Origin of the sequence: Paenibacillus pasadenensis DSM 19293 (genome assembly GCF_000422485.1) — a bacterium.
In the GTDB taxonomy this organism is placed as follows: Bacteria; Bacillota; Bacilli; order Paenibacillales; family Paenibacillaceae; genus Paenibacillus_O; species Paenibacillus_O pasadenensis.
The window spans coordinates 226256-283926 of sequence record NZ_KE383847.1; the positions used below are offsets into that span (position 1 = coordinate 226256).

Consider the following 57671-nt stretch of genomic DNA (forward strand, 5'->3'; position numbering starts at 1 on the left):
CGCTGCCGAGCACCGCGCCGCATCTGATGCCGCCGCTGCCGAGCACCGCGCCGCGTCCGGCGCGCCCCATCTCGCCCTGTCCGGCGCATCCAGCCATCTGGCATCCAGCGCGGCCAGCCCGCGCGGCGCGGCGCGCTCCGCCCGGCTCCGCCGCTGGCGCGAGCAGGCGCTCGGCTATGCGTTCCTCGCGCCGTCGCTCGCCGTGTTCGCCGTGTTTCTTTTCTATCCGATGATCCGCTCCGTCTATCTCAGCTTCCAGCTCACCGACCCGCGCGGCCGCGTCGCCGCCTATGCGGGCTGGGACAACTATACCGGCATGCTGCAATCGTCCGCGTTCTGGAACAGCCTGCTCGTCACGCTCAAGTTCACGCTGCTGACCGTACCGGCCGGCCTCGCGCTCGGCCTGCTCTGCGCCAGCCTCGTCCACTCGGCGGGGCGGGGGAGGAGCGCGCTGCGCTTCCTGTTCTCGCTGCCGCTGGCGATGTCCGTCAGCACGGCCTCCATCATCTGGATGATCCTCTACCACCCGTCGCTCGGCATGCTCAACTGGCTGCTGCTGCAGCTCGGCCTCGGCCCCGTGCAGTGGCTGACCGATCCCGGCAGCGCGCTCGGCTCCGTCTCGCTCATGACCGTGTGGATGAACTCGGGCTTCCCGTTCGTGCTGCTGCTGGCGGCGATCCAGGGGCTGGACGGCGACGTGCTGGACAGCGCCCGCATCGACGGGGCTTCCGGCTGGCGCACGTTCGTGTCGGTCAAGCTGCCGCTGCTGTCGCCGACGCTCTTTTTCCTCGCGGTCGTGTCGGTCATGAGCGCGTTCCAATCGTTCGGGCAGATCCACATCCTGACCAAGGGCGGACCGGCGGGCTCTACGGACGTGCTCGTCTACTCCATCTACCGCGAAGCGTTCGTCAACTACCAGTTCGGCACGGGCAGCGCGCTGGCGATCGTGCTGTTCGCGATCATGCTGCTGCTGACGCTCCTCCAGTTCCTCGTTCTCGGAAAGAAGGTGCATTACCAATGAGCGCCGCGTCTCCTTCTCCCGTCAAGCCGGCAGCCCGAGCCGCCGCAAGCGCCTTGCCGTCCGCCGCTTCCCGCCGCCGCGCCGGCTCCGCGCTGCGCTTCGTTCTGACCTCCGCGCTCGCGCTGCTGACCGTCGGTCCGCTGCTCTACCTGCTGGCGCAGATCTTCATGACGCCGGCGGAGGCGTCGATGTACCCGCCGCGGCTGCTGCCGTCCGGGCTCGACACGTCCAGCCTGCGCCAGGCGATCGAGACGGTGCCGATCTTCGGCTTCATCGCCAACAGCTTCGTGCTCGCCAGCGCGGTCACCGCGCTGCAGGTGCTGTCGGCGGCGCTCGCGGCGTACGCGTTCGTCTACGTGCGCTTCGCCGGCAGCCGCTTCTGGTTCGCGCTGTTCATCAGCACGATGATGATTCCGTGGGAGGTGACGATCATCCCCAACTACCTCACGGTCAAAAGCTGGGGCTGGCTCGACACGTTCCCGGGCCTGATCGTCCCGTTCGCGGCGTCGGCGTTCGGCGTGTTCCTGCTGCGGCAGTTCTTCCTGCAGCTGCCGCGGGAGCTGTTCGAGGCGGCGCGCATCGACGGCTGCGGCCATGTGCGCCACTTCCTGTCCGTCGTGCTGCCGCTCTCCGGTCCGGCCGCCGCCTCGCTCGGCGTGTACGTGTTCCTGAACGGCTGGAACATGTACCTGTGGCCGCTGCTCGTGACGAGCAGCGACGCGATGCGCACGGTGCAGATCGGCATCGCGATGCTGCAGTTCGAGGAGATGACGAGCTGGAACCTCGTGCTGTGCGGCGTCGCGCTCGTGCTCGTGCCGTCGCTGGTGCTGCTCGCGCTCGGCCTGCGGCCGCTCGTGCGCGGCATCACCGCCGGAGCGGTGAAGGGCTGAGCGGCCATGGGCTTGCCTAGGCGGCGCAGCCGGGGCCGATGCGGCCTGCGGCCGTCTGCCCTGTCCTGCGGGCCGTCTGCCCTGTCCTGCGGCCGTCTGCCCTGACCTGCGGGCCGTCTGCCCTGACCTGCGGCCGTCTCCGACATGGCTGAAGGCCGTCGTCGATGCCGGGGCCTGCCTTGCGCAGCCCCGCGAACCGCGCTGTGCGAGCGTGGAACCTTTTGCAGGCGTCCGCCCCTCGGGGCTTGCCATAGCGTCATCTGCCATCCGATCATTTCAACGAAAAAGGGAGAGATTGCACACATGGTCATCCGCAATTGGAAATGGGCGCTGCCGGCCGCGGCGGCGATGCTGATCCTGCCACTGTCCGCCTGCGCGGGCAATCCGGACACGAACAACAGCGGCGCGGCTTCGTCCGAACCGAGCACGACGGCCTCGCCGTCCTCGTCTCCGGCCGGAGGAGAAGCGTCGAAGGCGCCGGTGAAGGTCGTCTGGTGGCACTCGATGAGCGGCGAGCTCGGCAAGGCCGCGGACGCGCTCGTCAGCGGCTTCAACTCCACCCATCCGGACGTGCAGGTCGAGGCGGTGTTCCAGGGGACGTACGACGAGAGCCTCAACAAGATGAAGGCGTCGATGGACTCCAAGTCCGGCCCGTCGCTCATCCAGGTGTACGAGATCGGCTCCCGCTTCATGATCGACTCCGGCGCGGTGACGCCGGTGCAGCAGTTCATCGACGCCGAGGGCTACGACGTCGGCTCGCTCGAGCCGAACATCCGCGGGTACTACACGTTCGGCGGCAAGCAGTATTCGATGCCTTTCAACACGTCCAACCCGATCCTGTACTACAACAAGGATCTGTTCAAGGCCGCCGGGCTCGATCCGGAAAAGCCGCCGGCCACGTACCAGGAAGTCGCCGACGCCGCAAAGGCGCTCACCAAGGACGGCGTGACCGGCGCCTCGTTCGCGATCTACGGCTGGTTCATGGAGCAGCTGCTCGCCGCCCAAGGCAAGGAGCTCGTCAACAACGGCAACGGCCGCGACAGCGCCGCCACCGAGTCGCTCGTGAACCAGGAGGCGGCGGTGCAGACGCTGGAGTGGTGGAAAGGGCTCGTCGACGCCAAGACCGCGCTCAACCTCGGCCGCAAGACCGACGACACGAAAAAGGCGTTCCTCGCCGGCCAAGTGGCGATGACGCTGGATTCCACGGCGGGCCTGCGCGGCATCGTCGACGGCGCGGCAGGCAAGTTCGAGGTCGGCACGGCGTTCCTGCCGCGGCCATCCGCCGATGCCGAGGGCGGAGTCGTCGTCGGCGGCGCGAGCCTGTGGGTGCTGAACAACAAGCCGGCCGAGGAGCAGCAGGCCGCATGGGAATTCATCAAGTACCTGGCTGAGCCGGCGACGCAGGCCCAGTGGCACATCAACACCGGCTACTTCCCGATCACGACCAAGGCGTACGACGAGCAGGTCGTCAAAGACAACCTCGTCAAGTACCCGCAGTTCCAGACCGCCGTCGACCAGCTGCACGCCTCCAAGCCGAGCACGGCGAGCCAAGGCGCGGTCATGGGCGTGTTCCCGGAGGCGCGCCAGCTCGTCGAGGCCGCGATCGAGGAAGCGTTCACCGGCAAGAAGGACGTCAAGGCCGCGCTGGACGACGCCGCCAAGCAGATCACGGACAAGATCGCCGTCTATAACAAGACCGTCTCGAAGTAAGGGACGCTTTTGAACCAGCCAGCTCGATACAAGGCTCTGACCGCCGGGATGATTCCGGCGCGTCAGGGCTTTTTTCATCCTGGCCGGAAACGAACAGGGGAGGCGCTGCGGCCGAGCCGCTCCAAGTCCGTTTTCGCCCCTCGATTGGCGGATCGGCAAAAAACGGGCTCGCTCCGCTGCAACTTAACCAGGCGCCCGCTCCGTCTGAGGTGTTACCGGATTGTAACTCCTTGACGATTTTTGTCCGGTACGATAAAGCTATCTTACTAGAGTTAGGAGCACCTCAGATGAACCCGATTTGTCTTTTCTTGTCGAAAAACGTCTCAAAACGCAGCCAGGCTGCGAATGATAGAAGTAGAAAGCATTTGCGAAAACCGGCGGGCGCCGCTGTCCGCCGACGCGCGCCGCAGGCGGCTGCGCTCGCGGCGCTGACCGCGCTCGCGCTGGCGGCCGGCGGCTGCGGCAGCGCCGACCATGTCGAAGCCGGCGGCTTCCAGCCGTCCGCCTCGGCCTCGCCCGGCGCTAGCTCGCCATCGGCTTCACCTGACGCCGGCGCGACGCAGCCCGGCGCCGGCGCGCCGACGGCGATCCCGGCCACAGCCTCGCCTTCGCCGCATCCGTCGGCCTCGTCCGGCCCCAAATCGCCGCATCCGTCGCCGACGGCTTCGCCGCATCCGTCTCCGTCCGAGCGGCCGCACACCGTGACCGGCGACACGTACGAGAAGCCGCCGCTCCAGGCGCAGGCCGGCCCGCTGGCCGAGCCGAACGACGGCCGCGCGCATACGGCCAAGCTGGAGAAAGGGGCCAAGGCGGTCGCCCTGACGTTCGACGACGGGCCGGATGCGGCCACGACGGTCAAGATTCTCGACATTCTCCGGAAAGAGAAGGTCAAGGCGACCTTTTTCGTCGTCGGCACGCAAGTGAAGAAATACCCCGAGGTCATGCAGCGCATCGTGGACGAAGGCCACGCGCTCGGCAACCATACGACGCATCATCCCGACCTCTCAAAAACAGGAAAGACAAAGATCCTGCAAGAAATCAAGGATAATGATACACTTATTCAAAAAGCCGTCGGCATCACGCCGACGATGTTCCGTCCGCCGTACGGCGCGACGTCCGCGGAGCTGAAAGCGATCCTGAGCGAGGGCGGCCGCACGGAGGTGCTCTGGAACGTGGACACGAGAGACTGGGCGGGCACGTCGGTCAAGACGATGAGGGCGAACGTCGCCAAGCACGCGAAGCCCGGCAGCATCATCCTCATGCATTCCTTCGGCAGCAAGCTGCATACGGCGGAGCTGCTGCCGCTCATCATCCATGATCTCAAGACCGCGGGCTACCGCTTCGTGACGCCGGACCAGCTCGGCTGAGCGGCGCCGCCGCAGGCGGTCCTCGAAGCGGCGCCGGCCCGGACGGCGGCATCATCCAGACGACGGAGGCAAAGGAGGGGCGGAAACGAACGTGAGCAACAGCTGCAATCGCATCAATCGAACGAGCCGTCCGCCCCGCAGCGGCGCCCGCAAGCCGCTGCGGCTGCTCGCGCTGCTCGGAGCCTGCGCGCTCGCGCTCTCCGGCTGCCGCTATACGGCCGCGCCTGCCGATCTGCTGGGACCGCCGATGGAGGCGCCCCAGGCCGGAGGCGCCAGCTCCAGCCTCAAGCAGCTGCTGCCTGCAGGCGGCTCGCTGTCGCTGCCGACGCGCGAGCGGCAGCCGGAGGCGATCCGCTCCATCGACCTCGACGGCGACGGCTCGCCCGAGGCCGTCCTGACGTACAGCGACGCATACGGCAGCTCGCGCATCCTGATCGCCCGGCAGGAGGCCGGCGAATGGAAGACATGGGCGGTGCTCCGCTCCGCGATGGGGACAAGCCTCGAGTGGCTGAGCTTCGTGGACATGAACGGGGACAAGCGGCCGGAGATCATCGCGGGCTGGCTCGTCAGGCAGCCCGGCAACAGCCTGACCTGGCAGCAGTACGAGGTGCAGGTCTACTCGGCTTCGGACCCTCTCTTCGAGGAATCGGAGGAAGGAAGGCTGCTGAAGCCGGTCGCAGAGCTCGGCTATGAGGCCGGAGATACGGGCGATGTCGACGGAGACGGGCGCCAGGAGCTCGTGCTCGTGCGCCGGCCGGGCAGCCCGAACGAGCCGATGCTGGAGGTATACCGGTTCGCGAACGGGAGACTGGACCGCGCCGCGACGCTGCCGCTCGAGGCGGATGCGACGCTGTACGAGCGGCTGGCGATCGGCCGCATCGCCAAGGACCGGTTCGGCGTCATCGCCGAGGCGGGCGCGGGCGCGCATTCGTCGCTGACGCTCATGGCCGGATGGTACGACGACGGCCTGGAGCAGGTTTATCCGCCGGTCGAGGAGCCGAATCTCGGCTTCAACATGAGCCCGGTGCTCAACACCGACATCAACGGCGACGGCATCCTCGAGTGGAGCCGCCAGGTGGAGGCGCCGGGCCAGCCCGAGGGCACGCCTTATTCGGATCTGATCACGTACACCGAATGGACCCAGTGGAGCGGGCTGCGGCCCCAGGATCCGGGCTTCGTCCGCAAGGACATGTTCCTGCCGGTCACGCTGGAATACAACGACTTCAGCTCTGGCGTCTCCGTGCAGATCCCGTCCCGCTGGAGAGGACAGTTCACGCTTTCGCGACCCGTCGAGGAGCCGGAAGCGATCATTCAGCTCGACTACTACAACGCCAAGAGCGGGGCGATCGCGCCGCTCTGGACGCTGTACGGCATCCCGATCAAGGAGTGGGGGAGCTGGTCCGCCGCCATGGAAGGGAAGGGACGCAAGCCGGCGAATCTGCGCACGGCGGGCGGCTATGTCTATGCGGCGATCGAGGAGCCCAAGCCGAAGGCGGAGGACGGATGGTCGGACACCGACCTCAACCGCTACGACGCGATGAGGCTGACGGGCGAGCAGCTCGCCTCGTCGGTGCGGCTGCAGCCGGCCGATTGAAGACGACGGAACGGAAAGGGGGATGAAGGCGGTGAAGATCCTGCTGGTAGAGGACGAAGAGGCGATCCGCGGCTTCGTGAGGATCAATCTGAAGCGCGCGGACATGGAGCCGGTCGAGGCCGGCAGCGCCGAGCAGGCGCTGCGGCTCGTCGCGGAGCAGGGCCCGCCGGACATCGCCCTGCTGGACATCATGCTGCCAGGGCTCTCCGGGCTCGAGCTCTGCTCGGCGCTGCGCGAGGCCTATCCGGAGATGGGCATCATCATGCTCACGGCCAAGTCGCAGGAGCAGGACAAGATCGAGGCGCTGGAGCTCGGCGCGGACGACTACATCCAAAAGCCGTTCAGCCCCGGCGAGCTGATGGCGCGGATCCGCTCGCTGCAGCGGCGCATGAACATCGGCGCTTGGCGCGGCCCGGCTCCTGCGGCTGTCGCGGCCGCGACCGCTCCATCCGCGGCTGCGCCTGCCCCGGCTTCCGCCCCCGCCTCGGCGGCTGTCCGCAGCGGCGAGCCGTTCCGGCTGGCGCCCGGCGACCGCCGCCTCTGGAAGCATGATCGCGAGATCGTGCTGACGCCGACCGAATGGTCGCTCGTCAAGCTGCTGCTGGATCGGCGCGGGCAGAGCGTCAGCCGCGATGAAATTTTAAGCGAGGTGTGGGGGAGGTACTACGTCGGCGACCTCAAGGTCGTCGACGTCAACATCCGGCGCATCCGCCAAAAGGTCGAGGACGATCCGTCCGAGCCGGCGATCATCGAGACGGTATGGGGGTTCGGCTACCGGTGGAACAGGAGCGATCCGGGATGAGGAGCCTGCGGACCAAGATGGTGTTCAGCTATTTGCTGCTCGTCTTTCTGACGGTCGTCGTGCTCGGCGGCATGTTCCTGACGCTCATCTGGAACTACTACTACGGCAGCGCCTCGAGCGCGATGAAGCAGCGCGTGGCCACCTCGATGTCGCTGCATGCGCGCGCGATGCAGTGGATGTCGGCCAACGAGCGGGCGAGCTACATGCTGCAGAGCATGAGCGAGGCGGACACCCGCATCCAGCTGCTGCAGCCCGACGGCATGATGTTCCTCGACTCCAACGGCTTCAGCGACAACCGCACGATCCGCACGCCCGATGTCGTGCGGGCCGCCGAAGGCGACACGAGCGCCTGGATCGGCAAGGACGAGACGAGCGGCGAGCGCATCGTCGCCGCCTCCGCGCCGCTGCTCCGCGAGGGCAGGATCATCTCGGTCGTCCGCTATTCGGCCGCGCTCGGCGAGGTCGACCGCATGGTGACGCTGCTGATCCGCATGACGCTGCTGACCGGCGCGGCCGTCATCCTGCTGTTCCTTGCGCTCAGCATGTGGATGGCGGGCCGCATCGTCCGGCCGCTGCGCGAGCTGACGCGCCGGGCGCGCCATATGGCGGCCGGCGACTGGCAGCTCGGCATGAGCGGCCAGCGCGGGCGCGACGAGATCGGCCAGCTGTCCGATACGCTGCATACGCTGGCGGTGGAGCTCAACAAGCGGGAGAAGCTCAAGAACGACTTCATCTCGTCCGTCTCGCATGAGCTGCGCACGCCGCTCACCTCCATCAAAGGCTGGAGCGAGACGCTCGCCGATCCCGGCTCCCGCCGCGAGGAGGTGCAGGAAGGGCTCGGCATCATCGCCCGCGAGACGGAGCGGCTGACCGGGCTCGTGGAGGATCTGCTGGATTTCTCCAACCTCAGCTCCGGCAGCATGGACCTCCATCTGGAGGAGCTGGATCTGAACCTGCCCGTCCGGGAATGCGTCACGCAGCAGGCCGTTCGGCAGGAAGAGACCGGCGTGCGGCTGCTGAGCCTGCTCGAGCCGGCGCCGCTGCTCGTGCGGGGCGACCCGAACCGGCTGCGCCAGGTGCTGATCAATCTGATCGACAACGCCTTCAAGTTCACGCCGGAGGGCGGCTCGATCCGCGTCAGCGCGCATCGCGAGGGAGCGGAGGCGGTGCTGCTCGTCGCCGACAGCGGCGTCGGCATCGCGCCCGAGGATCTGCCCCATGTGACGGACAAGTTCTACAAAGGGCTGTCCGCCCGTCCCGGCAGCGGCCTCGGACTCGCCATCTGCAAGGAGATCGCGGAGCAGCACGGAGGCTCTCTGCATATCGGCAGCGAGCCTGGAGCCGGCACGACGGCCGAGCTGCGCCTGCCTTTGATCGACGGCTCCGGCCCGCTCCTGCCGGGCTGATCCCGGCCGGCTCGGCTATTCCTTGTAGAACAGCGCCTTTCGATTGACGAGCACGAACACGCAAGCGACGATGAGAGCGGCCGCGATCATCGCGGATACCCAGTGGCGGACGAGCCAGCCGAGCAAAGCGTCCATCGGGATTCCTCCTTCAACGTTCGTTTGTTCTCTCTACCGCTAGTATGGACCGGCGCCGCCGTTCCATGCGAGAGACGCGCGAAAAGGGCCGTCCTCCACGTCGTTGTCGACGCGGAGGATGGCCCTTTTCGGACAGTGCGATCGCCTGGGCGAGCCGTGCCCGCGGTGCGGGCACGGGCTGGCGGGTACGGGTTGGCGGCCGGAGGCAGCCGGATCAGGACTCGGCCGGGTCGGGAGATGAGGCGGGCAGCCAGTCCTGCGACCAGCGGGCGATCTCGCTGACGATCGGCTCCAGCGCGCGTCCTTTGTCCGTCAGCGAATATTCGATGCGCACGGGCATCTCGGGATAGACGGTCCGCAGCACGACGCCCTCGGCCTCGAGCTCCTTGAGCCGTTCGGCAAGCATCTTGCCGCTCAGCCCCGGCAGCGAGTCCTCGATGCGGGCGAACCGCTGCGGTCCCGCGAGCAGCTTGTAGACGATCAGCGTCGTCCACCGCTTGCTGAGCAGGTCGACGGCTTTTTCGAAGCGCGGGCAGAGCTCCATGTCCAGTCGGGACATTCCATCACCTCATTCGAATTCTTCTCATTATACTGCTGTTACACCTCCGTCACAAACGGCAAACAAGAAGAGCGATTGACAATCGAACGAGAACGATGGTAAGCTGAAGACATCTAAACCCGATTAAACAGGTTGGAATAATATATGATTAATAAACGAACCCGCAAAGGATGGATCGATCGATGGAAAAACAACTGATTCTGCGCCATGAAGGGCTGGAGCTCACCGCCACGCTGCATTATCCTGCCGCGTCCGCGGCCGACGAGCGCGAGCGGCAGCCCATCGTCGTCATCTGCCACGGCTTCATCGGCAGCCGGATCGGCGTCGACCGTCTGTTCGTCAAGACCGCCCGGGCGCTGGCCGCCCAGGGATCGTTCGTCCTGCGCTTCGACTACGGCGGCTGCGGCGAGAGCAGCGGCAGCTACGGGGCGCTCGGCTTCGACTCGATGATCGGCCAGACGAGGGCCGCGCTCGACTACGTGCTGGCGATGGACTGCGTCGATCCGCAGCGGGTGACGCTGCTCGGCCACAGCCTGGGCGGAGCGGTCGCCCTCCATGCCGCGGTCAAGGACAAGCGCGTCAACCGGCTCATCCTCTGGTCGGCCGTCGGCTATCCATTCAACGACATCGTCCGGCTGGTCGGCCGCAGCGGGTACGACGAGGCCGTGCTCAAGGGCTCGACCGACCACGCAGGCTACACGCTGGAGCCGAAGTTCTTCGACTCGCTGCAGCAGCATCAGCCGTTCCAGGCGGCGGTGCGCTTCGGCGGCGACGTGCTGCTCGTGCACGGCACGAGCGACGACGTCATCCCGGCCGATTACAGCTTCCTGTACCAAAAGGTGTTCTGGACGCGCGGCGACGGCCTGTGCGACAAGGAGATCCTGTTCCAGGCGGACCACACCTACTCGACCCGCGCGCATCAGGAAGAGGCGATCCGCGTCACCGTCGACTGGCTCGCCAAGCTGGAGAAGCGGCATGAGCAGTGGCTCGACTGGAGCATCTGAGCGGCTAGGGCGGAGCTGCGACGACGCCCTAAGCACGCCCTAAGGCTTGTATTTGCCGGGGCTCTCGAGATCGACGCGCACCTCGGCCAGCCGCAGCGAATCGGGCTTGAGCAGCGTTTTTGCGCCGCCGTCAGTCCGCTCCTGCCATTCGCGCGGATGCTTCCGATAATAAAGCTCCTCCAGTTCGAATATATCGATCTTTCGGCTCAGAGCGCTCCGGTACGTGGAGACGATCTGGGCCTCGATCATTTTTGCCGCCGCTTCCTCCACCTCCGCCATCGGCGACTGCGTATTGCGCGTCATGAGCACGCCCTTGACATGCACGCGGGCCTCGAACGCCGGCTCGCCTTGCTCGTCCTCTTTCAGGCGCAGCTTGATCTTCGTGCGGGTGAAGCTGCCGTAGCCGTAGTCGACTCCGTCATGCACGATCTCGATCAAGTACTGCTCCATGTGCGGATTCATCCAGTGCCAGCCCTCCAGCTGGCCGATCGGCAGCCGCGTCTCGTAGGCCGCCTGGCGGAAGAAGAACGCGCCGGCAACCTTCAGCTCCGGATGCGGCTTCTCGTCCTTTTCCCAGGCGCGCTCCTCGAGCATGAGCTCTGGCACGTAGCCGTTTATGGCGGGATGCTGGAGCTCGCGCAGCAGCTTGAACAGGAACACCGGCTCGATGTCGGACTTCTGGCTGTAGCTCGCTTCGGGCGAATGCAGCAGCGTCGTCGTGTTGGACAGGTTGAAGAAGGACTTGGTGATGAAGATGTCGTCGAGCTTATGGCGCGTGCCGAACATCCAGACGTTCATGCGGCTCTCCGGATACCCGGCGATCAGCTCGGAAATATCCCGGCTCGACATCGCTTTAAGCGCGCCTTCGGTCAGCAGCAGCGCCGACACATGCGAGAAGTCCATAGGCTGCTGCGAGCTGTTCATCAGCTTGGCATTGGCGTCGCCGATGCTTTTCCCCGATCCGTGTCCGGTCCAGATCGGAATCTGCTTTCCGCTCACAGTGCCGGTTTCCGACTTCGATTCGCCGGCGAAATCGAGCATCTGCACGTACATCGTGTAGATGCCGTCTTTATAGTCGATGCCGATCGCTTTCAGATACAGCTCGTTGTTCGTCTTCGATCCTTTGCAGCCCGCCAGCAGCAAGAGCAGCGCGGCGGCTGCGATCAGGCGCAGGCGGCGCATGGAGCAATCACCTCATTTCAACGGTTTCTGCACGCGGAGCGCTTCCGCCCGGCGAGGGCGCTTGCGGAACGGCAGGATGAACAGTCCCGGCAGCAGGTCGCGGAGCTGGATCGGCGAGATCGGGGTCAGGTACGGCACGCCGAACGATTGGATCCGCGTCAGATAGACGAGCACGCTGATCGTCGAGATCATGAAGCCGAAGAAGCCGAGCGCCGAGCTGGACGCATACACATAGAACCGAATGAGCGTCACGGCGCCGGTCAGCGACTGGTTGACCAGCGTGGAGCCGGCGACGAACGTCATGGCCGCCATGACGATCATGACCGGGGAGATCAGTCCGGCCCGGACGGCCGCATCCCCGATGATGAGGCCGCCGACGACCGTCAGCGTCTGCCCGATCGCCCCGGCAGCCGCGCGCCGGCCTCTCGGAAGATCTCGATCAGCAGCAGCGCGAGGAACATCTCCTCGATTGACGACAGCGGCAAGCCGAGGCGCGAGTTCATGATCGTCGCCAGCAGGTTGAACGGAATCTGGTCGACGTGGTAGACCGCCAGGGCGATGTAGAGGCCCGGCAGGAAGCAGGTGACGAGCAGGCAGACGTAGCGCAGCAGCCGGGTGAAGTTCACGAAGAAATAGTTCTGCTGCGCATCCTCGGCGGACTTCATCAGCAGGAACAGGTTCGCCGGCGCGATGATCGCCGTCGGATTGCCGTCGAGCAGGATGACGGCTCGTCCGGCCGCCAGGCATTGCACGGCGAAGTCCGGCCGGCCCGTATAGGACGTCCGGGGCAGGAGCGACCAGGAGCGGTCGACGAGCAGATCCTGCAGATGGCGCGTCGAAACGATGTCGTCGGCGTCGATGCCGGACAGCTTGTCGCGGATCGCATCGACGAGCTGCGGATTGGCGATGTCCGCCTCATACAGGAGCGCGGCCTTCGTGCCGGAGCGCGTGCCGACGCAGAGCTGCTCGCAGCGCAGGCCCGGCGTGCGGAGCCGGTAGCGGATGAGCGCCGTATTCGTATGCAGCTGCTCGACGAAGCCGTCCTTCGGGCCGCGCACCGACACCTCCGTCGCGGCCTCGGACGGAGAGCGGCCCGGCACCGTTCCGGCCGACATCGACCAGGCACGCTGCTGCTCGTCGCAGAACAGGATCGCATTGGCCTCGAAGATCATCCGGCAGATGTAATCGCGCCAGGTGATCGTATGGGGCGCCTCCTTCGAGATCCGGGGCAGCTTCAGCTCCTGCCACGCGCCCATGTTGCCCGGCCGCGCGCTCGCCGCTTCCTCCGGCGCCAGCGCGGGCACGCCGGCGCGCGCCTGAGGCAGGACGACCTTTTGCAGCAGCATCGGATCGGCCATCGCGCTGCAGTAGACGAGCGTCAGCTTCAGCGGACGAGCTCCGGAGGGAGGTCCCGGCTCCGGCAGCCCGCGCGGCGGCTTCTCCGCCTCGTCGACTTCGTCCGGCGCCTCGCTGGCTTGCGCCTCTGCTCCCGGTCTAGCGCGCTCTGCCTCTACTTCGATGTCCAGGAGGGAGACGTCGTCGCTGCCTTGGAGCCACTGGCGCAGCTGCTCCCGGCCGGGCAGGCGCTCGCCTTCGCTGCCGCCGTTGCCGGCGCTGTTGCCGGCGCTGCCGCCGTTGCCGCAAGCCGTCGCCGTTCCCGCCGCCCGGTTGGCGTTCGGCTTCTTCATCCCGGCTCCGCCTCCTTTCCGGCCGTCGGCAGCGGAGAGCGCCAGCGCAGGAGGATGGCGAGCAGCGCGGTGAGCGCCGGGACGAAGGCGATGAAGACGGGGTACTGGTACTCGATCAGGAAGAAAAAGAGCTCCGAATCGGTGACCTTCGAGCTGGAGAACGCGGTGACGACCGCCGCCATGCCGACGAAGAAGATCGTCAGCCCGCGTCGGCCCCGCACCGGGCCGAGCCGCGCGGACAAGTAGAAGAGCAGCGAGATGCGGGCGAACGTGCTGGAGACGCGCTGCACGATCGCGAACAGATCGATATGCTCGATCGTGGGGCCGAGCGAGATCACCTTCCAGATCTCGAGCACCGGGCTGCGCAGCTTGAACGCCTGGTCGGAGCCGAAGACGCAGATCGAGACGACGACGGGAATGAGCTGCAGCCAGCACAGGAACAGGACCAGAAGGGCGAACTGGTACCAGCGGAACCGGCCTTTGACATGCTGCTGCACGAACAGGACGAGCCAGATCTCCAGCATCGCCGCCGCCGCGAGCGGCATGCCCTTCAGCGCCGGGCTGATGCCGTTCTCCAAGATCGGCAGCAGCATCCGGCTGTCCATGTTCGGCCAGTTCAGCATCAGCAGCAGCGAGTCGAGGATGACCGCGATCGGGACGAGGATGACGCAGGCATAGGCGATCGAGCGGAGCCCGCCGGATGCGGTCCAGGCGCAGAGCGCCGCTGTCGCTCCCGCGATGATCCAGACCGGCGTATGGCTCATGTAGCTGTGGATGGCGATATGCGCCGTTTCCCAGGAAAGGGTGGAGGCCTGGAGGAGCAGCAGGACGACGACGAGCGCGCGCATCGTCCAGGAGGCGGCCCGGCCGAACCGGTCCGACAGCCATTGCTCGATCGGCACGCCGTTCAGCTTGCGGATGACGTAGCAAAGGAGGCCGCACCAGAGCAGCATGGGCGGCAGGGCGAGCAGGATCGCGACCCAGGAGTCGCTTCCCGATCGGGAAAAGATGAACGGCGGAACGAGGATGTTCGCTACGCCTCCGCTGCTCAGCAGCAGCATGATGATGCATGTCCAGACGCTGATCCGGTTTGAGATCGGCATGGGATTCCGTGCCTCCTTTCGCGCATGCCTGGGGTCGCTCGGGCGACGCCGGCCCATGCGGCTAGTATGGATCGGCGCAGGCATTGCTATCCGCTGGAGGAAGGTTCTTGCAGGATGGAAGCGCCTCCCGGGCGGGGGCGAAAAAGGTTCCCAAGCGCATCCGGCTGGTCTATGATGGAAACGGAGGGGATGAATGCATGTCTGGAACCATGACCGGTAAATGGCTTCTGATGGCGGCCGCGGCGTCGATGCTGCTCTCCGCCTGCTCGCAAAAGGCCGACGCTCCCGTCGAGACGGCCGGCCCGCCGAGCGTGACCGCCTTGCCGACCGCTTCGCCGAGTCCGGCGCCGTCCGCAGCTCCCGCCTTCACGGCGCCGCTCACGGGAGAAGCGCTGCAGGGGCCGATCGACAGCCGGCCGTATCTGGTGATGATCAACAATCACGCCAAGGCGAGGCCGCAGTCGGGGCTGGGCTCGGCGGACCTGCTGTACGAGGTGCTCGCGGAAGGCGAGATCACGCGTTTCCTGGCCGTCTTCCAGAGCCGCGCCTTCGACGGGGCGATCGGCCCGGTGCGCAGCATCCGGCCGTACTTCATCGACGTCGGCAAAAGCCAGGACGCGATCCTGATCCATTCCGGCGGCAGTCCGGACGGCTATGCGATGCTGTCGCGGGAGAAGCTCGACCATATGGACGAGATTACGAATGCAGGGGCTTACTTCTGGAGGGACAAGTCCAGGAAGGCTCCGCATAATCTGTACACGAGCCTCGAGAAGCTGGCGGCCGGCGCCGCCAAGAAGAAATTCGAGACCGCCCAGACGGGCGCGGTGCGCACGCTGCCGTTCGTCTCCGATCTGCAGCAGGCGCCGCCCGGCAGTCCGTCGTCGGGACTTGAGGTCACGTTCCTGCTCCAGTCGTACAAGGTGTCGTACCGCTACGATGCGGAGTCGCTGACGTACAAGCGCTCGATCAACGGCGAGCCGCATGTCGACCTGAACGACGGCAAGCAGCTGGAGGCGGCCAACGTCGTCGTGCTCGAGGCGCCCCACCGCGTGCTGGACGATGTCGGCCGGCGGGAGGTCGATCTGGATCGCGGAGGCCGGGCGAAGCTGTTCCAGCGCGGCCAGGCGAGAGACATTCAGTGGAAGAGGAGCGGCACGGACGATCCGATCCGGTTCTACGACTCGGAGACGGAGGCTCCGCTGTACCCGGGCCAGACCCATGTGCTGATCGTGCCCGACAAGCCGGGTCTCGAGCAGCGGCTCGCGGTGCTGCCTTAGGCTCCAGCAACGAACCTTCGGCCCTGCCTTGACGGCAGGGTCTTTTCGCGCGTTTTGGGCAAAATGAACCAGGGCGAAAATTCGACAAAATTCGATTTTTCGAGGCGCTGGCGTTTACAAATCCTTTACACCACCCGGATGAACTGTGATAAGATAAGTGGGGCCTGAAAAGGGCTGTCTAACCATTTTTTTGAAAGCAAAGGGGACGAACATGGCTAAGAAGAATATCTTCTTCAAAACGCTGGAGGAAATGGCGGATTCGATTGTCGAAAGCGTGGAGTATTTCGCGCGCGGGGTGGACGACCTGTCGAATGTCGGCGAGTTCGCCAAGGCGATGAAAGAATACGAGAGCCAATGCGACCGCTATACCCATACGATCATCATCGAGCTCAACAAGACGTTCATCACGCCGATCGAGCGCGAGGACATCATGGCGCTGACGACCGCGCTTGACGACGTCGTCGACGAGATCGAGGCTTGCGCGTCGCGCTTCGAGATGTACCAGGTGACGGACAAGGACGAGTACATCCGCCTGTTCGCCGACAACCTCGTGCGCTGCGCCCACCAGGTCAAAAACGCGATCTATCTGCTCACGCAGAAGAAGCTGCTGGCGATCCGCGAGCCGAACATCGCGATCAACGAGCTGGAGAACCAGGCCGACGACCTGCTGCGCGTGAGCATCAAGGCGCTGTTCGCGAACCAGAAGGATCCGATCGAGCTGATCAAGCGCAAAGAGCTTTACGAAATGCTCGAAAAGACGACGGATTACTTCGAAGACGTCGCCAACACGCTTGAAACGATCATCATGCGCAACAGCTAAGGACAGGAGACGACCTGAACGATGGATACAGTATTGATAATTATGGCGGTCGTCGTGTTCCTGGCGCTGGCGTTCGACTTCATCAACGGCTTCCATGACACGGCCAACGCCATCGCGACCTCGGTGTCGACGCGGGCGCTCAAGCCGCGCGTCGCCATCCTGCTGGCGGCGACGATGAACTTCGTCGGAGCGCTCAGCTTCACCGGCGTCGCCAAGATGATCGGCGGCGGCATCGCCGATCCGACCACGCTGCAGCACGGCGAGGAGATCGTCATCGCGGCGCTGCTCGGAGCGATCATCTGGAACCTGATCACCTGGTGGTTCGGCATCCCGTCCTCCTCGTCGCATGCGCTCATCGGCGGCCTTTCCGGAGCGGTCGTCGCGTCGGCCGGATTCGGCGCGATCAACGGCAGCGGCTTCTCGGACATCATCAAGGCGCTCATCTTCTCGCCGATCATCGCGTTTGTCGTCGGCTATCTGCTGATGACGCTGCTCAAGCTGGTGTTCGCCAGGTCGAGCCCGCATCAGATCAACAAGGGCTTCCGCACCGGACAGATCATGACCGCGGCGTTCCAGTCGTTCACGCACGGCACCAACGACGCGCAAAAGGCGATGGGCATCATCACCTTCGCGCTCGTGTCGGCCGGACTCCAGGACAACATGGACGTGCCGCTCTGGGTCAAGCTGTCCGCGGCGACGGCGATGGCGCTCGGCACCTCGGTCGGCGGCTGGAAGATCATCAAGACGATGGGCACGAAGATTTTCAAGATCGAGCCGATCAACGGCTTCGCCGCCGATCTCGGCGCCGCCTCCGTCATCCTGACGGCGACGATGCTGCATTTCCCGGTCAGCACGACCCATACGATCACGTCCTCGCTGCTCGGCGTCGGCAGCGCGAAGCGCTTCTCTGGCGTGAAGTGGGGCATGGCCGGACGGATCGTCGTCTCCTGGGTCATCACGATTCCGATCTCCATGGGCTTGGCCGCGCTGATCTACCAGATCATCGAGTGGCTGTTCCTGTAGCGTTCGTCCCCTTTTCAAGTCGAAGCCCGCTTCTCCCTTCACCGAGGGAAAGCGGGCTTTTTTCGTCCTATTCTTCTTGCTTCGGCCTGCGGCGCTTGGCGCCGGTGCGGCGCTTGCGGCTGCGGCCGCCCTTGGCATAGCCGCCTCCGCCGGTGCGGCGCTTCTTGCTTTTCGTCCGCTTCTTCTTCGGCGGCGACCATTCGTCGTCCTCCAGATCGACCATCTTGGACTTGTCGGAGCCTTTCTTGCTGCCGAATGTGCCCATCATCACCTTGACGAGCGGAGCCATCTGCTGCACGCTGCCGATGATTTTCTGCGCCTTGGTCATCGTGCCGAGGATGCCGTCGAGACCCCCGATCCGATCGACGAAGCCCTTGAGCTCGGTCAGCTTGTCGAGAGAGAACAGGCTGCCCTTTTTTTCCGTCTCCGCCGCTGCCGCAGTAGGCAGAGCGGCGCCTTCCAGCGTCGCCAGCGGGCCGATCGACGGCGCCGGGCCGGGCGGCATCAGCGAGGGCGGCGGGGCGAACAGCGACTGGGCGGGAAGCTGATTATAAGGGAACCCTTCGCCGAGACCGGGAAAGATGCTTCCCTGCGCCGGGACGGCAGGCGTATTGCGCTGCGGCATAGGCGGGTAATAGGAAGGATAGTTCGGATTCACTTGGCTTTCACATCCTTGTGGGATTGCGGAGGGCGAACTCCGCGTTTGTTCCAGTGTATGGCCTAAAGCGGCGTTTGGGTTGGACGTTCGCCCGGTTTTTGCCGAAAAACCCAGTCGGGGACTGGCACGGGCGGCGGGAGGACAGGGCGCCGCGGAGGAACGATCGGGACGCCGCGGCCGGCTGCGGCGCGCGTCGGCCTTCCTCGCTTCGTCGATAGGCACACTTGAGACGGAAGCACCGGAGCAGAGTTCGTTCGACCTATCGTGATGTGCGCGAGGAGAGGACGGTTCCGGACAGCATGAATTTTGAGGTAGCATAAAATGTAGGTCCGTAGTAAAATAGGTGCGCGTCCCATCCGTGACGGCCGCAAACTCATGTACGCGTCCAGTGGACATCGTCCTAGCCGCGCCTCGTTGAAGGAGGCTGAACCGATCCGACGGGCATTCTGCCCGCCATCCGAAGAGAGCGCTTGCAAAAAACATCGCTCCTCTAAAGCGTGAACACGGTGATAGTTGTATTCTCTAGCGCAGCAATATAAAATGGAATGTAGGATTATTTCACAGGGGTGAAGTTGATGCAGCTCAAGAAGCTGAACGATAAAGCGATCGACCAATTATTCGAAGCGGTCCTCACGCTCAAGAGCGTCGAGGAATGCTATATTTTCTTCGATGATCTTTGCACGGTGAACGAGGTTCAATCCCTCTCCCAGCGGCTCGAGGTGGCGCGCATGCTCGGCAAGGGCAGCACGTACAACCAGATCGAGGCCGAGACGGGAGCGAGTACGGCGACGATCTCCCGCGTCAAGCGCTGCCTCAATTACGGCAACGACGGCTACAAGATGACGCTGGACCGTCTGAACCGCTGATGGACAGAGAGCCGCTGCGTCCCGGCATCCTCGTCATCAGCCATGGCTCGCGCGACCCCGGGTGGGTGGCGCTCGTCGACGAGGCCGTAGCGGCCGCGGCGCAAACGATTACGCAAGCGACCGGCCCTGTGCCGGTCCTTTCGTCGTTTCTGGAGATTGTGGATGGACGGCTGATCCAGGACGGCATCGACGAGCTGCTCGCGCTCGGCGTGAGTGATCTGTTCGTCCTGCCGCTGTTCGTCTCTTCCGGCAGCACGCATGTCGACGACATCATGCAGGCGTTCGGCCAGCCTCCGGCGGGCCTGCGCGAGGGCGAGCTCGAGCCGCTGCGCACAGGCGGAGCGCGCATCCATCCCGGCGTTCCGATCAACGACGAGCCGGAGATCGCCGAGCTGCTGCTGCGGCAGGCCCGGGAGCTCTCGCGCGATCCGTTCCGGGAGGCGCTGCTCGTCGTCGGACACGGCTCGATCGAGCCGGTATTCCACGAACGCTGGCGCAGCAGCCTGCAGCGGCTCGGCGAGCGGCTGCGGGAGGGCGGAGGCTTCGCCCGCGCCGAGACCGCGATGCTGCTGCCGGACGAGGCGGCCGACCGGCTGCGCGAGATGCGGAGCCGGCGGCCCGAGGAGACCGTGATCGTCGTGCCGGCGTTTCTTAGTCAAGGATTTTTCACATCGACCGTGATTCCATCGAGGCTCGGCGAGTTAGAATATGAATATGACGGCCGGGCGATGCTGCCGGACGCGGCGGTGCCGCGCTGGCTGGCGCGCCAGGCGCTGCAGTGGATGCAGCGGATGCGACAAGCAGGAGGATGAGAGAAGGCATGACGAGCGGATACAAGAGAGCGCGGCTGATCTACAACCCGACGTCCGGACGCGAGGAGATGAAAAGGCGGCTCGGCGAGATTTTGACGCTGCTGGAGCGGGGCGGCATCGAGACGAGCACGCATGCGACCTGCGGCGAAGGCGACGCGTCGGTGGCCGCCGCCGATGCCGCGGACCGCGGCTTCGACATGATCATCGCGGCCGGCGGCGACGGCACGCTGTACGAGGTCATCAACGGCCTCGGCGAAAAGCCCAACCGCCCTCCGCTCGGCATCCTGCCCGTCGGCACGACCAACGACTTCGCGCGGGCGCTCGGCATCCCGCGCAACCTGGAGTACGCGTGCGAGCTCATCACCCGCCAGTACAGCCGCCCGATCGACGTCGGCCGCGCCGGCAAGAAATATTTCATCAACATCGCCGGCGGCGGCTCGCTCACCGAGCTCACCTACGAGGTGCCGAGCAAGCTCAAGACGATGATCGGGCAGCTTGCCTATTATATGAAGGGTCTCGAGAAGATGACCCGCCTGCGGCCGATGGAGCTGCGCATCGAGGGCGACGGCATCGAGGACATCCACGAGGAGATCATGCTGTTCCTCATCTGCAACAGCAACTCCGTCGGAGGCTTCGAGAAGCTCGCCCCGGCGGCGACGCTCGACGACGGCCTGTTCGAGGTGCTCGTGCTCAAGAAGTGCAACCTGGCCGAGTTCATCCGCATCGTCACGCTCGCGCTGCGCGGCGAGCATTTCAACGACTCTCACATCCTGCACTTCAAGACGAACCGCCTCACCGTCACGACGCCGGACTATGCCCAGCTCAACCTCGACGGCGAGTACGGCGGCACGCTGCCTTGCACGTTCACCGTGCTGCCCTCGCATCTGAACATCTTCGTCGACGAGGAAGGGAAGACGCATTATTGAGGCGGCGCTGGCTTCGGGCGCGGCAGCTGGGCGGCTTCGTCCGGCGAGTCCGGCGAGTCCGGCTTCGTCCGGCGAGTCGGCTGAGTCCGGCGAGTCCGCTGGGTCCAGCGAGTCCGCTGATTCCGCCGGCTTCGCCGGCTCTCTGCGGCGCAGAACGCAGGCGCAGTTGAACCGGCCATAGTTCTTGAGCTTGAGCTGTTAGCGCCTGCGGTCTAACGACGAGTCAGCTCGTTAGAAGCCCCTTTTGAGGGAACGCCGATTTCTTACGACTCCTGAGCTTGTTAGACGCGTGCGGAAGCCCGTTTTTCCCATTTTCAACCCTAATTCGTCACTCTAACAGCATCATTCGTCGTTAAAATGGGAAGAGCTCGAAAAAGGGGCCGCTAACGACACCACGAATCATTAGCACCATGAAAGCTCGAAGCTCGACTCCAATTTCAACGGCTTGCACGCGTCCTCGCCTCCTTAGGCGCCGGGCTGCCTGCAAGCCTTTACTACGCATAGAGAACGGATGAATGAATGATGAAACCTACCGTACCGGTCGGAAAGAACGAAACGGTCACGCTCGACATCACCGGCCTGACGCATGAAGGCGAGGGCGTCGGCCGCGCCGACGGCTTCACCCTGTTCGTGCAGGGCGCGCTGCCCGGCGAGCGCGTCAAGGCCAAGGTGCTCAAGGTCAAGAAGACGTACGGCTATGCCAAGCCGATCGAGTGGCTGCAGAGCAGTCCGGACCGCGTCGACGCGCCGTGCCCGATCTACAAGCAATGCGGCGGCTGCCAGCTGCAGCATCTCAGCTACGAGGCGCAGCTCGTCTGGAAGCGGCAGCATGTCGTCGATACGCTGGAGCGGATCGGCAAGCTGCATGTGCGGAGCGAGGGAGAGCGCGCGGCGGGAGCTGCGGCCGGCGGAGCCGGGGTTGGAGTAGGCGACGGTGGATCGAGCGCTGATGCGAGCGCAGCCGGAGCAGGCGAGAGCGGAGCGGATCGGGCGGAGGTTGGAAAAGGCGGCATCGTCGTCCATCCGACTATCGGCATGGACGAGCCGTGGCGCTACCGCAACAAGGCCCAGGTGCCGATCGGCATGGCGATGGCCGACCTGGAGAACGGCGCGGCCGGCAGCCTGATCGGCGGCTTTTACGCCCGCGGGTCGCACCGCATCGTCGACATGGACGCCTGCCTCATTCAGCATGAGCACAACGACGAGGCGGTACGCCAGGTCAAGGCGATCGGCAACCGCGTCGGCATCTCCGCTTACGACGAGGCGACCGGGCGGGGCATCCTGCGCCATGTCGTCGTGCGGACCGGCTTCGTCACCGGCGAGATGATGGTCGTGCTCGTCACGAACGGGCCGCGCATCCCGCGCGTCGAGGACTGGATCGCGGCCATCCGCGAGGCGCTGCCGCAGGTGAAGAGCATCGTGCAGAACGTCAACAAGCGGCAGACGAACGTCATCTTCGGCGACGAGACGCGCACGCTGTGGGGCAGCGACGTCATCTACGACGAGCTGGACGGCATCCGCTTCGCCATCTCGGCGCGGTCGTTCTACCAGGTCAACCCGGCGCAGACGCTGCGCTTGTACCAGTCTGCGGTCGACTATGCCGGCCTGACCGGCCGCGAGAACGTCATCGACGCCTACTGCGGCATCGGCACGATCTCGCTGTTCCTGGCTCGTCGGGCGGGGCATGTGTACGGGGTGGAGATCGTGCCGGAGGCGATCGAGGACGCGAAGCGCAACGCCGAGCTGAACGGCATCGGCAACGCCTCGTTCGAGGCGGGACCGGCCGAGGTCGTCATTCCTCGCTGGCGCTCGGAGGGCATCCGGCCCGACGTCATCGTCGTCGATCCCCCGCGCAAAGGCTGCGACGAGCAGCTGCTCGACACGATTCTGGCGATGCAGCCGGAGCGTGTTGTCTACGTGTCCTGCAACCCGGCCACTCTGGCGCGGGACCTGCAGGTGCTGGAGGCGGGCGGGTACCGGACGGTGGAAGTCCAGCCGGTGGATATGTTCCCGCATACGAGTCATGTGGAGTGCGTGGTAGGAATATGTCGGGTCGATTCCTAGAAGTCCTGAATTATCAGTATTCTGCGAAGTATGCGTCGTTTAATATTGAGGAAAACGAGTTTAGAAGTAAGACATTGAATGATAAAATCGAGGTTTCTATTGTGTTGGATTTGAAATGGGTAGACACATCTGATGACTTCTAATTGAATTTGAGAATATCCAAGAGAGCGTCCAAAAATTGGGGCGTTCTCTTTTTATATAGATACTTTTCAAAAAAGCCGATTGTCTGAACTATTGAATGTTCAGCGCAGTCGGCTTTTTTGCGTGAAAGGAGAGTTGTTGGATGAGCAAAGTAATCGCTCTCGCCAATCAGAAAGGTGGCGTCGGCAAAACGACAACAGCGGTCAACCTCGGTATTGGCTTGGCGGCGGAAGGCAAGAAGGTTCTGCTGTTGGACGCGGATGCGCAGGGCAACCTGACGGATTCGCTAGGCTTCCATGAACCGGACAGTCTATCCGTTTCACTGGCTACGATGTTGGTGAAAGGCATGACGGAGGAGCCATATGCGCCGAGGGAAGGTATTTTGCACCATCACGAAGGTATCGACCTGATGCCGGGAAACATCGAATTATCGGCAGTCGAAGTGGCGCTCGTCAATACGATGAGCAGGGAAACGATTATGCGATCATACATCGATTCCGTAAAAGCAGATTACGATTTTATCGTGATCGACTGTATGCCGAGCTTGGGCATGATGACGATCAACGCATTGGCAGCGGCGGATAGCGTCATTATCCCGGTACAGGCGCACTACCTGCCCGCCAAAGGCATGACGCAGCTTTTGCAGACGGTTGCCCGCGTTCGGCGGCAAATTAATCCGAAGCTGGCTGTGGATGGTGTGCTGCTCACGATGGTAGACAGCCGAACCAATTTCGCCAAAGACATTTCTTTCGTGTTGCGTCGGGATTATGGGGATAAGCTGCGTGTATTCAATACAGAAATCCCCCTGTCCATCCGCGCGGCAGAAACTAGCGCCAAGGGCAAGAGCATTTTTGCCCACGATCCGAACGGACAGGTTGCTAAAGCCTACGCTGCACTTACGAAGGAGGTGCAGGATATTGGCAGCGAAAGAAGATCGGCTCGCCAGCATAAAACTGACCAAAGTCGATGATTTATTCTCGACTGAGGCAAGCCGCAACGATTCGCAACGGGAAAAGGTGATGGATATTCCATTGGCTGAAATTAGTGAATTTCCCGGTCATCCCTTTAAGGTAAGGGCGGATGAAGCGATGTTAGAAATGGCGGATAGTGTCAAGCAGTATGGTGTCCTTGTTCCCGGCTTAGTTCGGCCAAAGGCAGGCGGTGGATACGAGATGGTATCCGGCCATCGTCGAAAGAAGGCAAGCGAATTGGCTGGTATGGAAACAATTCCTTGTCTCGTTCGCGAGTTGGATGACGATCAAGCGACGATCATCATGGTGGATAGCAACCTGCAACGGGAGTATATTTCTCCGAGTGAAAAAGCTTTTGCCTACAAAATGAAATTGGAAGCTATGAACAGACAAGGACAACGAACAGATTTAACTCGTTCCCAAGTTGGGAACAAGTCTGCTGCAAAGAAATCAAGCGAGATATTAGCAGAACAGATGGGCGAAAGCAAAAACCAAATATTTAGATACGTTCGCCTAACCGAACTCACTCCTCCCATTCTCGAAATGGTAGACGACAAACGGATTGCCTTTAATCCTGCCGTTGAGTTATCTTACTTGGCCGAGAAAGAACAGCAAGCCCTATTCGAGACCATGCAGGCCGAGGACTGCACGCCTTCACTTGCTCAGGCTCAGCGTATGAAAAAGATGAGTCAAGAAGGCAGGCTGAATACAGATGTCATTTACACCATACTGACGGAGGAAAAGCCGAATCAGAAAGAAAAAATGAGTATTCAGCGAGAACGAATCGACCGCTTTTTCCCACGAGATTTCTCGGAAAAACAAAAGGAAGACCTAATCGTGCAACTGCTGGAAAACTGGTACAAAAGGCGGCAAAGGGAGCACGAACGGTAATTCCCCCGTTGCCGCCCTGTTCATGCGCCCTTTCCTCTGACGGAGAGCTTTTTTTATGCCCATTTTCGGGGAGGAGGTCATCAATGGACTTTACGAAAGGAAAACGGCGTCAGTATGAACGTCTGATGAAAGAAAAGCCGGGTTTTGCGCGTAGTAGGCCATCCGAGGAGGAAGAAGCACAACTGCGCAAGCAGGCTCAGGTAGCCGAAGGCTGGCACAAGAAACGTGACCACAAAATGAACCGGGAGGGCTGACGATGGAGCAAGAGAAACGAATGGCCGGTGACTACGAAGTCTATCAAGCGCTGCCCATTGGCAGGGTGGAGGTTGTTTTAGGCATCGACATCACGAATACCGAAAAGCCCTATTTGGTTTGCTACTGCTCGCAGAATAATTTGTTTGGCATCGATCAGTATTTCGGTGCAGAAGGATATGCGGATTACCTGGTCGCAATGCAGGAATTTACCAAGCTATTGCAATGGGAAATCGAGAAACTCCAGACCGAGCGCGCTACGATCACGGAGCCGATGCCTCCCATTCAACCCGACCAATGCCTGCCCATCAAAAGTGACGATGATCTCGGCGGCAGAATTGTTGTGACCCGTTTGGATTGGTTGCGGCCGGAATTTCGCACGACAGACCATCAGTTGATTTGGGTAACGGGAGGCTTCGGTGCCTCCGGGAACTCACGTGGGCGGGCGGTCTATGCGGAAACCCTCTATTCCGGCGATGAATACCGCTATAACCGGGAAGACCTGATGGGGTTCCTGAAGCCGGAGCATACGCCCACATGGGCGGCCGAGAAGCTGGCACAACGACAAGCGGAGCAAGCCCCATCAAAGCCGCGTCCGCGAGGCGAAGCGCGTTAAGAGAAGCGCAAGGTATCTTCTATATAAATGAAAGGAGATCGTGAACGATGTCATGGACGTATCGACACCGCAAGACGCTCATCATGGGAGCCATCGCGATCAGCGTGGCGCTTCTGGTAGCAGCGGCCTTGTATATGCTGATGCAGCACACTGATCAGCAGCAAAAGCAGCAACAAATGAAAGAGGAGTATGAGCGGCAGATTCAGCAATTGAGAAAGGAGGAGCAGCAAAACAGCCGAAATGTCTGGACGACTGCAAAAACAATACCGGCAGGCGTCTCGCTCAAAGCGGATGACCTCAAGGCTGTTCCGATGCCCGTCAGTTTGGTTCCTCCGGGCGTCATCACCGACCGGGAAAGCATCATCGGCAAAAACGCCAAAATCGAGCTTGCACCAGGAACGCCGCTGCTTTCCTCTTTATTGTACGAAGGGCAGCCCATTCCGAAGGATTTGCGCATACAGGAGTTTCAGGTCATTCAGCTTCCCTCTAATCTCAAGCCTAACCAATATATAGACGTTCGCATCGGCTTTCCAACCGGCGAGGACTTTGTTCTCTTATCTAAAAAGAAGGTACAGGAGCTGTCCGGTACGGTTGTATGGCTGGAACTGAATGAGATGGACATCCTCCAAACGTCCAGCGCTATTATTGATGCGTACTTGCAGGGAGCGCGGTTGTATGCCCTCCCGTACATCGAGCCGGGCTTACAGGAAGCGGCTGTGGTCAACTATCCGGCCAATCAGAAGGTATTGAACCTGATGGCGGTTGATCCCAATCTGCTCGAAACCGCAAAAATCGAACTTGCCCGTGCGTTGCGTCAAACGCTGGATGGCAATTTGAAGGCGGTCAGCGACTCGGACAAGCTTCGCGTCACCAGCGGTAGTGTAACCGTGCAGCAGCAGTTGCAAAACGAACGGATGACGACGCGGCAGGCTAATGCCATGAGCGGAACACAGCCAGTAGGCACACCGCAGTCTGGAGAATCAGCAGTTTCGACGAATGGTCCGCAGCCTAGCGTGAGTGATGCTGCTGGAGCAGCAGCTACGCAATCTCCGAAAAATCAACAGACGCCCCCTCCTGCCGTTTCGCCGTCGCAGCCATCGGGTATGCCTCCTGCAACCGAAGCGCCTCCGGCAAGCGAAGATAAGTGGGAAAATATCTTCAATCAATGAGGAGTGCGGATATGAAAAAAATTGTTTTTATCGGCGTAGCGGATAAGACGCATGCTTTGTTGGTGCTTGGCCGCTTACTTGTGTCGTTGGGGAATAAAGTGCTGTTGGTAGATTCCACCGTCACGCAGTCGATTCGGGGTTATCTGCCGCACGCCTATGCCAATAGCGCCGTTCAGGATTATGAAGGTATGGATGTGGCCTACGGCTATCTCACTCCCGAACAGCTTGAACGAGGCTTGGCACAGGCAGGGACGACACCGGCATACGACATCATGCTGGTGGACACTGACCATACGGAATTTGTTTTCCACCACAACCTGTCCCAGTTTGATAAGCGGGTGTGGTGCTGGGATGGAAGGCGGTTATCGCTGGAGAAAAACGAGGAACTGATGATTCGTCTCGGCTTACAGAACACGGAAGAGCCTGTCTCGTTTTTCGAGTTGCTCTCCCCTGACATACCGGGAAAGTTGGCAGCGTGGCGAGCCGAAAAGCGGTTGCGGCATATCCAGTTGGAGGTTACGGTGTTTCGCTTCCCTTTGGACGAACGCGATGCAGCCGTCGATTTGAACAATCAACACCACGGCCGCATCGACCTTCGCGGGCTGACCGGGGCGTTTCGCGAGATGCTGCTGACGATGCTGGAGCAGCTTGGCGATTTCGACCGCAAGACAGCGCGACGAGCCTGGGCAATCGCTCGTAAACGGGTGCGGGTGTGGTAGAAAGGAGAACGTTTATGGGAGCTACCGTTGTATTTTGGAGTCCTGTATCCGGTCAGGCCGGGACAACGACTAATCTGCTCGCCGCGGCGACGTGCATGGGTTTGGAATATTCGGCGCGATTGCTGTTGCTTGGGCATTTGCTAAGCAGTTACTCTGCTGTCGAACGAGCCTATTATCGACCTGCCGGAAGAGAGGACATGCATACCCCGGACACGGGAATTGATGCGCTCTTGCGTCTGCTGAAAAACCGCAAGCTGGAGCCTGTCATGCTGCGTGACTATGCCCATCCGTTGCTGCGGGATCGCCTGGATATTTTGCACGGCTCCATCAAGCAAGAGGATATCTTTATCGAAACGGCAAAAGAATGGCTCACACCGCTGCTTGCGGTTGCCCGCCGCGCTTACGATGTAGTGCTGTTGGATGGGGGGAGCGGCAGCGGGTCGGCTTGGGACGAAATGCTGCGGCGGCAGGCCGACGTATGGGTCGTCTGCCTGCCGCAAAACCGTCTCCTTCTAGAGCGATTTTTTCAATCGGCAGAAGCAGCGATGCTTCAAGGCCGAAGAACGCTGCTCGTGTTCGGACAGTACGACCCTTATTCGACGCTCACTTCTAAAAATCTCATGCGTCAATTCCGTATAGGACCGACCGTGTACCCTGTTGCACATAATACAGGCTGGATGGATGCGGCACAGCATGGAGAAGCGAATCCTTTCTGGTTTCGCAACAGGAAGATAGCAAGCGGTCACGAGAACCACCTGTTCGTGCAGCAGGTGCGACGATTGGCGCAGGCTGTGATCGACAGCGCAGGCGCAAGACAGCCCCTTTTCGGAGGGAAGGAGGGCGACACGCCATGACGGCTATGCTCAATGCCTTCATCCTGATCGCGCTCTTGTTGCTTTCAATCTTCTTCCTTTATTTGCGCCTGAGCCGACGATTGCCGGAACGGACGGACGACACATCGGTATATACGCTGGAAGCGATGACCACTTTCGTAAAAGCAACGCTACACGAGTTAACCAGCAGCAACCTGGCCGACTTCGGTTTGTCGGAGGAAGAATACCGCCGCCGAAAAAGCAAACGGGCGGAGCTGAAAAAGGCGCTGCGGGGCTGCACCTCCGGTGATCTGCGGGACAAGGAATACGTCAAGGAGATCATTGCCGACCTGCTCGCGCAGCGCTATGAACTGGACGATGCGCATTTGAACCTCCTGCTGCCTTTTCATCAGCCGGAGTCCCTCTCCGCGCAAGACCAGTTTGATATTCTGCTTTACACATATAAAAAGGAAGCCGGGCTTCATGCGCTCGACCGGCTCGTTCAAACCTATGAATGGGATCGGCAAAGACGAAACGAGGAAGGCCAGCTTGAAACGTACCGGATTACGGTGGAGGATATTCGTAGCGTCTTCGCCCGTGAAGCGCCGCGTTTGACGACGGACGATAAGCTCCAGCTTGTCGTCCAGCGGATTTATCAGCATTACAAGGGATTCAGCGTCGTGGACGAGCTGCGCGACATGCGTGTGGACGGTGTATCCGGGGGCGTATCTGGTCTGCCGCCGCTCATGTGGGAGGGCGAATGGTCGCTGGAGGAGGACGCACAGCTTCAGTTGCTGCCCCGTTCGCATGACAGCGTATGGCTGTTTTACAAGGGGAAGTCCATTCACCTGAGCTTCTTGTCCTTCGGCTCCGAGCAGGAACTGCGGCGCGTTTGCCAGATCATCTATAAGCACAATTTTCCCGGCCAGTTGTCCGAGGCGAACGGATTTAAGGTCAATGAAATGGCAGACGGCTCCCGCGTCGTCGTGCTGCGCCCCCGATTCAGTGAATCGTGGGCTTTTTTTGTGCGCAAATTCGACGTGCAAAGCGCGACGCTAGAGCAGTTGATTCAGGACGAAGGCGCGGATTTGCCGATTGGCCTCATTCGTTACTTGGTATCGGGTGCGCGGATCACCGCGATTACCGGTGCGCAGGGCAGCGGCAAAACAACGCTGCTTATGGCGATGGTGCGCCATATTCCAGAAGTGCTGCCCATCCGGGTACAGGAAATGAGCTTTGAGCTTCAATTGCGCAAAATTTATCCAGAACGCAACATCGTCAGCCTGCGCGAAACCGAGACGATTTCCGGTCAACAGGGGCTGGACATCCAGAAGAAGACGGACGGCTCTGTCAATATTTTGGGCGAGGTAGCGACCGACCCGGTCGCCGCTTGGATGGTTCAGATGGCACAGGTGGCGTCATTATTCACCTTGTTCACGCATCACGCCAAAACCTTCCGTGACCTTGTGCTGTCTCTCCGCAATTCCTTGTTGAAAACAAAGGTGTTTACGAACGAGCGTGTGGCGGAGCAGCAGGTCGTCAGCGTCGTCAACTTCGATATTCACCTCCGCCGCGACCTGGACGGACGGCGCTATATCGAGCGCATTACGGAATGTGTCCCAGTGCCGCAGGAGACGGCGTACCCGGAAGCCTTTCGCGGGAAAATGACAAAGGACGAACGGATGGCAGCCTTTATGGAAACGACGCTCGAATACTTCCGCCGCTCGACGGATCGTCCGCTGTACACCGCCCGAAATCTCGTTGAATGCCGCGACGGCCGTTACGTTGCCGTTCATCCCCTGTCCGAGCAAAGTCGCTGCGAGATTGCGGAATACTTGGGCGGCCCCGATCAGGCCGTCTTTGATGCGTTTCTGGCATCCCATTGGGGGGATGAGACTTGATTCGGGAATGGCTCTCCCCTCTGCTCGGCATCGCAACCGTGCTCTTTCTTGCCGCTGTCGCGGCCTTCCTGTGGCTGTCCCGGCGTGATTCGGAGGTGGCGGCAGTCCGGCGCTACGAAGCGCTGCGTAAGCCGGGGCAAGCGCCTCGCAAGCAGGCGGTTTACAGTTTCATGCAGCAGCTATACAGCGTTTGCGAGCAGATGCCGGTTTTAAGGATGTACTTGCAGCACCTTCGCAGGCGATTGGTCATCCTGCGGCTCGGGGACGAATGGAAGCTGCGGCTTGAGGTGATGAAATCGGCGCTCTTGATGTGGCTTGTCCTGTTTTTGGCCGCGATTCCGCTTGTTTTGGCGGTGCGCGACCCTTACACGCTGGCGATGCTCGGCATTGGTCTTTGGGTCGGCCACGGCATCCTCTCGGATATGGGTGTTTATCGGCTCGAAATGCGGCTGCTGCGACAACTTCGTCTGTTTCTTGGGGATGTGAGACATCATTACCATCGTCACGGGATGGTGGATGAAGCCGTCTATGAATCGGCTGACAGCGCGCCGTATGAAATGGCGCTGCACGGGCAAGAGCTGTTCGACATGCTGACGGACAGCGACGCCGAAGATAAACTGGCGCAATATGTGGAGCATGCCCCTAATCGCTATTTGCAGGGCTTTGCGGGATTGTCGTATCTCATCAAAGAGCATGGCGATCAGCAAACGGAAAGCGGTTCGGTCTACCTCAAGGGACTGGAAAAGCTGTCCATCGAACTGAATCTGGAATTGCTGCGTCGCGAGCGTCTCAGCTTCTTATTACAGGGGCTGACCGTTATCGCGCTGCTGCCGCTGCTGTTTACCCGTCCGATTGAAGCCTGGGCCAGCCACTTTTTTCCGGCAATGGACACGTTCTACGCCAGCGCTTTCGGTTGGGCCGCCAAACTCTGTCTGCTTGTCGTCGTGTGGCTTTGCTACGAGCTGCTGCGCAACCTGTCGGAGCTGGATGCGACCGCAAGGCCCACCACCACCAGCCGAAAAAGATGGGAGCAACGGGTCTATGGCTGGCCGTGGGTGCGCTGGCTGGCCCACCGGCTGGGGCCGGTTTCAGGCTCGCGAGAAGCGGAACGGATAACCCGGCTGCTCAAGGATACAACCTCTCCCTTACGTCTCGAATGGTTTTACGTGCAGCGGATCGTGGCCGGGTTCGCAGCCTTTTTGGCGGTGCTGGGCTTATTCGTGTCCTTGCATGCAGCGGAGCGGCATCAGGTGCTGTATGCACCTGTGAAGCCGGGAACACTTTTCGGGCAGTTGTCCCCGGAGGAGGAAACGAAGGCACGGGAAGCCGCCGCGCTGGATCGCAGGATGCTCGATCAATTAAAGGAGGTGAGGCCGCGAAGCGAAAATAGCGTCATCAGCCTGCTGCGCAAGGACCCGGCTGCACAGGTCAAGGAGGATCAGCTTCGAGAGGCGGCGCGGCGCATCCTGGGCAAGCTGGAGAAGCTGAATCAGCCTTTTCTGGCGTGGTGGGAAGCGTTTTTGGCTTTCGCCGCAGGATGGGGTGGGTACACGCTGCCAGTTGGTATTCGACTGTTCCAGCGGCGTATGCGGCAGATGGAGATGAAACACGAGGTGGATCAGTTGCAGGCCGTGATTGCCATGCTCGCCGGGATGGATGGGATGTCGGTTGAACAGCTTTTGCTATGGATGGAGCAGTTCGCCCGCGTCTTCAAGGAGCCACTGCAATCCTGCCTTCTTCACTTTGAGCAGGGTGAGGAGCAGGCGCTTGCGCAGCTCAAAGAAGATGCACCGTTTCTGCCCTTTGTTCGGATCGTGGAAAAGCTGGAAATGGCTTCGCAGCATTTGACGATCCGGCAGGCATTCGACGATCTCGAAGCAGAGCAGGCGTTTGCGCGGGAGCAGCGCAAGCAGGAGTATGAACAGTTAATTGAACAAAAGGCAGGCTGGGGCCGCTGGATCGGGTTTGCCCCCTTGATGATACTGATATTCGGGTATTTGGTCATTCCGCTTGTCGTCGTCAGCCTGCGCCAGATGACCGTGTACTACGATCAGCTTCAACGCATCCAGTAACCCATACAGACGCTTTCCTTTATCAGCGGGAAGGCGTTTTTTTTATCCCCCCAATCAAAGGAGAGAATTGTACATGTCCAATGCGCAGAAGGCACTTGTCATGGCAGCAGGAATCTTCCTTGCCATCGCACTCATTACACTGGCTGTCGTGCTGTTTATTTCCGCCCAGGATTCGACCAAGGCGGCTCAAAGCAATTTTAGCAATATCCAGACGGAACTTTCACAAACGGCGTTTACGGTGTATGACAATACGACGCTTTCGGGCAGTCAGGTTGTAAACGCGCTTCGCAAGTTCCGCGATCAGGACCAATTTGGCATCCAGATCGTTACCGGCAAAAACCCGACCGGTCAGTGGTACGGCAAGGTTGTCAATACCGGTGTGCCTCTGGATAGCGTCACCTACGGCGCAATCGTCGGAGCCGCACCCGGCCAGATTAGCCAGACCGTAGACGAAGCGGACATCAACTACGTTAATCCAAGCGGCAAGTTCCGCAGCACGCTGGTGCTGGACAGCAGCAATGTCATTCGCGGCATCATCTTCCGGCAGCAATAAGGTCGGATGAAGTTACGAAAGCGTCCGGCCCAGGTTGGACGCTTTCGTCATGAAGGAGGTGTAACGCATGAACTATGCGCCAAGAACGATGCTGGAGATGAGCGCAGCATTGCTCGTTTTCCTCATGGCCGCAGGAAGCGGTCTGATTTTGTTTCAGACCGGTGCCTCACTCAATTCGCTCGCCTATGTAACCGGCCAATCGCAGGACCACAACTTGCAGCAAATCGCTGTACCGCTCTCGGGCGACGGTTCGGTATCCGGTGCGGAAGTGCTGCAAGCTATCGCTCGCCTAGATGAAGGTGATGCGGAAATGGTGGTAGACGGCATTCGGTTCGCGCCGCCGCTGGAACGAGAGCAGCTCTCGTCCGCTGGCATACGTCTGAAGGGGCGTTATCAGCCCGCCTATGAACGTGACGTTTCTGGTCACTTGCAGCGCCTGACACTAAGGAGCCTGCCATGAACAGTTTGATCAAAATTTTCGCCGTATTGATCGCTGTTCTGCTGCTCTATCTCTACCCGCTCACTGCCGCCTTTGACCAGCAGGACGATATTTCGGAACTGGTTGCCTTGCGCGCGACGACAGCCTTCGTCGATGCGGTTCGGGACAAAGGCGGCATCACGCCAACGATGTACAACGATTTCATGACCGCGCTTGCGGCGACCGGCAATAGCTTTGACGTTCAGATGGAACATGACAGCAAGAAGTATGTACCAGTTTACGACGATCCGACACGGCCCGAAACCTTTAAGGGGAACTACGAGGTACAGTACGATGCGTTTTTCAATGCGCAGATCCTGCCGGTGCTGTTCCCCGACAATCGGGCAGCAAAGGATGACCCAACCCGTCGTTATCGGATGCGTGCGGGTGACAGCTTCTCGGTGATTGTGCGCAATACGAACCGAACGGCAGGCACGCTGCTCTTCGATTTTCTGAATAATACCATCAGCCCGAATGAAAAAATCGTGATTCCGTATGGCGGGGGGGTGCGCAATGAAATGGATTGAATGGGCTATCGTCGGCGCGCTGTTGTTTCTTCCCTTCGCGATCGTCAACCGGGATGAGACGGATACCCTGAGACGGATGGTGCTGACGGAGATGAGATACGATGCTGCGCTGGATGCGGCGGTAGACGACGCCGCGAGGTTGCTCGTCGTTAACGCAAGCCAGCAGCAGGAAGCGCAATATGCCTCGGCCAAACATGTCGCGCTGAACAAGGAAGAAGTACTAGCGGCGTTCTACCGGACGCTGGACGCGGGCTTGGGCGCTGCGGATGATCCGGTGTCGCAAGGTGTCCTGCATCGCTACATTCCGGCTATCGTGATCGTCGGGTACGACGGCTTTTACGTCTATTCCGAGCAAGAATGGACGGGGACTGACGGAAAAACCGTCATGAAACCGGCTTGGGGAACGAAGAAGCCTTATGCGTATTCCGATTCGGCGGGTAACAGCCTTTCCTTTACGCTCGACCAACAGGTACTCGCTTACGATGCGGCCAGCCGAAGCTGGCATGAGGGCTTGCGGCAGGACATCCGGCAGGAAACGACGATTCCGCTTTTGCAGGATGCTGCGCTCTTCGAGCAGGTAAGACGAAGCACGATTGTCCGGGCGATCCAGGACGAGTTGGCCTACCGGATCAATCGATATAACGAAACAGTCTCTCGAAATGGCCTGTCCTACACGTTCACCCTGCCTCTGATCTCCGATGAGGACTGGCACAATACGGTGGATGATGTGGGCGTTTTGGCTTTTGTACAAGGTATCCCGATGGGAGCAAAGGCGTACAACAACTATGCGCTTGGCGGGAGCCGCATCGTGAAACGTCCAACGATCATCGGGGCAAGGAGAGGCAGTATGAAGGTGTACTACCGCAGTTCCTGCGGTTACACCTATCCGACCGAAGAAACGTTTGCCAGCGAGCAAGCAGCCGCACGCAAGGGATATATGCCCCTGACTTGCCTCGGCTCGGCCTTCTAGCAGGAACGTATGCCTATTCGCTCATGTGAGCGATGGTAAGCGGAATACAAGCAAAGGAGTTCATCAATCATGTGGATTCGACTGGTGCTGGCGGCAATCGTTTTTTGGATAGCCGCCGGATTTACCAACCCTATGGACGGGCAGCAATTGGTCATCAGTGGGGATTCCGACCGGATCAATCCGGAGTTGGGCGCTTATGTCGAGGATATAGTACCCGGCGATAAGCGAGAGTACAAGGTTCACGTCACGAATCCCACTGATGAGGAAATAACAGCGCTGCTCTATGCGGCCGATGCCATGCCTGCATTGGGCGGCGGTAAGGATTTTACTTTACCGAGCGATCCCGATACCGGTTCGGCTGCATGGTACAGGGCGCCGGATCGCAGTATAACCCTCAAGGCTGGCGAGACGCAAAGCTTTACAATGGAAATGCAGATACCTGAAAGTGTGGAGCCGGGCCAGTACGTGTCCGTCATCGGCGTCTACGATCAAAGTATGAGGGAATCGGCGGCGCGTAAAATCGGGCTGCAGGTCGTCCTCAACTACAAGTTGGACGAGGCGAAGCCTCCTGAGGCTGTCCCGCACGCAGCCGTATACACGCTGGAGAACGGAAAAGCGAGCCTGACGATTTTGCTGGTCAATGAAGGCGATAGCTTGTCCGAACCGGAGATCGAGGTGCGGCTCAAACGGCAGGACGATGCCAGCGAGCTTTTGTTTAAAAAGGAAATCAACGGTTGATTCCATTTATGCAGGCACGGTCGCACAGTACATGGCGGAGTTAAACAGGCCGCTTTCTCCCGGTTCTTACATGGCGGAAGTAAAGACGACGCTGGGTGACCGCACAGAACAGAAGGATTTCCCTTTTGAAGTAACGGGCGGTCGGACTATGCCATCAGGAACCGTGATTCAGGCTACTGGGGACGTTTCTCCGCTTCATGAAGGTTCATTTGGCTTGCGCTCATCCTGCGTCCACGTGGGCTTGCTGCTGATTCTTGTCATCGTCGTTGTTGTTATAAGGAGAAGAGCTTCGCGCACGGAGTAACGAGCGGCTCCTGGTTCCTGCGGAGGGCAGGCTGCCGGACAGTGGACAGGCAACAGAATCGGCACTATGATGTAGGCAACAGCAAGTTTTTCCAGTTTCGCACATTTTCTTTAGGGAGTGAGGCAATTGAAAAGAAGGTTAGTATCCCTCCTCATTGTGACACTTTTCGGAAGTATATTCAGTTTGACGGCAAGCGCAGCCAGTAAACCGCCAACCTTTGTCAGCGTCGTCATGGACGGCAAAAAAATCTGGTTTCCCGACGCGCAGGCGTTTATTGATGAGAACGGGCGAACGCTCGTCCCGGTACGCTTTGTCGCCGAATCGCTCGGAGCGAAAGTCGGCTGGGAATCGAAAACACAGACGGTTCCGATTACGAGAGACGATCAATCTATCGTTCTGACGATTGACCAAAATGTTGTGCTGGTAGATGGCAAAGCGGTCACTTTGGATACGAAAGCCATCCTAAGCGGCGGTCGAACGTTTGTGCCGCTCCGTTTCGTAAGCGAGGTGTTGGGTGCGAAGGTGGATTGGGACAATCCGACAGACACCGTGTTTATCAAGACCAACGAAGATAGCCCGGCGCAGACCGACCAATGGGGGCGCTTGATTCGCACGACCGACTTACCGAAGAATGCGAGCGATTATCCATACATTCTTGCGGACGTTCCGAACGAAATGTACGAGATGGGCTATCCATTTTCGCATCCAACAGACAGCAAAGTATCATCCGTCCTCTATTCGACGAAGCCGGAATTCAACAAGAAGAACGTGGATATTTGGATGGGAAGACTGAAAGCATTCGGGGCGCTATGGCTGAATGTAAATTACAACACGATTGATGACGCGTGGGCGCAGGCGGTTTTTGCTACCAAAATGCAAAACTCTGATGCCGAACTGAAGCATATTCGCCGCTACGCAGAATGGGTCAAAGAGAACCAAATCCAGATGGAAGGCTATCTTGATCCCGAGCCATCCATGATTTATAAAGATGGGTTTGGCAACAACTTTGTGCGATCCAAGTTCAGGATTAAATTCGTCTCGTACAAGGCAAGCAATGACTTGCTTTACGATGAGTGGTTCCCGAAAAAACAAACGTTTGAGAAAGGTGTTTGGTACGAAGGTTACGCCGATATTTCTCTATCCACTAATGTAGGCGGCGATTGGGGAAATACGTTGAAGGTCGATCCGAATGCAAGTTTGTTCCGCAATCATATCATTAGAAAGGCGGACTCGAACTAGATGCGCAAACCTAAATTCATACGAATCACGTTGAGCATGCTGCTGGCATGCTCTTTTTTATTGTCGTGCTTTCCGTTTCTTACGAATGCCGCGACACCGGCTGTCCGGGTAGATGAGGGTAAGATCAAATTTGAAATCACTAGCACAGCAGCAACTTCGTCCATCCGCTACAGAACGGTAGGTTGGACGGTGCGTCGTGACCAACTCTGCACGAATATATCATCCAAACAGTGTAGTGATCCGCGTAACGGCAGTCACGCATCCTTTGTCAATCAACAGGTGCGTCAAGTCGCGCAAAATCCGAACCCCCCAATTCCCGGAGAGCCGGTCACGACCTACTATGAAGTCAGTGAAGATTTAGTAACGGACGGCATGTGGCAAGCAGGCATGGGAGACATCAAGGACAACGACGACCTGTACTTGTACGCAATTATGGTATCCGTCGATGGCAATGGAAACGTGCGTAAAGGCCCATTTTACACGTTAGAAGGAATCAAGAACGCTGAACCTTGGGCGCACCCGGATGATCTCGATGATTACTTTGGGATTCACGTCCCCTATCGCAGCGCGAATTTTCCTGTCGATGTCGTTGCGAAAACCGTGGGAGGAACGATCCTCAAGCAGCCTGAGGTCACGTTCCATAAGGGCGACTACAAAGTCGGCGAGACGATCAACCACGAGTTTCCTGCGACGATTGAGGATAACGGGAAAACGTATAGTATTGTCCGCTCCTACCTATCGCCGAAGAAGGACCTAACGCAGAAAAGCTGGTTGCAGGAAAATCCGGATACGAATCCGAAGGTGCAAACGCGAAGCTTCACGGTTGCGCTTGGCGGAACGGAAGCGATTGCCGAATACGCTGAAAATAACCCGGTAAGGGCGATCTATCAAAAGGAAGATGGTACGAAACTCAAGGAAGTCGACAAAGGCGTCTACGAGACTGGAGAGGAAGCGAACTATACGTTTGATCCGCAGCTCACATCTGGCGGCCAGACATATGAAATTGTTCGCACTTATATCACAAACAACAAGAAACCGGATGAGAAGCTATTCATACAAGAAAAAGGCGACGCGAAGCTGCTCGAACGCTCCATCTTGGTTGGCTCTGGCGGCTCCAACTTCGTCGGCATCTATAAAATTCCTTCCCCGATTACCGTGACCTCTCGTATTGACGCGCCAGATCACGTCGATGCTTCCGTCACCTCTGTGGATGGAAATTTTGTATTTGAAGCGAAGTCACCCGTGCCGCTCAAAACGTATGAGATCACAAAAATAGAGAACGCAACATTCGTTACGCCTAGCGATAAGTCCGGCTCACTCAGCGGGCTGACGGCAAGTAAATCGCTGCCGATCAAAATTCCATTCACATCCGGCTCCAGTATTACCGTCAAAATCACGGTCGTCGTGAAAGATGCTAATGGTAACAGCGGAGATTCCACCTCGGATCACACCGTACGCAAAGGCGACAATGGCGGCGATACCTCGTCACCCGGCACGAGCCAGCAAGCCGAGGCGATGGATGCCACGGCATCGGCGATCATCAAGGCGGATTCGCGCGGCGCAGAACGCTTTGACGTTTTGAAGGGCATTCCGACCTCAGAAAGCCTTTATGTTAACGCGAGCGCCAAAGCGTATTTGTATCGCAACACATTCACGGAAGTGAAAGGCTCGAAATCTTACCCGATTACAGTCAGCCGCACGTATACGCTGAGTTGGACGGAATATGTTCCCGGCCCGCCGGATAGCGAAGGCCATTCGACCACGGTTCCGGTATCCCGATCCGACACGCAAACCGTCACCCAAAGCTACAACGTGGAGCGAAAGTACAGCTATTGGCTGGCAGACCGTTTGGAAGTGTATGGCTTACAGAAGGCGACAGTCGCCAACTATGCCCTGCCCTCCGGTTCGGTGACGCTGCAAGCAAACGGGTATACCGCACCGTCTGTTTCCGCCACCCATGATGCAGCGGGCTCGTCCCATATTACGGACCCGGTGTATCGCAACGTTGTGCTTTCCGGTCAAACGGTTTACGGCGGCTCCAGTAGACCTTCGGTTCCAAGCGAGAACTGGAAGTCAGAGGCTGAAAATGCGGTCGGGAAAATCAAGGTCAAGAACGACACGGTCGTCTTTAATGGACAAACGATCATGGACAATCGGACGGTGGAGGAAACGGCACCTGCTCCGGGGGCGATTCCTGCATCTCCTATGATCGGTCAGGATGTTTTATATGGTTCGGGATTTGTCATCGATGCGACTAAAACGAACAAGGGGAGCCAGCCAAGCACGGGGACGATTTATTATACGCTGGTCAAGGGCATCGGAGGCGGGTCGAACCAAAGCTTCCCGATCAACGGCATCAATCCGGTGACGGTGCATACCCCCGTCGTCAATCTGGCATCTGTAGCCGACGATCAGGCGCACAATCAGAAAACGGTGCCGACAGCCGATCGTTCGGCGCTTATTCTGGATCGCCCCTTTACCGTGACGATTCCTACCAGCGGGCCGCACCGGGACATTACCGGCTATGGCAATCGGGACTATGCCAAATATGTGCGAGACAAGCAGGTAAGGTTCCCATTCGATGTATACAAGGCTGACCACGGAACGTTGATTCCGAAGGACACCTGGACTTCGATTCCTGTCGGCCAGCTTACAACCACTTTTTACATGCCCGTTTGGGTAGATGAGGGAAATTATGATGTACTGTTCCGCACATTTGCCGAAAACAGTCCGGTTTCATTCACATCACAAAGTAATGCCAATTTGGACTTAACTAATCATGTGGCGACGCAAGTTGTGGCGGTTGAGGTTATTGGCCGTCTGTTCGACTTCCGAATTACCGATATTGCCGACTACCAGTGGGAAAAGGTGTTCAGAACGGCGGCAGGCAGTGTGACGCCGACCGGAAATAACTACTGGGTTGGCACAAAAGGGATCGACGGCGCGGCGCGCGGCAATACGGCCCCTTACGTGCTGCCGATTCGGCCCGGCAGTCACCCGGAGAGCGGAAAGAAAAATGTTGTCGTAAAAACAGGCTATCACTTCAAATTTGAGGTCAAAACGCTCGGCAACATGTTCAGCGCGGGCGACGGGATTAAAATCACGCCTACCTTTTACTTCGTTGACAAGCAGGGCAAAAACCGACAACAGGTGGACTTGTACTATCATTCGGGAACCAAGCGGTTTATTCGGATCGGCTCCACAGAAGATACCGAGCGGCGGTTGGTGACGCTCGACACCCGCCTGCGCAATGTGTCGCAGCAGGAGCTAACCAACACAGCCAGTTCACTGTGGAAGCTGAATGGTTCCTCTGGCACTCAGACGTCGTATGTACAGCAGGTTTTGAAGGAAGCGGCGCAAAAGCGGATTTACGTCGGTGGCTACGACGGCATGCTGCTTCCTTCGCAGCTTCGGACGTTTATCGGCAGCATGCAGGTGCCGTCTGGCATTGATACTGCGCGGGCCAATGCCTCGGTGCAGCGCTGGTTTGGCGAGTATAGCCTTCCGGCTGCTCCCTATGCAGTGCCAGCAGGCATCAATCTGGCCGAGTACGGACGTACCCACCGGCTGGACGACAATGCGCCGATCTTCCTGCGTGACGGCTATATTGTAGTCAATTTTAACATCGAAACCATTCGCAATAAGGACATCGCTCACCCGCATTTGCAGTATAAAAATGCGCCGCTGGACAACCAGTGGCAGATGGAAGGTTTTCAGCGCAGTTTTGTCGATCCTTACGGGGGGGTGTTCTCTTTGCTAGACGGGGACGTTGTGTTTTATCACGCCGACTTGTCCAGCTACGACGATTTTGGTACGGGCGGCACCCATTAAAAACAACATACCGTTTGGGAGGAAAAGAGCATGATTGAGAAGCTGAAGATTGCCACATCTGAGGATGAGGCTTATTTTTATTCCGCCTCCATCGAGAAGGATACAGAGCGCGGTTGTATTGGGCATGTGCGCGGTGATTTCGGCAAAGATGGGGAGGCATTTTGGGCGACTTGGTTCGAACATATCTCTTCGTTGAAAACTCCTGATTTTCGGGAGGAGCTTGGAGCGGTCATTCAAGCGTTGACGGAACAGGGGCTGCTTCAAAACCGCAGTGGCATGCACGATTTTTGTATAAAACATCCAGAGGCCCGTCTACCAAGCGCGCGGCACAGCGATGTCTATGGCTTTTGTTTACAGACGGCAAAGCATCGTTACTATCTGCGATGCTTTCCGCGTGCCGGCGACTATAACTTTTATTTATATTGCTTCGCCCGGCCGGAGCGAATGAATGAATTGTCGTCGCCCCTCCATTCCCCTTCATCGGCACCACTAAAGCAGAAGTCTGAACTGGAACGATAGGAGGACGCACACCTATGAACGATCTCGCCCGTTACCGGCTGCTGGCCGGCGTATCGGTTCCGCCTGCGGCGAAGCTGCTGTACAGCTATTTGCTGGATCGCGCAGGCGGACGAAACGGCACGGTATTGCTTTCATCCAGACGACTTGCGGCAGAGGTGGGGCTTTCCGCCTCTGCCGTCCGTCGCAATCTGCATCGGCTTCAGCAAAACGGACTGATCCGGCTCACGCCCCGATATTCCGAGGAAGGCATTCGTCTGTCGAACCAAATTACCTTTGCATGAGGAGGTGCGACCTTTGACAGCCAAGTTGCAGCGAATGGCGGAGCTTGCCGCCAGTACGGCCCGTGCGGTTTCGAATGACCCTGAGCGCTGGGTCGATTTTCTGCGGACGGCGGCCTGGAACTACAAGTATCCGTTTCAGGATCAACTTTTGATCTACGCGCAGCGCCCCGATGCTACGGCATGTGCGACGATTGAAATCTGGAACAAGCGGTTAAACCGTTGGGTCAAGCGCGGCGCAAAAGGCATCGCGCTGATCGAGGATCGGGGCAGTTATTTGGGGCTGCGTCATGTCTTCGATGTGTCGGACACGCAGAGCCGAATCCGACAACCCGTCTCCCTATGGCGCATGGAGGAGCCGGATACGGAAGCCGTCATCGAAACGTTGGAAAATGCGTTTGGCAGTGAACGAGGGCCAGGCATGGAACTGGTTGACGCGCTGTTGTCCGCTGCCCGAAACGCGGTGGAGGACCATAGCGCCGATTACGTGCGGATGCTGCTCACCGAACGCGACAGCAGCCTGCTGGAAGAACTGGATGAGCCGCATGTAGAACTGCTGTTCAGGGAAGCCGCACAATACGCGGTCGCCTTTATGGCGCTGACACGCTGCGGTTTGGAACCCTCCCATTACATCAGCGTTGACGATCTGTCCGGCGTCGGTTATTTCAATACGCTCCCTGCGCTCTCTCATTTGGGCGCGGCGATCAGCGACGTAGCTGAAACCATTCTGCGTGAGATTGAATCCACCGTCCGGGCGATGCGCCGCGATGAGCAGCGAAAAAAAGAGCGTCCGGCCAGCCGTACCGTTGCAAGGCCAGAATCCTTGCCGCAAAATGAAGCTAAAGCACTCGAAAGGATGATGAAACATGGAACTGACCTACACGCCGAACGGGGATTACCTCCTGCCCGACCTGACGTTGACCGAACCGATGAGCATCGGGAAATATGGGATGTTGCGCAAGACGTTTCTCAAGGAGCAGCGGAAGGGAACCTACGCCCACCTGATGCTGTCGGAGCAACTGACCAGGCATCTGGCGGACATCGACCGGACAGCGAGGGAGCAGGTCGACCTGACGATGCAGGAACTGATCCGGCAGCATCCGGCCCCGGACAAGGCGACCGACCCGATGGGCTGGACGAGTCACATGAACAGCTTGAAGCAGCAGGCGGAGGAACTGATTCTCACGGAACTGATTTATCACTAAAATGGTACGACCGGGAAACGGAAGACAGAAGTCTTCCGTTTTTTCATGACCAGGCGATCATCAACGATATGCTTCGCGCCGCGCCTCTTTCCGAGAACAAAGCGGCCATCGAAGCCTTTTTCGATGCAAATCAGGAAGAACGTGAACGAACGCTGTATATTCGCAGTCTGTTCCCTACGGGAGTCACGGAGTTAACGCTCGAAGATGACCTAAAGGCCGGTTTTGAGCCGTACCGCAATGTGCTGCATCTTTGGACGGGATCGGCGGCGCAGCGGACGGCGCAGAGCTTTTACGATTGGTCGGTGATTGCCGGGCATTTCGCCAGCATGATGATCCTTAACGAGTTTGATCCTGCTCGTACATCGCTGCCTTCTATTCAGCAGCAGACTCTATGGATGAAGCAAGCGGAGGACGAAAAAGCCTCCGCTTTTTCACTTCCTCAAGCGGCCATCGACGCTGTTCTGCAAGGTGGCAGCGGTTTTGAGAACGGAAAGCTTCGCATCGCGCTATTTTTTGGGCAGTCGTTATCGGCGCAGGAGAATGCTGATTTTCTGAAACGGGAATATGGCACAGGCGGGCGCCTCCCTGCCCTGATCGGCACCGATATTCATGAAAATCACGACAGCAAGGGGATTACGCTGACACGAGGTTCTATTATGAACCCGGACGTTAAAGTCGAGTTGCCGTGGATCAAGGTGCAAAAGCGAATCAGCGAGCTACTGGCAGCGGGCCGTTATCTGAACCGCCAGGAAGAAGAACGGTTGCCTGCCTATGCCGAGCAGCTGGAGGAGCAGCGCAGGCAGCGCGCGGCGGATAAGACGGAACACAAACTGCCGCTGTCGGAAATGCAGCCGGATGAATCACAGCAAACGACCAACCGGGCTCGGGCGCACTATGGGTATATCGAGGGCAGCAAACTCTTTATCGGTGCGGATGAATACGAAATTGCGCAGATGGGGCCGCGAAAGGTTGTACTGCAGGACGTTCAATTTCCGTTATTCATGCAGGAAATGAATCGCCGGGATTTCGAGCGCATGCTGCGCGAGAATCCGCTGAACGATCATCTGATTTCCGGCCAGCAGGAATCGGATTCGGAACACGCGGAATGGGATACGGAACTGGTGGACGAACCGGAGCAAGCGGCACAACCGGCACAACCGGCACATGATGAGGGGGACAGGATATCCCCCGTTGCTCCTTCCGCTGCCACGCCCGAGATCGAGATCCGGCGTGAATCGACTCCGATCAGCAACTACCGGATCATGGATTACGAATTGGGACATGGCGGCGCAAAAACCAAGTACAGGTGGAACGTGGAAGCGATCCGGCTGCTCGGGCAACTGGAAAAGGATAACCGTCAGGCGGCTGCGGACGAGCAGGCTGTGCTTGCCCGTTATGTGGGCTGGGGCGGGATTCCGCAAGCATTTGATGATGGGAATCCGCAATGGGGAACCGAATATGCGGAGCTGCGAGATTTGCTGGACCCGGAGGAATATGCATCCGCCCGCGCCTCCACGCTGAATGCGCACTACACCTCTCCAACCGTCATCAAGGCGATGTACGAATGCCTGGAGAGGATGGGCTTTCGCAGCGGTAATATTTTGGAGCCGTCTTGCGGCATCGGCAATTTTTTCGGTCTATTGCCCGAGTCATTTCAGGACGCTCGGCTGTTTGGCGTGGAGTTGGACAGCATCACCGGGCGCATCGCGCGGCAGCTTTATCCGCAAGTATCGATTGCTGTCAGCGGCTACGAGCAAACCAGCTTGCCGGACAGTTTTTTTGACCTCGCGGTTGGCAACGTGCCGTTCGGTAGCTACGGCGTGGCCGACAAAAAATACGATAAGCACAAGTTTCTGATTCATGATTACTTTTTTGCGAAGACGCTGGATAAGGTTCGTCCAGGCGGTATTGTCGCTTTCATTACGTCGAAAGGGACGATGGACAAACAAAACCCAACCGTCCGAAAATACATCGCGGAACGGGCCGCGCTGCTCGGCGCGGTTCGTCTGCCTAGCAATGCGTTTCTCGCGAATGCCGGAACCGAAGTGACCGCCGACATTTTGTTTTTGCAAAAACGGGACCGTATGGTGGCCGTCAGCGAGCAAACCGAGGAATGGCTTTCGCTCGGCGTTACGGCAGAGGATGTGCCGGTGAATAGCTACTTTGCGGCCCGCCCCGAAATGGTTCTTGGTACGATGGCCTTTGATGATCGAATGTACGGCAACCAGAAGGAAACGACCTGCCGACCCTATCCGGACGCTCCTTTGGACGAGCTTTTGCGTGAGGCACTGGCGAACATCCATGCGGAGTGGGTCGAGTTGGAACGGGAGGAACAGCCGGAGGAGGAAGAGGTCTCCCTGCCTGCCGACCCGTCCGTTCGTAATTTCAGCTTTGCGCTGGTCGAGGGACGCATCTATTTTCGGGAAAACAGCCGGATGCGGCCGGTTGAAACATCAGCAACTGCGGCGGGTCGTATCAAGGGCATGATTCAGCTTCGGGACACGGTGCGCGAACTGATCGAATACCAGACCGAGGATTACAGCGACGAAGCGATAAGGGAGCAGCAGCGCAAGCTGGATACGCAATATGAACGGTTCACAGCGCAATACGGCCTGATTAACAGTCGCGCCAATAGCCTTGCCTTTTCGGATGACAGCTCGTACTTCCTTCTCTGTTCGTTGGAAGTCATAGATGAGGAAGGACGGTTGCTGCGTAAGGCGGATATGTTCACGAAGCGTACCATTCGGCAACGAGCCAACATCAAACAGGTGGATACGGCTTCGGAGGCGCTGGCGGTTTCCATCGGTACGAAAGCTCGCGTCGATCTGCCGTATATGGCAGAACTGACCGGACTCACGCAGGAACAGCTTGTGCAGGAGCTTCGCGGCGTGATCTTCCCGAATCCTGAAAATCTGGACGAAGAAGGACAACCGACCTACGAAACAGCGGATGCGTATTTATCGGGCAATGTGCGTGAAAAGCTGCGCGCTGCCAAACAGTTTGCGGCCTATGACACCGAGCGGTACGCTGAAAATGTTAGAGCGCTGGAAGCCGTGCAGCCGAAGGACTTGGACGCTTCCGAGATTGATGTGCGACTGGGCGCAACCTGGTTGCCGCCGGAAGTCATTCGGGCATTCATTTTCGAACTGGTGGATACGCCGTATATGTACCAAACCTCCATCAATGTGATGTATTCCGGCTACACAGCAGCCTGGAACGTCAAAGGCAAAAGCGATGATCGCAGTAACAATATTAAGGCCAATGTCACCTACGGTACGAATCGCATCAATGCGTACAAAATTCTCGAAGACACGCTGAATCTGCGGGATGTACGGATATTCGATACGGCCGTTGAAAACGGTGTGGAAAAGCGGGTGCTGAACAAGCAGGAAACGGCTATCGCGCAGCAAAAGCAGGAAGCCATGAAGGAAGCGTTTCGAGACTGGATATGGCAAGATCCGCAGCGCCGGGAGCAGCTCACGCGACTGTACAATGATCGATTTAATTCCATCCGTCCGCGCGAATATGATGGAAGTCATATCCGCTTCACCGGGATGAACCCGGAAATCCGGTTGCGGCAGCATCAGGTCAATGCGGTTGCCCGAACGCTCTACGGCGGCAATTCCCTTTTCGCCCATTGCGTCGGCGCGGGCAAAACCTTTGCGATGACCGCCGCGGCAATGGAAAGCAAGCATTTGGGCCTGTGCAACAAAAGCATGTTGGTTGTTCCTAATCATCTGACCGAGCAATGGGCTGCGGAATTTTTGATGCTCTATCCGTCCGCGAACGTACTTGTCGCCACCAAAAAGGATTTTGAAACGAAGAACCGGAAGACGTTCTGCGCACGGATTGCCACCGGCGATTACGACGCGATTATTATCGGCCACTCGCAATTTGAAAAAATTCCGATCTCGGAGGAGCGCCAGCGGCAGCAGCTTTACGAGCAAATATCCGAAATCACAAGCGGCATCCGCGAGCTAAAGGAAGCCAAGGGCGAGCGGTACGCCATCAAGCAGTTGGAAAAGACCAAGAAGACGCTACAGGTCAAGCTGGAGAAATTGAACGACACGAGCCGTAAGGATGATGTGGTCACCTTTGAGGAACTCGGCATCGATCGATTGTTCGTCGACGAAGCAGACTCGTATAAAAATCTATTCCTTTATACGAAAATGCGCAACGTCGCCGGGCTATCGCAAACTGAAGCGCAAAAGTCATCGGACATGTTTGCCAAGTGCCGCTATCTGGACGAATTGACCGAGGGAAGGGGCATTATTTTTGCCACGGGTACGCCGATCTCCAACTCCATCACCGAGATGTACACGATGCAGCGCTACTTGCAATACGAGCGGTTACGAGGGCAAGGCTTACAACACTTTGATTCATGGGCTTCAACATTTGGAGAGACGGTAACGGCGATTGAGCTTGCACCGGAGGGAACGGGCTATCGCGCTAAAACGCGGTTTGCCCGTTTTTATAATTTGCCGGAGCTGATGAACGTCTTTAAGGAAGTGGCGGACATTCAGACGGCGGATATGCTCCAGCTTCCGGTTCCTAAAGCCCACTTCCACAATATCGCTGTGCCGCCGAGCGATTTTCAGCGTGAGATGGTTTCTGATCTCGCTCGTCGTGCCGAAATGGTACGAGCGAAGCGCGTAGAGCCGCACGAAGACAACATGCTCAAGATCACCAACGACGGGCGCAAGCTGGCTCTCGATCAGCGGTTGGCCAATCCGATGTTACCCGATGACGAAAGCAGTAAAGTAAGCGCCTGCGCAGATAACGTCTATCGGCAATGGGCTGACAGTCGGGAGCAGCGGCTTGCGCAGCTGGTCTTTTGCGATCTTTCGATCCCTAAGCAGGATGGCACCTTTAATGTGTACGACGAACTACGGCGTAAACTGACGGAGAAAGGCGTTCCGGTTGAGGAGATCGCCTTCATTCACGACGCCAATACAGAAGTGAAGAAGAAGGAACTGTTTGCCAAGGTGCGAACGGGACAGATTCGCATATTGCTCGGATCGACGTTTAAGATGGGTGCGGGAACGAACGTTCAGACCAAGTTGATCGCGCTTCATGACCTCGATTGTCCGTGGCGACCACGCGACCTGGAGCAGCGCAGCGGGCGGATTATTCGGCAAGGCAACCAGAACAGCGAGGTTCACATCTTCCGTTATGTCACAGAGAACACGTTTGACGCTTACCTCTATCAAACGCTGGAGAACAAGCAGCGGTTTATCTCGCAGATCATGACCAGCAAATCGCCGGTTCGTTCTGCCGAGGACATTGATGAGACGGCACTCTCCTATGCCGAAGTCAAGGCGCTGGCGACTGGCAATCCGTACATCAAGGAGAAGATGGACCTCGACATCCAGGTATCCAAGCTCAAGCTGCTCAAGGCGAATCATTTAAGCCAGCGTTATGCGCTGGAGGATCGGCTGCTCAAAATGCTGCCGCAACAGTTCAAGTCAACGGAGGAACGCATTGCTGGGTATGAGCAGGACGTGGCCTTGTTCATGCGCGCCCAAGCGTCGGAAAAGGCTAGCAGCGACGATTCCCGTTTTCCCGGTATGACCATCAAAGATTACACGTACTCGGAACGTGCTACGGCGGGCGCTGCCCTGCTGGAAGCCTGCAAGGGCATGACCTCTCCCGATCCGCAGGATGCAGGCAGTTACATGGGCTTTTCCTTATGGCTATCGTTTGATAGCTTTGCAAAGGAATACAAGGTGACGCTGCGCGGCGCTTTGGGCCATACGATTACGTTAGGACCGGATGCAGGCGGCAATATGAGTCGAATAAACAACACCTTGTCGGATTTGCCGAATAAGCTCGCCTATTGCCGTGACCAGCTCGCAACACTCAAGCAACAGATGGTAACGGCGAAGGAGCAGATCGAGGCACCGTTCAAGCAGGAGCAGGAATTGCAAACGAAGTCCGCGCGGCTCGCGGAGTTAAATGTGCTGCTGAACATGGACAAACGGGAAAACGAAGCCGTGGACAGCGTGTCGGATGAAGAACCGGAAGCACCCGAACGGCGGGTTGCGGATCGAGAGCGATAACGGCAATGGAAAGGTATAAATCACAGGACGAAACGGACTCCGGCTTTTGGGGTCCTTTTCGCATTTCTGGAGGTACGCACATGTTGTATGCCATCCCAAGCGGCGGCGGATGCTTTTGCCCGATTCTACCGCCTATTTGTTATGGAACCGATCCGACCGAGGAGGGAGAAACCATGCCGGAATTGGAATTGATATCCAAAGGGAAGAACTGATTTGGAGACACGTATTATTACATCCGTGATTCGAACGGGGTGACCAGTCAAGTCTATGAAAGCGAGTTAGACGCATTCATGAAAAAGAAAGGCGCTTCAGAGTTGAGGGAAAGAAGAGCTTATCTGTATCCCAAAAAGAAGGGTAAGGCACGATGACCAAGTGCGGCAGGATGGAAGAAAATCGGCCTTACGATTAAGAGACACGAGTAGTAAAGCCGTCGACTATTACTTACTTTTTCAGAGAGGAACTACGGCAATGAGCTATGTAAACAAGGAACAAATCGAACGTGCAAAGCAATTGGACCTGCTCACCTATTTGCAAAGTTTCGAGCCATACGAACTGGTTCGCTGCTCGCGCAACACCTATTCGACCCGCTCCCATGACAGTCTTAAAATCTCCAATGGCAAATGGTTTTGGTGGTCGCGAGGGATCGGCGGACGCTCGGCGCTGGACTATCTCATTAAAGTAAGAGGCATGTCGTTTCCCGATGCAGTACTGCAAATTGACGGTAATCCACCAGTTCACATGGCTCCAGCTACTCCTGCCATCCAGCAGGATGGTTCAAATGCGCGGCTGGAGCTTCCCGAACCTTATGAGACTTCGAATCGCGTCGCCGCTTATCTCTCCAAACGCGGCATTTCTCGTGATGTAATCGATTTTTGTCTCAATTCGGGACGCTTATACGAAAGCCGAATGTACCATAATGCAGTTTTTGTGGGATTTGATTTGACAGGAGATCCGCGCTATGCGGCGATACGCGGGACAACCAAAACCCGATATATGGGCGAAGCGCTAGGCAGCGATAAACGGTATTCGTTCGCTATACCGGCCGATGACAACGGCACCGAGCTGCATTTGTTTGAAAGTGCAATTGACCTTTTATCATATTGCACCCTTGAGACAATTGCAGGGAGAGACTGGCGACAGTCGCATCAACTGTCGTTGGCCGGCATATACAGCCCAAAAGAAAATAAGGATGAGGGCGTTGCCCCGGCAGCACTCACCCACTATCTGCAAAGCTACCCGGAAGTGGAGCGCATAGTGCTTCATTTGGACAACGATGAGCCGGGGCGCTCAGCCACAATGATGATTCAACAATTACTCGGCCCAACTTACGCGATTTCCGACGAGCCGCCCATCGGGAAAGACGTTAATGACGACCTGAAGGTTTATCGTAAACAGCGCGTGGTACCAAGCCGATAGCGCAGTTCGGTAGAGTGGCATTCAGAGCGGTGTCGGGCGAAAATAGAGATGGCTTTAATATTCTAATTCCGAGGAGGTAGGGCATGAACGAACAAGACGTAACCGAGCGGGACGAGGAGATTGAAAAAGCACTTTTGGAGGCAGAGGAACAAGCGCGAAACGATCCGACACGTTTAGACCATCAAACGGTGATGAAGAGTGTACGCCGGGCAATGGACAAGGAACGTTGATGGAAGTCAATCACCATAATGTTTCGCACGAAGACGCTGAGCGATCAGCGTCTTTTGTCGTTTCGATGCCCTCCCCTTTTTCCCGGCAGGTGCCTTTCAGGGCGACGCGAGACGAATGTCTCGTGTTGCAGCAAGCACTGAATTTGGTCTCCCAAATTCGCTTGTTAGGGGCAAGCCCCTAATACCCCTGCCTCAACAGCACGCTGTTTTATCAAGAATATGGGTTTCAACAAAGATCGGTATTTTTTAGAAACGCCAGAAACTATTTAGCGTTTCATTCGGCTATTTCCTTTGAAGAGGGAAGTGAACATGATGAGAAGACGAGTTATTCGCATTCAGGTATGGGTGAACAATGATGAAAACGCAAGACTTCAGGCGAGCGCGAAAAAATCGGGACTTTCACAGGAGGGTTATATTCGATCTCTGATTAATGGCTATGTTCCGAAGGCGATGCCGCCAACGGACTATTTCGCTATGATGCGCGAGCTTCATGCTATCGGCAATAACCTAAACCAACTCGCAGCGAAGGCCCATGCGACAGGTCATCTGGATCGAGCAGCTTTTCAGCAGGAAGCAGACCACTTGCGCCGCGCCGTCCAGCAGCTTCAACAAGCCGTGACCGCACCGGAACCGAGAAACGAGCTACAAGGAAATTCTAACGTCCATCCACCGTAAAGGGGACAATTGCACATGGCGACCACCGCAATATGGGACGTTACCGACCGCCTCAAGCGTGTGCTGGATTACGCCACCAATCCCGATAAGACCGATCAAGCGCGTGTAGCACATGATGATTTACAGCAGGTGCTCGCTTATACCAGCGCGGATGCCAAAACGGAAAAACAGCTTTACGTGAGCGGAATCAACTGCGATCCGCTTACCTCTTACGAGCAAATGCAGCGAACCAAACTACAATTTCAAAAGACCGATGGCATTGTAGCTTTTCATGGGTATCAGGCGTTTGCACCTGGTGAAACGACGCCGGAGGTGGCACATGCCATTGGCGTCAAGCTGGCGCAGGAGCTGTGGGGAGAGCGCTTTGAAGTCGTGATATCAACCCATTTGGACAAGGAGCACTTGCACAATCATTTTGTACTGAATGCGGTGTCGTTTCTGGACGGTAAACGCTATTACGATAACAAAGCCTCTTACGCGCTGATGCGGCAAACATCCGACCGACTTTGCCGGGAGCATGCCTTATCGGTCATTGAGCAGCCGGAACCGGGCAAGGCCAAGCATTACGGCGAGTGGCGAGCGGAACAGGAAAGCAAGCCGACTTGGCGCGGCTTGATTCGCGAGGACATCGACGCCGCTATCGCCGCTGCCATGACGATGACGCAATTCTTCGCGATCCTTCAAAAGCAGGGCTATGAAATGAAGTCGAACGTCAAGCATTTGGCGGTACGCCCGCCGGGCAAAGAGCGTTTTGTTCGATTGCGCAGTCTTGGCGACGATTACACGGAGCATGCGATAAAAGAGCGTATTCTGCAAAACCAGTTACCGCAGCGTCAGCAACCGTTGCCGTTGCCGCGGCGCAGACGAGCCGTCATCGTTCGCAGCACCCTGCACATCGGACGTAAATTTAGCGGCCTGCAAGCCCTGTATCTGCGTTATTTATTCAAGATGGGGATTCTACCCCATTCCCGCGCATCCCTCAAACGGACGTCTTTTTTATTGCGTGAAGACTTGCGTCATTTGACGGCCATTACGGAACAAACCAGGCTGCTGTGTCGTCACGGCATTTCCAGCAAAGCACAATTGTTGGCTTACCACGCTGGGCTGCAAACGGAATTGCGGCAAGGATACAGCTCCCGCAAAATGCTGTACAACCGACTTCGTTGCTGCCAGCATCCCGAGCAAATCGAATCGTATAAGTCGCAAATTGCTGAGCTTTCCCGTCAGCTTGCGAAGCTCCGAAAGGAGGTGAGGCTTTGTACGGGCATCCTTGCCCGATCCGACGAACTGGCAAACAAGCTGCAACGTAACGAGGAAGACCAATCGACACGAAGGGAGGCCAATGTCCATGAGCAGCGGAACCGAGGCGGCCGATCAGGTCGTCAGCATGAGTCTTCGTGGCATTGAGGTCATGGCGAAAATTTCCGGCGAAGGCGCGAAGCATCTGGCCGTTTATTTGTTCGCCGCCCTGCAAGGGCAAAAACGAACAAGAGGCCGCATTCGTCTGGAAAGCTTGCTGCGCAGCGGCAAGGAACTGAAGGTGTTTGCAGTACGAAATGAAGACTTGCCGACTTTTTGCAAAGAAGCGAAGCGCTATGGTGTCCTCTATTGCGCGCTGCGTGACAAGAAAAATGTGGACGGGCTTTGCGACGTCATGGTGCGGGCCGAGGATGCGTCCAAGATCAACCGAATCGTTGAACGCTTCAAGCTGGCGACCGTAGATACGGCCAGCATCAAGCAGGAGATTGTGAAGTCCCGCAGCGAGAAGCAGTCGGTCGAGCGTGAAGGGGCGGCGCAACCACCGGAGCAACATGCCGGCACACCCGAAGAAGGAGCCAACGAGTCGCCAGCTTCAAATGAGGGAGCGGTAGTGAGCGAAGATTTTTTGGACGATCTGTTGGGAAAGCCCGAGCCGGCGGCGGAGGTGCAGCCGGTAAACGAGCAGCAGGGAACCGATCAACCGGCGGCCGAGGCGTGGGAGGTCGAGCGAACGGAACCGGAGCGTCCGCTTCCCCCCCCGCCGACACAGGAGGAGAGGACAACGGAACCATCCTCTCCGTCCGCGCCTACCTCCGAGCGCAGCGCGGCATACGAAAGGGTTACGATTGACCCTGAAAAGCCGAAGGGAAAAGTGTCCGTCCGCCAATTGCTGCGTGAAATTCGGGAGGAAAACCGGGCGGCAGAGAGCAGACGGCGGCAGCAGGTGCAGGAACCGTCGTTGCCTAAGCGCAGAGATCGCGGGAATTCGGCGTCCGGCAGTAAAGCATCCGTTCCGATGGCCGGGAGTCGAAAGCGAGGGAAATCGAAATGAGCGAACTGGACGAGTTATTCCAGCCCCAAGTCACGACGGCCTCCGGTCAGCGTGAGCAGCCGTTCGACAAAGAAGCGTGGGCGCAAAAAAAGCAAGAACTGCGGCAGTGGACGTATGAGACGATTGATACTGCCACAGCCGCCATTGCGCAAAACGGCGAACAATTTCAGCATTATCTGGACGTACAAAGCCGTTTTGATCTCTACAGCGTCGCGAATGCGCTGCTTATTTTCGCGCAGCGACCGGATGCCACTCGCATTGCTGATTTTGATAGCTGGAAAGAACAAGGCGTCTATATCCGTCGCAAGGAATCCGGATTTTACATCTTGGAGCCAGGCGAGGAATACAAGCGAGAAGATGGGAGTACCGCAATCAGCTACAACCCCAAGAAGATGTTCGATGTTGCGCAAACAACCGCACCGAAAAAGGAATCGCCGATCTACCCGGATGACCGCACGCGCATCAAGGCATTGATGGACCGCTCACCTGTTGCGATTACGATTGGAGATGCCTTGCCTGCGGAAGTTCATGCGCTTTATCAGCCGGATACGCGAAGCATCGTGATACGTCGCGGACTTGGGGCTGGTGACATTTTTCGAGCTCTCGCACAGGAGCTGACGCATGCGGAGATCGATCGCGGCCATAACGACTACAGCCGTTCACATTACAATTTTCAAGCTTACTGCGCTGCGTATATGCTTTGCAAAAAATTCGGCGTCGAGACGGCTTCCTTCCGCTTCGGCAGGGTTCACGAACGGCTCAAGGAGTTGGAGCCGCAGCAAATTCGCGCCGAGCTGACGGTGATGAAGGATGCGGCACACGACATATCCCGTCGAATGCACCGTATGCTGGCCCAGCAGCGACAGCAGCAACCGAATCGCAGCGATTCCACCCGCTAGTCGTGGCATGCTTTTCATTTTTCTGTTGGGAGGAGTGGCGATGAAAGAGGAAGAACGCATCCTGAGAATGGATCATTACGAGCATGGCATTGTCATCAACGCCTTGAATGCGCTCCGCAACGACTTGATCGGCCAGCAGCGGCCGACCGATCCTGTTGACGATTTACTGCTCAAAGCGATTGACGCTCCCTATCAAAAAATAAAGCGCAGGAGTCATCATGCGGCGCGCTGAAACCGCAAGGAGTAATCTTTTACTCTTTGCGGTTTTTTTTATTCCGGTCGTGTGGGCGGCGCTGCTTGCCGCCCCCGCTTTGTCAAAGGGATTACCGGCACTTCTGCTGTATCTCAGCGAGGCGATTAACAATCCCTTCCAGATTCAATGGGTCGAGGATACGCCGCGAAGCTTGTTGCTGTTCACGTTGATTTATGGGATTTCGGTCGGCATCTACTTGGCGTCCCCGCGCAACTATCGGCGGCGCGAAGAGCATGGCAGCGCACGATGGGGCAAGGCCGGACGGATAAATGCCAAGTATCGCGACAAGCAACCGGAACAAAACAAGATTCTGACGCAGCAGGTACGCATCGGCTTGGATGGCCGCAAGCATCGCCGGAACCTGAATGTTCTTGTCGTCGGCGGTTCCGGGTCCGGCAAAACGAGGTTTTACGCCAAGCCGAACGTTATGCAGGCGCATACGTCCTTTGTCGTGCTCGATCCCAAGGGCGAAATTTTGCGCGATACCGGGCATCTACTCAAGTCCGAAGGCTATGACATCAAGGTGCTGGATCTCATCAATCCACACCGTTCGCATGGCTACAATCCATTCGCCTATTTGCAAGACGACAAGGATGTTCTCAAGCTGGTCACCAATCTGATCCGCAATACGACACCGAAGGGCAGCAATACCAACGATCCCTTTTGGGAGCGATCCGAGACCGCCTTGCTGGAAGCGCTCGTGCTATACCTCCTATATGAAGCACCGCCCGAGGAGCAAAACTTCCCAATGGTCATGGAAATGATCGCGGCTGCGGAGGTGCGGGAGGAGGACGAAACGTACCAAAGCCCGCTCGATGAACTATTCGAGCGGCTGGCCATGCGCGATCCGGAACACCTTGCCGTCAAGCAGTACAACATTTTCAAGCTGGCGGCGGGCAAGACGGCCAAGTCCATTTTAATTGGCCTCGGCGTTCGATTGGAGAAGTTCAATTTGCATACGATTGCGGGGATGAGCATGGTCGACGAAATGGAATTGCCCGTTATGGGGGAGAAGAAGACGGCGATGTTTGCCGTCATTCCCGATAACGACAGCAGCTTCAACTTCATTGTCGGCATGCTCTACACGCAGCTTTTTCAATGCTTGATGTACGAGGCGGACTATAGGCATGGCGGACGCCTGCCGGTTCATGTTCACTTTGTCATGGACGAGTTCGCCAATGTAGCGCTTCCCGACGAATTTGACAAGCTGCTCTCCACGATGCGCAGCCGGGAAATTTCCGTTTCTATCATTTTGCAAAATTTAGCGCAACTCAAGGCGCTGTACAAGGATGCGTGGGAATCGATTGTGGGCAACTGCGACGAATTTTTGTACTTGGGCGGCAACGAACAGTCTACCCACAAATACGTCTCGGAGCTGCTTGGCAAGGAAACGATTGATACCAATACCTACGGCCAGAGCAAGGGGAGAAACGGCAGCTACTCGATCAACTACCAGCAATCAGGCCGCGAATTGCTCACACCAGACGAGGTAAGGTTGCTGGATAACCGCTTTTGCCTGCTCTTTATCCGTGGCGAACATCCAGTCCAGGACGACAAATATGATTTGCTCAGGCATCCTCATGTCTCGCTCACGACGGATGGTAACGGTCTTCCCTATCAGCATGGCGGCACGGAACACGCTTTGGACTGGCAATCCGTGTTCCTTCATGCAGACGGGGATTATGAACTTCTTTCGGAAGAAGAAGTAGAGTCGCTATTTTTACGAAGGGAATGATGAACTTGAAAATGAAAACGAAACGGCTGCTGGCCCTGTACATCGTGCTGATCTTAACGGGAACTGTATTCGTCTCCACTGCTTATGCAGAGGGCGATCCGATGACGACAGTCAACAACCTGTCTACTTTTATCTTCGGTTTAATCCGTGCGATTGGCATGATTATTCTCGGTTTCGGCATTGTTCAAATTGGATTGTCGCTAAAATCCCATGACCCTTCTCAGCGCGCAAACGGGTTTCTGACGCTCGCCGGAGGGGTCATTATTACGTTTACGAAGGAAATTCTTACCCTGATTGCCGGATGAGCCTGAAGCTTTGGATGAAGGGGGGCGGACGTTTCGTCTGTTCCCCGTTTACGGAAGGGGTGAGCATGTGTCAAAAAACAGTTGGGTGATCGACAACCTCGAAAATGCCTTGGATACCTGGAACGATAAGATGAATGAAATCTGGAGCCTCGTTACGCAATCGCCAGCGGATTTTAAGGGTGGGGGCGTTTGGCGTGTCATCACAGATATTCACGGTGCGTTGCAGGCGACGGGACTGGCGCTTCTGGTCTTGTTTTTTGTGATTGGCGTGGTGAAGTCGACCGGCAGTTTTGCGGAAGTGAAAAGGCCGGAGATGGCCGTCAAGCTGTTTATCCGCTTTGTGCTCGCCAAGGCGGTCGTAACCTATGGTCTGGAGTTGATGATGGCTCTCTTTACGATTGTACAGGGGATCATCTCAACGATGATGGGACGCTCCGGGTTTGGAACGACAGAGGCTATGGCCTTGCCGGATACGGTAGCGCAAGCGATTGAAGACGTTGGCTTCTGGCAAAGCATTCCGCTTTGGATCGTCACCATTCTCGGCAGTTTGTTCATTACGGTGCTATCCTTTGTGATGATCCTTTCGGTGTACGGGCGCTTTTTCCGTATCTATTTGTATACGGCAATAGCCCCCGTTCCGCTGTCCGCATTTGCGGGGGAGCCAAGCCAAAATATCGGCAAGTCGTTCCTGAAAG

48 protein-coding genes and 1 pseudogene (1 of these 49 cut by a window edge) are annotated in these 57671 nt (G+C 58.3%); 44 read left to right on the forward strand and 5 right to left on the reverse strand.

The window, feature by feature from the left end:
* Window positions 1-97 precede the first annotated feature (97 nt).
* The 7 genes from H582_RS0111765 to H582_RS0111795 all read left to right on the forward strand — a co-directional run bounded on the left by H582_RS0111765 (window position 98) and on the right by H582_RS0111795 (window position 8790).
* Entirely contained in the window at window positions 98-1021 is a 924-nt protein-coding gene (locus H582_RS0111765) for a carbohydrate ABC transporter permease (RefSeq protein ID WP_052333200.1), read from the forward strand.
* Complete coding sequence (locus tag H582_RS0111770) at window positions 1018-1911, forward strand: carbohydrate ABC transporter permease (RefSeq protein ID WP_084137126.1); 894 nt, start codon at window positions 1018-1020, stop codon at window positions 1909-1911. The genes H582_RS0111765 and H582_RS0111770 overlap by 4 nt, the downstream gene beginning before the upstream one ends.
* 303 nt (window positions 1912-2214) lie before the next feature.
* Entirely contained in the window at window positions 2215-3621 is a 1407-nt protein-coding gene (locus H582_RS0111775; protein WP_028598690.1) for an ABC transporter substrate-binding protein, read from the forward strand.
* 365 nt (window positions 3622-3986) lie between these two features.
* Complete coding sequence (locus H582_RS30035; protein WP_052333168.1) at window positions 3987-4988, forward strand: polysaccharide deacetylase family protein; 1002 nt, start codon at window positions 3987-3989, stop codon at window positions 4986-4988.
* A gap of 91 nt (window positions 4989-5079) precedes the next feature.
* Window positions 5080-6582, forward strand: a complete 1503-nt coding sequence (locus tag H582_RS0111785; RefSeq protein ID WP_028598691.1) for an FG-GAP repeat domain-containing protein — start codon at window positions 5080-5082, stop codon at window positions 6580-6582.
* Window positions 6583-6613: 31 nt separating this feature from the next.
* A complete protein-coding gene (locus H582_RS0111790) occupies window positions 6614-7384 on the forward strand; it encodes a response regulator transcription factor (RefSeq protein WP_028598692.1) in 771 nt (256 codons plus the stop codon).
* Complete coding sequence (locus H582_RS0111795; RefSeq protein WP_028598693.1) at window positions 7381-8790, forward strand: sensor histidine kinase; 1410 nt, start codon at window positions 7381-7383, stop codon at window positions 8788-8790. Before H582_RS0111790 ends, H582_RS0111795 begins: the two co-directional genes overlap by 4 nt.
* A 349-nt stretch (window positions 8791-9139) precedes the next feature.
* On the opposite strand, the gene H582_RS0111805 is transcribed toward H582_RS0111795, so the two are convergent.
* Window positions 9140-9484: a winged helix-turn-helix transcriptional regulator gene (locus H582_RS0111805; protein ID WP_028598694.1), complete on the reverse strand. Its 345-nt coding sequence runs from the start codon at window positions 9482-9484 to the stop codon at window positions 9140-9142.
* Between the two features lie 182 nt (window positions 9485-9666).
* Here H582_RS0111805 and H582_RS0111810 point away from each other — a divergent pair, with 182 nt between their 5' ends.
* Window positions 9667-10488: an alpha/beta hydrolase family protein gene (locus H582_RS0111810; protein ID WP_028598695.1), complete on the forward strand. Its 822-nt coding sequence runs from the start codon at window positions 9667-9669 to the stop codon at window positions 10486-10488.
* 39 nt (window positions 10489-10527) lie between these two features.
* Here H582_RS0111810 and H582_RS0111815 read toward each other — a convergent pair whose 3' ends face one another.
* The 3 genes and pseudogenes from H582_RS0111815 to H582_RS0111825 form a co-directional block, all read right to left on the reverse strand.
* Window positions 10528-11670 (reverse strand): Ger(x)C family spore germination protein, encoded by a 1143-nt coding sequence (locus H582_RS0111815; protein WP_028598696.1) that lies wholly within the window; start codon window positions 11668-11670, stop codon window positions 10528-10530.
* Window positions 11671-11682: 12 nt separating this feature from the next.
* A pseudogene (locus H582_RS32850) lies at window positions 11683-13358 on the reverse strand (spore germination protein).
* Entirely contained in the window at window positions 13355-14461 is a 1107-nt protein-coding gene (locus tag H582_RS0111825) for a GerAB/ArcD/ProY family transporter (RefSeq protein ID WP_028598697.1), read from the reverse strand. The pseudogene H582_RS32850 and the gene H582_RS0111825 overlap by 4 nt, the downstream one beginning before the upstream one ends.
* A 197-nt stretch (window positions 14462-14658) precedes the next feature.
* Here H582_RS0111825 and H582_RS0111830 point away from each other — a divergent pair, with 197 nt between their 5' ends.
* From H582_RS0111830 to H582_RS0111840, 3 genes are all read left to right on the forward strand, one after another.
* On the forward strand, window positions 14659-15738 hold the full coding sequence (locus H582_RS0111830; RefSeq protein WP_028598698.1) for a DUF3048 domain-containing protein: 1080 nt from the start codon (window positions 14659-14661) through the stop codon (window positions 15736-15738).
* A gap of 211 nt (window positions 15739-15949) precedes the next feature.
* Window positions 15950-16558 (forward strand): DUF47 domain-containing protein, encoded by a 609-nt coding sequence (locus H582_RS0111835; protein WP_043111216.1) that lies wholly within the window; start codon window positions 15950-15952, stop codon window positions 16556-16558.
* Between the two features lie 21 nt (window positions 16559-16579).
* A complete protein-coding gene (locus H582_RS0111840) occupies window positions 16580-17581 on the forward strand; it encodes an inorganic phosphate transporter (RefSeq protein ID WP_028598700.1) in 1002 nt (333 codons plus the stop codon).
* Between the two features lie 67 nt (window positions 17582-17648).
* Here H582_RS0111840 and H582_RS30045 read toward each other — a convergent pair whose 3' ends face one another.
* Complete coding sequence (locus H582_RS30045; protein ID WP_052333171.1) at window positions 17649-18239, reverse strand: hypothetical protein; 591 nt, start codon at window positions 18237-18239, stop codon at window positions 17649-17651.
* A gap of 575 nt (window positions 18240-18814) precedes the next feature.
* Here H582_RS30045 and H582_RS0111850 point away from each other — a divergent pair.
* From H582_RS0111850 to H582_RS0112005, 33 genes are all read left to right on the forward strand, one after another.
* Window positions 18815-19105: a YerC/YecD family TrpR-related protein gene (locus H582_RS0111850; RefSeq protein ID WP_028598701.1), complete on the forward strand. Its 291-nt coding sequence runs from the start codon at window positions 18815-18817 to the stop codon at window positions 19103-19105.
* Entirely contained in the window at window positions 19105-19917 is an 813-nt protein-coding gene (locus H582_RS0111855; RefSeq protein ID WP_043111217.1) for a sirohydrochlorin chelatase, read from the forward strand. The genes H582_RS0111850 and H582_RS0111855 overlap by 1 nt, the downstream gene beginning before the upstream one ends.
* 8 nt (window positions 19918-19925) lie before the next feature.
* Window positions 19926-20843, forward strand: a complete 918-nt coding sequence (locus H582_RS0111860; RefSeq protein ID WP_028598703.1) for a diacylglycerol kinase — start codon at window positions 19926-19928, stop codon at window positions 20841-20843.
* A 519-nt stretch (window positions 20844-21362) separates the two neighbouring features.
* Window positions 21363-22907 (forward strand): 23S rRNA (uracil(1939)-C(5))-methyltransferase RlmD, encoded by a 1545-nt coding sequence (gene rlmD / locus H582_RS0111870; RefSeq protein ID WP_028598704.1) that lies wholly within the window; start codon window positions 21363-21365, stop codon window positions 22905-22907.
* Window positions 22908-23190: 283 nt separating this feature from the next.
* Window positions 23191-24018 (forward strand): ParA family protein, encoded by an 828-nt coding sequence (locus H582_RS0111875; RefSeq protein WP_028598705.1) that lies wholly within the window; start codon window positions 23191-23193, stop codon window positions 24016-24018.
* Window positions 23966-24910, forward strand: a complete 945-nt coding sequence (locus H582_RS0111880) for a ParB/RepB/Spo0J family partition protein (RefSeq protein WP_028598706.1) — start codon at window positions 23966-23968, stop codon at window positions 24908-24910. Before H582_RS0111875 ends, H582_RS0111880 begins: the two co-directional genes overlap by 53 nt.
* Before the next feature lie 83 nt (window positions 24911-24993).
* Window positions 24994-25164 (forward strand): hypothetical protein, encoded by a 171-nt coding sequence (locus tag H582_RS31865; protein ID WP_156876707.1) that lies wholly within the window; start codon window positions 24994-24996, stop codon window positions 25162-25164.
* Window positions 25165-25166: 2 nt separating this feature from the next.
* On the forward strand, window positions 25167-25778 hold the full coding sequence (locus H582_RS0111890) for a hypothetical protein (RefSeq protein WP_028598707.1): 612 nt from the start codon (window positions 25167-25169) through the stop codon (window positions 25776-25778).
* A gap of 47 nt (window positions 25779-25825) precedes the next feature.
* Window positions 25826-26947 (forward strand): SAF domain-containing protein, encoded by a 1122-nt coding sequence (locus H582_RS27190; RefSeq protein ID WP_043111218.1) that lies wholly within the window; start codon window positions 25826-25828, stop codon window positions 26945-26947.
* 11 nt (window positions 26948-26958) lie between these two features.
* Entirely contained in the window at window positions 26959-27666 is a 708-nt protein-coding gene (locus tag H582_RS0111900; RefSeq protein WP_028598708.1) for a hypothetical protein, read from the forward strand.
* 14 nt (window positions 27667-27680) lie between these two features.
* The gene (locus H582_RS0111905) at window positions 27681-28520 is read left to right on the forward strand and encodes a CpaE/TadZ family protein (protein ID WP_043111219.1); all 840 of its coding nucleotides are present in this window, start codon (window positions 27681-27683) and stop codon (window positions 28518-28520) included.
* Entirely contained in the window at window positions 28517-30379 is a 1863-nt protein-coding gene (locus H582_RS0111910) for an ATPase, T2SS/T4P/T4SS family (RefSeq protein WP_028598710.1), read from the forward strand. The genes H582_RS0111905 and H582_RS0111910 overlap by 4 nt, the downstream gene beginning before the upstream one ends.
* Complete coding sequence (locus H582_RS0111915) at window positions 30376-32451, forward strand: hypothetical protein (RefSeq protein WP_028598711.1); 2076 nt, start codon at window positions 30376-30378, stop codon at window positions 32449-32451. The genes H582_RS0111910 and H582_RS0111915 overlap by 4 nt, the downstream gene beginning before the upstream one ends.
* Before the next feature lie 73 nt (window positions 32452-32524).
* Window positions 32525-33004, forward strand: coding sequence for a hypothetical protein (locus H582_RS0111920; protein WP_028598712.1), 480 nt, complete (start codon window positions 32525-32527; stop codon window positions 33002-33004).
* Window positions 33005-33071: 67 nt separating this feature from the next.
* Window positions 33072-33464: a hypothetical protein gene (locus H582_RS0111925; protein ID WP_028598713.1), complete on the forward strand. Its 393-nt coding sequence runs from the start codon at window positions 33072-33074 to the stop codon at window positions 33462-33464.
* Window positions 33461-34009, forward strand: a complete 549-nt coding sequence (locus tag H582_RS0111930) for a hypothetical protein (RefSeq protein WP_028598714.1) — start codon at window positions 33461-33463, stop codon at window positions 34007-34009. The genes H582_RS0111925 and H582_RS0111930 overlap by 4 nt, the downstream gene beginning before the upstream one ends.
* Window positions 33996-34979, forward strand: a complete 984-nt coding sequence (locus H582_RS0111935) for a hypothetical protein (protein ID WP_028598715.1) — start codon at window positions 33996-33998, stop codon at window positions 34977-34979. The genes H582_RS0111930 and H582_RS0111935 overlap by 14 nt, the downstream gene beginning before the upstream one ends.
* Before the next feature lie 69 nt (window positions 34980-35048).
* Window positions 35049-35717 (forward strand): WxL protein peptidoglycan domain-containing protein, encoded by a 669-nt coding sequence (locus H582_RS0111940; RefSeq protein ID WP_028598716.1) that lies wholly within the window; start codon window positions 35049-35051, stop codon window positions 35715-35717.
* Between the two features lie 430 nt (window positions 35718-36147).
* Window positions 36148-37260, forward strand: a complete 1113-nt coding sequence (locus H582_RS0111945; RefSeq protein ID WP_028598717.1) for a copper amine oxidase N-terminal domain-containing protein — start codon at window positions 36148-36150, stop codon at window positions 37258-37260.
* Window positions 37261-41091: a DUF5704 domain-containing protein gene (locus H582_RS27195; RefSeq protein WP_240479003.1), complete on the forward strand. Its 3831-nt coding sequence runs from the start codon at window positions 37261-37263 to the stop codon at window positions 41089-41091.
* A 30-nt stretch (window positions 41092-41121) separates the two neighbouring features.
* Complete coding sequence (locus H582_RS31870) at window positions 41122-41610, forward strand: hypothetical protein (RefSeq protein ID WP_127464351.1); 489 nt, start codon at window positions 41122-41124, stop codon at window positions 41608-41610.
* Window positions 41611-41624: 14 nt separating this feature from the next.
* On the forward strand, window positions 41625-41891 hold the full coding sequence (locus H582_RS0111955; RefSeq protein ID WP_043111221.1) for a helix-turn-helix domain-containing protein: 267 nt from the start codon (window positions 41625-41627) through the stop codon (window positions 41889-41891).
* A 13-nt stretch (window positions 41892-41904) separates the two neighbouring features.
* Window positions 41905-49152, forward strand: a complete 7248-nt coding sequence (locus H582_RS33355) for a DEAD/DEAH box helicase family protein (RefSeq protein ID WP_028598719.1) — start codon at window positions 41905-41907, stop codon at window positions 49150-49152.
* Window positions 49153-49620: 468 nt separating this feature from the next.
* A complete protein-coding gene (locus H582_RS0111965) occupies window positions 49621-50568 on the forward strand; it encodes a DUF3991 and TOPRIM domain-containing protein (RefSeq protein ID WP_028598720.1) in 948 nt (315 codons plus the stop codon).
* Window positions 50569-50651: 83 nt separating this feature from the next.
* Window positions 50652-50798, forward strand: coding sequence for a hypothetical protein (locus H582_RS31875; protein WP_156876708.1), 147 nt, complete (start codon window positions 50652-50654; stop codon window positions 50796-50798).
* Window positions 50799-51107: 309 nt separating this feature from the next.
* Window positions 51108-51473 carry a plasmid mobilization protein gene (locus tag H582_RS30900; protein WP_240479005.1) on the forward strand — a complete coding sequence of 122 codons (366 nt, stop codon included), beginning with the start codon at window positions 51108-51110 and terminating at the stop codon, window positions 51471-51473.
* Between the two features lie 15 nt (window positions 51474-51488).
* On the forward strand, window positions 51489-52880 hold the full coding sequence (locus H582_RS0111975) for a relaxase/mobilization nuclease domain-containing protein (RefSeq protein WP_028598721.1): 1392 nt from the start codon (window positions 51489-51491) through the stop codon (window positions 52878-52880).
* On the forward strand, window positions 52822-53784 hold the full coding sequence (locus H582_RS0111980; RefSeq protein WP_028598722.1) for a PcfB family protein: 963 nt from the start codon (window positions 52822-52824) through the stop codon (window positions 53782-53784). Before H582_RS0111975 ends, H582_RS0111980 begins: the two co-directional genes overlap by 59 nt.
* Window positions 53781-54683 (forward strand): hypothetical protein, encoded by a 903-nt coding sequence (locus H582_RS0111985; RefSeq protein WP_028598723.1) that lies wholly within the window; start codon window positions 53781-53783, stop codon window positions 54681-54683. Before H582_RS0111980 ends, H582_RS0111985 begins: the two co-directional genes overlap by 4 nt.
* A gap of 40 nt (window positions 54684-54723) precedes the next feature.
* Window positions 54724-54915, forward strand: a complete 192-nt coding sequence (locus tag H582_RS0111990) for a hypothetical protein (RefSeq protein ID WP_021877380.1) — start codon at window positions 54724-54726, stop codon at window positions 54913-54915.
* Window positions 54902-56671 carry a VirD4-like conjugal transfer protein, CD1115 family gene (locus tag H582_RS0111995; RefSeq protein ID WP_028598724.1) on the forward strand — a complete coding sequence of 590 codons (1770 nt, stop codon included), beginning with the start codon at window positions 54902-54904 and terminating at the stop codon, window positions 56669-56671. Before H582_RS0111990 ends, H582_RS0111995 begins: the two co-directional genes overlap by 14 nt.
* 11 nt (window positions 56672-56682) lie before the next feature.
* Window positions 56683-56976, forward strand: coding sequence for a glutamyl-tRNA amidotransferase (locus tag H582_RS0112000; RefSeq protein WP_256715116.1), 294 nt, complete (start codon window positions 56683-56685; stop codon window positions 56974-56976).
* Window positions 56966-57671, forward strand: the 5' portion of a protein-coding gene (locus tag H582_RS0112005) for a VirB6/TrbL-like conjugal transfer protein, CD1112 family (RefSeq protein WP_240479006.1). Its footprint extends 212 nt past the window's final position; 706 of the gene's 918 nt are visible here — the first part of the coding sequence; it begins with the start codon at window positions 56966-56968; its stop codon lies off the right edge, out of view. The genes H582_RS0112000 and H582_RS0112005 overlap by 11 nt, the downstream gene beginning before the upstream one ends.

Coding starts and splice junctions, on each gene's coding strand:
- H582_RS0111770 (WP_084137126.1), top strand. CDS start 1,018: ATGAGCGCCGCGTCTCCTTCTCCCGTCAAGCCGGCAGCCCGAGCCGCC.
- H582_RS0111775 (WP_028598690.1), top strand. CDS start 2,215: ATGGTCATCCGCAATTGGAAATGGGCGCTGCCGGCCGCGGCGGCGATG.
- H582_RS0111795 (WP_028598693.1), top strand. CDS start 7,381: ATGAGGAGCCTGCGGACCAAGATGGTGTTCAGCTATTTGCTGCTCGTC.
- H582_RS0111805 (WP_028598694.1), bottom strand. CDS start 9,484: ATGTCCCGACTGGACATGGAGCTCTGCCCGCGCTTCGAAAAAGCCGTC.
- H582_RS0111810 (WP_028598695.1), top strand. CDS start 9,667: ATGGAAAAACAACTGATTCTGCGCCATGAAGGGCTGGAGCTCACCGCC.
- H582_RS0111815 (WP_028598696.1), bottom strand. CDS start 11,670: ATGCGCCGCCTGCGCCTGATCGCAGCCGCCGCGCTGCTCTTGCTGCTG.
- H582_RS0111825 (WP_028598697.1), bottom strand. CDS start 14,461: ATGCCGATCTCAAACCGGATCAGCGTCTGGACATGCATCATCATGCTG.
- H582_RS0111830 (WP_028598698.1), top strand. CDS start 14,659: ATGTCTGGAACCATGACCGGTAAATGGCTTCTGATGGCGGCCGCGGCG.
- H582_RS0111835 (WP_043111216.1), top strand. CDS start 15,950: ATGGCTAAGAAGAATATCTTCTTCAAAACGCTGGAGGAAATGGCGGAT.
- H582_RS0111840 (WP_028598700.1), top strand. CDS start 16,580: ATGGATACAGTATTGATAATTATGGCGGTCGTCGTGTTCCTGGCGCTG.
- H582_RS0111850 (WP_028598701.1), top strand. CDS start 18,815: ATGCAGCTCAAGAAGCTGAACGATAAAGCGATCGACCAATTATTCGAA.
- H582_RS0111855 (WP_043111217.1), top strand. CDS start 19,105: ATGGACAGAGAGCCGCTGCGTCCCGGCATCCTCGTCATCAGCCATGGC.
- H582_RS0111860 (WP_028598703.1), top strand. CDS start 19,926: ATGACGAGCGGATACAAGAGAGCGCGGCTGATCTACAACCCGACGTCC.
- rlmD (WP_028598704.1), top strand. CDS start 21,363: ATGATGAAACCTACCGTACCGGTCGGAAAGAACGAAACGGTCACGCTC.
- H582_RS0111875 (WP_028598705.1), top strand. CDS start 23,191: ATGAGCAAAGTAATCGCTCTCGCCAATCAGAAAGGTGGCGTCGGCAAA.
- H582_RS31865 (WP_156876707.1), top strand. CDS start 24,994: ATGGACTTTACGAAAGGAAAACGGCGTCAGTATGAACGTCTGATGAAA.
- H582_RS0111890 (WP_028598707.1), top strand. CDS start 25,167: ATGGAGCAAGAGAAACGAATGGCCGGTGACTACGAAGTCTATCAAGCG.
- H582_RS27190 (WP_043111218.1), top strand. CDS start 25,826: ATGTCATGGACGTATCGACACCGCAAGACGCTCATCATGGGAGCCATC.
- H582_RS0111900 (WP_028598708.1), top strand. CDS start 26,959: ATGAAAAAAATTGTTTTTATCGGCGTAGCGGATAAGACGCATGCTTTG.
- H582_RS0111905 (WP_043111219.1), top strand. CDS start 27,681: ATGGGAGCTACCGTTGTATTTTGGAGTCCTGTATCCGGTCAGGCCGGG.
- H582_RS0111910 (WP_028598710.1), top strand. CDS start 28,517: ATGACGGCTATGCTCAATGCCTTCATCCTGATCGCGCTCTTGTTGCTT.
- H582_RS0111920 (WP_028598712.1), top strand. CDS start 32,525: ATGTCCAATGCGCAGAAGGCACTTGTCATGGCAGCAGGAATCTTCCTT.
- H582_RS0111925 (WP_028598713.1), top strand. CDS start 33,072: ATGAACTATGCGCCAAGAACGATGCTGGAGATGAGCGCAGCATTGCTC.
- H582_RS0111930 (WP_028598714.1), top strand. CDS start 33,461: ATGAACAGTTTGATCAAAATTTTCGCCGTATTGATCGCTGTTCTGCTG.
- H582_RS0111935 (WP_028598715.1), top strand. CDS start 33,996: ATGAAATGGATTGAATGGGCTATCGTCGGCGCGCTGTTGTTTCTTCCC.
- H582_RS0111940 (WP_028598716.1), top strand. CDS start 35,049: ATGTGGATTCGACTGGTGCTGGCGGCAATCGTTTTTTGGATAGCCGCC.
- H582_RS27195 (WP_240479003.1), top strand. CDS start 37,261: ATGCGCAAACCTAAATTCATACGAATCACGTTGAGCATGCTGCTGGCA.
- H582_RS31870 (WP_127464351.1), top strand. CDS start 41,122: ATGATTGAGAAGCTGAAGATTGCCACATCTGAGGATGAGGCTTATTTT.
- H582_RS0111955 (WP_043111221.1), top strand. CDS start 41,625: ATGAACGATCTCGCCCGTTACCGGCTGCTGGCCGGCGTATCGGTTCCG.
- H582_RS0111965 (WP_028598720.1), top strand. CDS start 49,621: ATGAGCTATGTAAACAAGGAACAAATCGAACGTGCAAAGCAATTGGAC.
- H582_RS31875 (WP_156876708.1), top strand. CDS start 50,652: ATGAACGAACAAGACGTAACCGAGCGGGACGAGGAGATTGAAAAAGCA.
- H582_RS30900 (WP_240479005.1), top strand. CDS start 51,108: ATGATGAGAAGACGAGTTATTCGCATTCAGGTATGGGTGAACAATGAT.
- H582_RS0111975 (WP_028598721.1), top strand. CDS start 51,489: ATGGCGACCACCGCAATATGGGACGTTACCGACCGCCTCAAGCGTGTG.
- H582_RS0111980 (WP_028598722.1), top strand. CDS start 52,822: ATGAGCAGCGGAACCGAGGCGGCCGATCAGGTCGTCAGCATGAGTCTT.
- H582_RS0111985 (WP_028598723.1), top strand. CDS start 53,781: ATGAGCGAACTGGACGAGTTATTCCAGCCCCAAGTCACGACGGCCTCC.
- H582_RS0111990 (WP_021877380.1), top strand. CDS start 54,724: ATGAAAGAGGAAGAACGCATCCTGAGAATGGATCATTACGAGCATGGC.
- H582_RS0111995 (WP_028598724.1), top strand. CDS start 54,902: ATGCGGCGCGCTGAAACCGCAAGGAGTAATCTTTTACTCTTTGCGGTT.
- H582_RS0112000 (WP_256715116.1), top strand. CDS start 56,683: ATGAAAACGAAACGGCTGCTGGCCCTGTACATCGTGCTGATCTTAACG.